Here is a 56795-nt window from a genome sequence, read left to right on the forward strand (position 1 = left end):
GCACGCGCAGGGCGGATCCGGGTGCCGAGAGGAGGGTTCGCACACCGGCACGAACTTCGAGGTCGGTGGTGGTGATCATGTGAGTTCCCTGGAGGTGTGGTCGAGTCCGAATGCCGATCGTCGTGAGGGTCTGCGCGTCGGATCCGGCTCGTGACGGTGAGGTGGCTACGTGCCAGCAGTGTGGCGCGCGGTGGTCGAAGGGCCCTTTTGCGAGCCGGCACGCGCGGACGGGTGCGCGGCGAAGGGCCGGTGCGCCGGGACGGACTCGACAGACCCGGGAATCCGGGTGGTGTGCAGCCGAATGTGGGCGGCTAGCGGGAGATGCTCATCCGTGACGGCGTCAGCGGATGTGTCTCTGCACCCAGATCAAGCCAACGCGGAGCCGCTCACGGCTCTTCTTGGCTGGTGCGATACGCATGGCGGGACACTATGCCGCCATGGCGGAGCGGATGTCAATTCGATTCGGACACCTCGTGAGGGCGACGAGTCTCGGTGGCACGGCTCGCGACCCCTGTGTCGAGCGCTTCACCTGGACTGTCTCCGTGCTCGAGCCCGGATCTGGGGATGAGCGGGCGGTACCGATCGATCCTCGAGACGACCTCGTCGTTGTGACATGGAATGCGGCAATCGCCGCGACCGATGACCTGACCTGGCAGCGCAACGTCCGCGCAGTGTCATGCGGGCGGCGTGCGGAGTGCGCGCCGCTGCGGCCGATCTCCGCGCAGCGGGCACCTCACTTCTCGCAGGCGACACCGTCCCCGTCTCGATCGAGTTTCGTGCTGTACCCGGGCGATCCCGCGTACAGGGGTGCGGCTCCCGCCGCCCTGACCGCGGCGCAGTTCGCGTAGTAGGTGCTGCTCGCCGGGGGCTTCGGCGCCACCGGGGCGGGTGCGGCCGGCGGCGCGACAAACGGAGCGGGAGCAGGTGGCGGCGTGTGGGCCGGAGCCGGTGGCGGTGTGTACACGTCCGCTCGGGCGGGGGCGATCTGCGCCTCGGTGGCCGGCGGCGCATAGGTGGTTGGATCGGCCGGGGCAAACAACCCGGCAGGGGCTTGCGGCGCTGTCGTTGACGTCGGGACCGCTGCCGTCCTCGTGGTCGTCTTCGGGGGCGTCGTCGTCGACGGTGCCACCGACGTCGGCGTCGGCGTCGACTCGCTTCCACCTCCGGTCCCGCAGGCGCCGACCGACAGCAGCGCCGCGGCGGTCCCGGCGACGATCAACGGCCAGTGCTTCTTCGCGGGGCGTGTGCGCATGGCCTGGAATTCAATCAGACGAACCGGACGCCCTCGACACCGTCTGTCGAATGAATGACGCTGGTCAGAGGGGGTCAGCGCCAATCTGGCGGCGGTGTCGGTCACGCCGTTGACCCAGCGCCCCGTGCCGTTCGAGACCATCAGCGGCATCGAGCACAACACCACCCCGGAGCGCCCACTCGCGAAGCTCGGGCGCGGCCGTTCCGGTTCACAAGCGCCAGGTCTGCGAGTGTTGAATCCCTCGGCTTCCGCCAAGAAGCCTCCCGCCTTGTTCTCTGCAGGCGGGCGGCTTTTCATGCGACGGGTGACACCGGGCGGCGGGTCCGGCCGAGCCCCGCGGCGACCCCCAGTGCGGCGAGCGCGGCGACGTCCACCCACGCCACCCGGGTGAGCTGCTCGTTGGTGCCGCCGACCGCCGCGGCGAGCGCGACGTAACTGCCCATGCTCGCCCCGCCGACCAGGACCGCAGGGGTGCGCAGCGTCGGTGTCACCGCGCCGGCGACCAGTCCGGCGCCGACCGCGGCGAGCAGCACCGCGCGGTGCCGGAGCAGCAGCTCGAGGTCCGCGTCGGCGACCGGCACCCCGTACAGCGCCTCGAGCCGATCCGACGACAACACGCCGACTCCGGGTGCCAGGTTCACCAGCCCGACCCCGATCAGCAGCCCGCGTGCAATTCTGTTCCGCCACATGGTGTTACCTCCTGTCGATATGTGCCAGCATGGGCGACGTGACCGCGTCGCCGCTTCCGGAAACCTGCGCCACCCTGTGGGTGTGGCTCGGGCACGCGGTCTACCTCGGGCCGTCGCTGCGGTTGGGTTCGCATTCGACGTCGGTGCGGTGCCTGGTGCTCGGCGTGGACGCCCCGTTCGTGCTGTCGTCCGACGGTCCCACGTCCCGCACCCGCAGCGCACTGATCCCGCCGCGGACCACCCACCGGGTCGCCGCCGGCGGCGACCGGATGCTGTTCTGCTACTTCGAACCCACCGCGCGCCGCGGGGCGGCCGAGCTGATGACCGGCACCGCCGGCCCGTTCGGGCTCGCGCACCGCGACGAGGGTGACCTGATCGCGCGGTGCCGGGTCCCCGACCCCGACCCGCTGGCGCTGCTCGACGCGGCGGGCGGTCCGACCGTCACGACGACCGATCCCCGCGTCGACGAGGCGGCGCGGGAACTGCGCGCGGACCCGGCGCGTCCGGTCGGCGCCGAGGAGTTCGCCCGCGCCGCGCGGTTGTCGCCGACCCACTTCCTGCGGCTGTTCGCGGCGGAAACCGGGACCAGCTTTCGCCGCTACCGGATGTGGGCGCGGATGGTCCACGTCGCGGGGTCGCTGGCCAAGGGAGCGGATCTGACGGGCGCCGCGATGGACGCCGGATTCGCCTCCCCGTCGCACTTCAGTGACGTCTTCCGGGCCACGTTCGGCCTGACCGCGACCGACCTGCTCGCGACCGGGGTGCGGATCCGGGTGCTCGACGCCGCGATCGGCGCCACCCGGACGGGCCACTAGATTGGGCGGCATGAGCAGGCGCTGGCGGATCATCGGGGGGATCGTCGCCGTCGCGGTGCTGGCCCTCGCGGCCGGACCGTGGGTGTACGGCACCTGGATCGCCGAGGACGACGAGCCGGCGGCGGCGGTGTCCACGTCCGGGGCCCGGCCCGCGGAGGGCGGCGTCGACGGGCAGTGGACGGTGGTGCCCGGCTCCGCCCCGAACCAGACCGCGGCCGGCTACACCGTTCACGAGATCCTCAACGGGGCCGACGTCACCGTCGTGGGCTCGACCGGCGACGTCAGCGGCTCCGCGACCGTCGAGTCCGGCAAGCTCACCGCCGCCGAGGTCACCGTGCAGGTGGCGTCGATCAAGACCGACAACTCCCGCCGCGACGGCCAGTTCGCCGGCAACGTGATGAACGTCAAGGCCCATCCGACCGCGACGTTCGTCCTGGACGCGCCGGTCGACCTGGCCGCGGTCCCGACCGACGGCACCGCCGGCGCGGTCACCGCAACCGGCACACTCACCCTCAAGGGCACCGCACTCCCGGTGACCGTGGACGTCGAGGTGCTGCGGTCGGGTACCGCGCTGATCGCGTCCGGCTCCGTCCCGGTCACCTGGACGGACTTCGGCGTGACGCCGCCGTCGCTCGGATTCGTCACCGTCGACGGCGCCGGCACGGTCGACTTCCTGGTCAGCTTGGAGAAGTCCTAGGGCGGCGTCCAGCCGGGTGGACCGAAGACGTAGCCGAACTTGTGCCGCCACGAGTCGGCGGCGCGCACGTCCCGGCCGATCGCGGCGTACTCGTGGCCCTGCAGGGCGAGGATGTTGTAGGTGCCGACCGGCTTCGTCAACCCGTACGTGGGCCGGTGCGTCTCCTCTCGGTAGGTCCCGAACATCCGGTCCCAGATGATCAGGATCCCGGCGTAGTTCCTGTCCAGGTACTCGGGGTCGCAGCCGTGGTGCACCCGGTGGTGCGACGGCGTGTTGAACACGAACTCGACCGGACGCGGCAGCCGGTCGACGTGTTCGGTGTGCACGAAGAACTGGTAGACGAGGTTGACGGAGAATCCGACGAACACCATCCACGGCGGAATCCCGATCAGCGGCAACGGAACCCACATGACGATCTCGCCACTGTTGTTCCACTTCTGGCGCAGCGCGGTCGCGAAGTTGAAGTACTCGCTCGAATGGTGCGCCTGGTGGGTCGCCCAGACCACCCGCACCCGGTGCGCGATTCGGTGATACCAGTAGAAGAGGAAGTCGACGCCGACGATCAGGATCACCCACGTGTACCAGGCGCCGGGCGACAGGTGCCTCGGTGCGAGGTACGCCCAGATCGCGGCATAGGCGACGAGCGCGAGGGCCTTCCACATCGCGCTCGTCGCGATCGACACCAGACCCATCGAGATGCTCGCCCGCGCGTCGCGCGCCTGGTAGCCGCCCTGCGGCGGATGGGTGCGTCCGGTGTCGTCGATCTCGGGTTCGGCGAGGTAGCGCGCCGCGGTCCACTCCAGCACGAGGAACAGCAGGAAGAACGGGATCGCGAACGCGACGGGGTCACGCAGCGGCTGTGGAAGCGAGTTCCACAGTTCGGGCACCGACAGCATGCATGCAGTGTGGACCCCCGACCTGCCCGCGAGCCAGGAAACCGGCGGACGCAGCCGCCGGGTCCGCGGTTCCACCTGTGGACAACGCCGTGTGCACGGCCTCCGGCGCGCGGCGTCCCCCGATAGCGTGGCGACCGTCGTCGAGCGAGGGGGAGACGGATGGCGGGGGAGATGAGCGTCGACACGGACTCGGTGGCGGCGCTGGCCGGAGTGTTGGCGGCCGCGGCGGACCGGGTCGGCGGGCTCGATCCGGGGTCACCGGTGGCCGCCGCGGGCGCGGCGCTGCCCGATTCGGACGCGGCGGCCGTGCTGTGCGGGCTACCCGCCGCGCTGACCCGGGCGGTGTCCGGTGCGGCCGACCGGCTCCGGTCGATGTCCGCCGCGGCGGCCGGCGCGGCGACCGGGTACACCGCCACCGACGACGCGACCGCGGCCCGGCTCGCCGGCGGCGGGGAACGCTGATGCGCCCGACCCTCTCGCGGTTGCGCACCTGGGATCCGGCGGCCCTGACCGGGCACGCGGACGCGGTCGCGGCGACGGGCCGGGCGCATCTGGCCGCGGTCGTCGCCGTCCACGCGCGGACCCGCGCCACCGCCTGGACCGGGGTGGCGGCGGAGGCCGCCCTCGACCGCGTCGCCCGCGAACTGCGTTCGGCGACAGCGGTGTCCGGGACGATGGACGACGTCGCGGTCGCGTTGCGGACCGGGGCGGCGGCGATCGGTGCGGCCCGGTCCGCGGCGCTCGCGGTCGCCGGCGAGGCATCGGAGGGAATGGGGCTACGGGTCACAGACTCCGGCCGGGTGAGTGCCCCGCCGGTGCCGTGGCTCGGCGGCGTGCTCGCGACCGCCCTGGTCCGTGCACTGCTCTCCGACGCGGCCCGGACGCAGCAGGCGCGGCTGGCGGTGGCGCTGGACGCAGTCGACGAGGCGGACCGGGCACTGGCCGCGGCGCTGACGCCAGCCGGAGCGGACCTCCCTTCGAAGGGGACGGGCACCGTCGCCCAACCGAGAGGCGGTACACCCGAAGGGAACTTCCGATGGTGGGCGGCGTTGACCCCGGCGGAGCAGCGGGCCGTCGTCACCGACCACCCCGAGTGGATCGGCAACCTCGACGGGATCCCCGCCCACGTCCGCGACGAGGCCAACCGGGCGCGCCTCGCCGCGGACCGGCGGGACCTCGAGGAGCGGATCGGCGAGATCCGGGCCGCGGGACGCTATCGGGAGTCGCTCGGGAGCGCCGGATCCTGGGACCGCGCCGAGGTCCGCGCGGACCGGGACCGGCTGGCGGAGATCGACGCTGTGGCGCAGTCGATTTCGGTGCCCGGACGACAGCTGCTCGTCTACCGTGACGAACCCCGGATTCGGGCGGCGGTCGCGGTCGGGGACGTCGACACCGCCGATCACGTCGCGGTGTTCACCCCCGGTGTGAACTCGACCGTCGGCGACGACCTGGGGCGCTACGCCGACACGATGACGAACCTCGGGCGGGATGCGGAGGGGCAACTCGCCGCGGCCGGCCGGGGCGACGAGAAGGTCGCCTCCGTGGTGTGGATGGATTACCATGCGCCGCAATTGAACCCGGACGACCCGGTCGGCTCGGTCCGGGACGCGGTCCGCGACCTCGGCGCCGGCCGTGCGGCGACGACCGGAGCCGGCGCACTGGCATCCTTCTACCGGGGTGTCGCGGCGTCCCGGCCCGACTGCGTGCACCTGACCGCGCTCGGGCACTCGTACGGGTCGACGACGACGGGACTTGCCCTGCAGCGCACCGGGACCGGGGTCGACGACGCCGTGTTCTTCGGCTCGCCCGGGCTCGGTACCGACGACGTCCGCGACCTGGGCCTACCGCCCGGGCACGTGTTCGTGGCCGAGGCGCCCGGCGACCCGATCGCGGATCTCGCCGCGTACGGCGCGGACCCGAACCGGCTGCCGGGCGTGACCACACTGTCCACCGCGGGCGACGGATCCCGATCCGGGTCGACGGGGCACAGCGCCTACCTGGACGAGGGGAGCACGAGCATGCACAACCTCGCGGCGGTCGTCGCCGGGCTGCCCGACCGGATCGTCGCCGGCGGCGACGCCGGGATCGGTGACCGGGTCCCCGTTCCGGTGCTCGGCGACCTGCGCGAACGGATCTTCGGCGGTGTCGATCGCGATCGGCCCGGCGGTGGGCGATGACGGGGGAGGACCTGGGTCATCGGGTGCAGCGGGCGAACGCCCGCCTCGCCGACCTGCGGGCGGTGGCCGAGGCGGGTGACGGCGCCGTGCGGTTGACGCTCACCGCCGACGGCCGGCTCGTCGGCCTGGACCTCGATCCCCGCGTCCTGGCACGCGGCACCGACCACGTGGCCGCCCTGGTGGTGCAGGCACACGAGAGCGCGCACGCGGAGGCTCGGCGCGCCGCCGACGGTGTCCTCGACGACCTGGTCGACGGCCGGATTGCACGGGTCCTCGACGGGGCGCGGTCGGGCGCCCGCGCGGCGACGGTCGACGGGGCGGCAGTGGAGGGGCGGTCCGGCAACCTGCTCGTCGACCCACTCGGGCGCCGAGACCGGTGACGGTTGTGGCGCCCCGTCGGCGTGGCGCCTGCGCCGCGGGGCCGGCATGCGTCGAGTCCGGGGGCGCTGTGCGGTTCGCCTCGGCGCGGCCCACCGCGGGTGGCGCCGCAGCCGACGTGACACCGGCCGAGGGGTGCCGTCTCCGGGACAGCGGGGCGCTGGACCGCGACACCGCTGCCTCAGCGTGGCACTCGACCGCGACGTGGATCCCGCTCGGTGCGGGCCCATCGGCGGTAGGCGATCAGGGGCAGCGCGACGCCGAGCGTGGCGACCGCCGCGCCGAGCGTGGTCTCCGCGGCTCCGGCCCCGATGTCGACGAAACCGGTGACCGCGACCGCGACCGCCTGCACGCCGACCGCGCCGCACACGCCGGCGAGGAAGGTGCGTTCGTTCGCCACGGCGAAGCGCTGCGGTGAGGCCTCGCCCGGTGATTGCCATGTCGGCTGCAGCGTGTGCACGTGTTGTCCTCGCGTCGATTTCGTCCGGACGCCAGGATTGGACAAGTCGGACCCGCCGTCCAAGACCAAATTGCAGCCCTACCGATAGGCATCGGTGATCAATCGTCGCTGCCTATCGGCCCGGGTGGTTATTGGTCATGGTGCCGCGAGCCGGCCGTGGGTGGAATGAGGAGGTCGTGCTCCAAACGGAAAGGACCCACGCCATGACCGGAACCCTCACCGGACGGACCGTCATCATGTCCGGCGGCAGCCGCGGGATCGGGCTCGCCATCGCGCTGCGGGCGGCTCGTGACGGTGCCAACATCGCGCTGCTCGCCAAGACCGCCGACCCGCACCCGAACCTCGAGGGCACGGTCTACACGGCGGCCCGCGAGATCGAGAACGCAGGCGGCAACGCGCTGCCGGTGGTCGGCGACGTGCGCAACGACGACGACATCGCGGCCGCGGTCGCGAAGACCGTGGCGCAGTTCGGAGGCATCGACGTCTGCGTCAACAACGCGAGCGCGATCGACCTGTCGCCGACCGAGGCGCTGTCGATGAAGCGCTACGACCTGATGCAGGACATCAACGTGCGCGGGACCTTCGCGTTGAGCCGGGCGTGCCTGCCGCACCTGCGGGAGTCGGCGAACCCGCACATCCTCACGCTGTCACCGCCGCTGAACCTGGCGCCGCACTGGCTGGGCAAGCACGTCGGCTACACGATGGCGAAGTACGGGATGACGTTGTGCGCCTTGGGTATCGCCGAGGAGGTTCGGAACGACGGCATCGCGTCGAACGCATTGTGGCCGCGCACGCTCATCGCGACCGCCGCGGTGCGCAACCTGCTCGGCGGCCAGGACAGCGTGAACCGCAGCCGCACCCCGGAGATCGTCGCCGACGCCGCGTACCTGGTCGTCACCACGGCGGCCGGGCAGCGCACCGGGCAGACCCTGATCGACGACGAGGTGCTCGCCGAGGCCGAGATCCGCGATCTGTCCCGCTACGTGACGGGTACGGGGGCGACCGACCTGGAGCTCGACATCTTCCTCGACTGACCCGGCAGGCCGTCCCCGGTAGGTTTCGGGGATGGATGTTCGGCAGTTGGAGTACTTCCTCGCGGTGGTCGACAACGGTGGGGTGAACCGGGCCGCGGCCGCCCTGCACGTCGCCCAGCCGTCGCTGTCGCAGTCGATCAGGAAGCTGGAGAAGGACCTACGGACCCAACTGTTCCACCGGGTCGGCCGCGGTCTGGTGCTCGCCCCGGCCGGGGAGGCGCTCGTCGGGCCTGCCCGGCAGGTCCTGCGGGACCTGGCATCCGCCCGGGAGGCGGTCCGCGAGGTGCGCGACGTCGAACGAGGGCGCATCGACATCGCCGGACTGTCCGACATGTCGACCGACCCGCTGTCGGTGTGGGTCGCCCAGTTCCGGCTGAAGAACCCGCGGGTGAGCCTGCGGGTCGCGGAGCGCGACCAGCTTCCGGAGGTGATCGAGCTGGTCAAGTCCGGGGACTGCGAGCTGGGTGTCACCGTCCTGCCGGTGCCGCAGGAGGGCCTCGTCCACGAGTTCCTGATCGATCAGCGTTTCGTCCTGGTGCTGCCGCCGGGCAGTGGTGCGGAGCTGCCGGATCCGCTGCCCCTCGGCGCGCTGGCCGGGATCCCACTGGTGATGGGGGAGCGCAACTCGGCCAGCCGCACCTACATCGAGGGCATGCTCCGGTCGGCCGGAGTGGTGCCGACGATCGCGGTGGAGGTGCCCCAGCGCGGCGCCGTGGTGCCGATGCTGATGGCAGGCGCGGGCGCGGCCATCCTGCCGTTGCGGATCGCCGTCGACGCCCGTCAGCGCGGTGCGGTGGTGCGGGAACTCGCGCCGTGCCTGGTACGCCAGATCGGGGTCATCCACCGCCCGGACTGGCTCACCGAGGTGGCCGAGGCGTTCCTGCGTCAGACCCGTGAAGGCCTCGCCTCGTGGAACGCGGCGATCGACCGTCGGATGGCCACCGGCATGACGCACGTCGAGGCCGCGGCGTCGACGGTTGCGGCCATCGAGAAGCGGCAGATCGAGGAGTTCCTGTCCGAGTCGCCGTTGCGGATCGAGCCCGACGGTCCCGAGGCGAACCGATAGGCGATTGCAGTCACGATGACCCGAAACCGGTCTTTGACGCTGCTGATCGGAGCGCATTGGATGTGACGTAGGCCGTTCGCGGATCCACCCGCGCGGCAAGCACGTTCAGGAGGCGCCGATGTCGGCCCAGGTCACCCATTCGACCGAGAACGGTGTCGCGACGGTGACGCTGTGCAACACGGAGCGCCGCAACGCGGTGTCGATCCGGTTGCTGCGCGACCTCGAGGACACGCTCACCCGGCTCGAACAGGACCGCGACGTCCGGGTGATCGTCGTGACCGGTTCCGGCGACGCGTTCTGTGTGGGTGCCGATCTCGCGGCGCCACCCGAGTTGCGTTCGCTGCGAGGCGATTCCGTCGAGGCGGACACCGCGCGGCTGCACGCCGCGAATGCCGTCGCCGAGCACCTCTACCGCATGCCGCAGCTCACCGTGGCCGCGATCAACGGGCCGTGCGCCGGCGCCGGATTCTCGCTCGCGCTGGCGGCCGACCTGCGGGTCGCCGCCGACACCGCGGTGTTCAACACCGCTTTCCTCAGCGCCGGACTGTCGGGTGACCTCGGCGGCATCTGGTTTCTGACCCGGCTGCTCGGTTCGGCCCGGGCGCGTGAATTGTTCCTGATGCCGGGCAAATTCGGTGCCGACGACGCGGCCCGGCTCGGGCTCGTCACCCGGGTGGCGGCCCGCGACGAACTCGGTGCGGTCGCCGCCACGCTCGCCCGCCGGCTCGCCTCAGCGGCGCCGCTGGCGGCCCGCGCCATGAAGCAGAACCTGCACGCCGCCACGGTCCTGCCGCTCGCCGACTACCTCCAGGTCGAGGCCGACCGGATGGTCCGCAGCTTCCACACCGAGGACGCCCGCGAGGCGGCCGCGGCTTTCCTCGAGCGCCGCGAACCCGTGTTCGCGGGCCGCTGACCCCCCCACCTTCCACCCCGAAACACCGTCAGGAGCCGATCCATGCGCAGAGACATCTTCACCGAGGACCACGACGCGTTCCGGGAGACCGTGCGGCAGTTCGTCGCCAAGGAGATCTCCCCGAACGTCCACGACTGGGAGACCGCCGGCATCGTGCCGCGCGAGATGTTCACCAAGGCCGCCGAGATCGGCATCAACGGGCTGCAGATCCCCGAGGAGTACGGCGGCGGCGGGATGGACACCTTCCTGTTCAACGCCGTCGTCCTCGAGGAGAACGGCTATGCCGCAGCCACTCTCGGCGGACTCCAGGTGCACCTGAGCACCGTGCTGCCGTACTTCCTGGAGTTCGCCAACGACGAGCAGAAGGCGCGCTGGTTCCCCGGGTTCGCGGACGGCACGCTGGTCAGCTCGATCGCGATGACCGAGCCCGGTACCGGATCGGACCTGGCCGGCATGGCGACCACCGCGGTCCGCGACGGTGACCACTACGTCCTCAACGGCGCGAAGACGTTCATCACCGGTGGCATCAACGCAGACCTGATCGTGGTCGTCGCGCGCACCTCCCCGGCAGGCGAGAACCGCCGCGACGGCCTGTCCCTGCTGGTGGTCGAGGCGGGCATGCCCGGCTTCACCCGGGGCCGCAATCTCGACAAGCTCGGCCTCAAGGCGCAGGACACCGCGGAGCTGGCGTTCAGCGACGTTCGCGTCCCGGTGGCGAACCTGCTCGGTGTCGAGGGCAAGGCGTTCGGCATGCTCGGGGCGAACCTCCCGCAGGAGCGGCTGACGATCGGCGTGACCGCGGTGGCCACCGCGGTGGCGGCACTGAACCTGGCGACCGACTACGTCAAGGAGCGCAAGGTCTTCGGCAAGCCGGTCGCCGACTTCCAGAACACCAAGTTCGTGCTCGCCGAGTGCGCCACCGAGATCGAGGCCGGGCAGGCCATGGTCGACCGCGCCATCACCTCATTGGACGCCGGCACCCTCACCCCGGCCGACGCCGCCAAGGTCAAGCTGTTCTGCACCGAGATGCAGGCCCGGGTGATCGACAAGTGCCTCCAGCTGCACGGCGGCTACGGCTACATGCGGGAGTACCCGATCGCCCGGCTGTACGCGGATGCCCGGGTCTCGCGGATCTTCGGCGGCACCAACGAGGTCATGAAGAGCGTCGTCTCCAAGTCGCTGGGACTCTGACGATGATCGACTCGGCCGTCCGCGCGTTGCCCTTCGACGACTACCTGGCCCTGGTACGGGATTTCACGAACTCGGAACTGATCGCGCGCGAGCCCGAAATGGTCCGTGACGGCGCCGTGCCGGACGATCTCGTCCGCCGCATGGCGGAGATCGGACTGTTCGGGCTCACCCTTCCGTCCGAGTACGGCGGGCTCGGGTGGACGGTCGAGCAGCAGGTCCTGCTGACGATGGAGTTCACCCGTGCCTCGGCCGTGTACCGGTCCCGGTTCTCGACCAACATCGGGTTGGTGTCGCAGGCCCTGTTCGAGTACGGCACGCCCGCCCAGCGCGACCGGTACCTGGCGGCGATGGCGGCCGGTGACCTCGTCGCGGCGTTCGCGCTGACCGAACCCGAGGCAGGCAGCGACGCCTCCGGACTGCGGACCACCGCGCGGCGCACCGCCGACGGGTACGTCCTCGACGGGCACAAGCGGTTCATCACCAACGGGGCGTGGGCCGACGTCCTGCTGGTGTTCGCACGGACCGACCCGGAGGACGCGGCGCTGTCCGCCTTCTTCGTCGACCGCACCGCCGACGGGGTGACCGTGACGTTGCCCGAGCGGATGAACGGGCACGCCGAGGGCCCGGTCGCCGAGATCACGCTGTCCGGGGTGCACGTCCCGGCCGACGCGCTGCTCGGCGGTGTCGAGGGGGCCGGGCTGCGGCACGCGCTGCGAGGAATCAACCACGCCCGCACCCACGTCGCCGCCACCGCGGTCGGACAGGCCACCCGGATGTTGGAGGAGGCCACCCGGCACGCGCACACCCGCAGGCAGTTCGGGAGCCCGATCGCGGAATTCGGTGCCGTGCAGGCGATGCTGGGCCGCAGCTACGCCGAGCTCGAGGCCGGCCGGGCGCTGGTCCTGCAGTGCGCCCGCGAGTTCGACGCGGGCACGCCGCCGCGGGAGAAGATCTCCGCGGCCAAGCTGTACTGCACCGAGATGGCCTCCGAGGTCGGGGACCGTGCCGTCCAGGTCCTCGGCGGCGAGGGCATCGTCGGCGAAAGTCCGGTCCCGCGCATGTGGCGGGACGTGCGAGCCCTTCGGATCTACGAGGGCGCCTCGCAGATCCACGAGCGCAACCTCGCACGCGCCCTGCCCACCCTGCTCGGGGTGTAGCGCGGGTCCGCTCTCCACACTCGGCGCCGTGGCCGTTCGTACGAAGTCCTGACGGTTCGTCAGGTGTCCGAGGCGAACGGCCACGGCGCCGTTGCCCTCTCGCGCGGTGCCCGGGTCCCGAGTGAGCCGGCACGCGACCTCCCGGTTCCGCACCACGGTGTGTGCGGGCCGTCTCCCCGCTAGTTCGTATCCGGTGGGCGCAGAGGGGCGTCCCGCGTCGGGGTCGGACAGGGCCGCGACCCAGCACCGGAGCCCCACGAACCTCGTGGACGGGTCGACGCCGCCCGGCCCGCATCCTTGTCGATTTCATACTCGAGTGGTAGGAATTTTGCGCCGGGGCGGGCGAAACAGGGAGGAACCACCGGATGCACATCAGCGCGAAGGTCGACTACGCCGTTCGGACCCTGGTGGAGATCGCCGCCGCCGAGACGTCCCCGGTCAAGGCCGAACACCTGGCCGGCGCGCAGGGCATCCCGCACAAGTTCCTCGAGGCGGTCCTCGGCGATCTGCGCCGGGCCGGCCTGGTGCACAGCCGGCGCGGCCCCGACGGCGGCTACTGGCTGGCCAAGCCCGCCGACGAGATCGCGGTCGCCGACGTCATCCGCGCCGTCGAGGGCCCGCTCGCGTCGGTGCGGGGGGAGCGGCCCGAGGAGGTCGAGTACGACGGTGCGGCCGCGCCGCTGCGCGACGTGTGGATCGCGGTCCGGGTGAACCTGCGCGCGGTGCTCGAGTCGGTGACGATCGCCGCGATCGCGTCCGCCGAGCTGCCCGGGTTCGTCGCCGAACTGACCGCCGACCCGCAGGCCTGGCACCGCCGGTGACCCGACCCCGAACGGGGCGGGTCCGACTCGGTCAGGCGCGTCCGGCGGGACGCAAACGAGCAGGTTGGTAGCCTCGGTCGATATGTTGTACTCACTGTTGCGGACCTACCTGCGGCCGTACCGGGCCGATCTCGCAGGTGTGATCGCGCTGCAGTTCATCTCCACGATGGCCTCGCTCTACCTGCCGAGCCTGAACGCGGACATCATCGACAACGGCGTCACCAAGGGCGACACCGGCGTCGTCCTGTCCACCGGCGGCGTCATGCTGCTGATCACGTGCCTGCAGATCGCCTGCAGCATCGGTGCCGTGTACTTCGGTGCCCGCGCCGCGATGGGGCTCGGACGCGACCTCCGCGCAGCGGTGATGTACAAGGTCGGTGAGTTCTCGGCCCGCGAGGTCGGGTTCTTCGGGGCGCCGTCGCTGATCACCCGCAACACCAACGACGTCGGGCAGATCCAGCTGGTCGTCGTGATCGCGTGCACGATCCTCGTCTCGGCGCCGATCATGTGCATCGGCGGCATCGTCATGTCGATCCAGCAGTCGCGCGGTCTGGCCTGGGTGCTGGCTGTCGCCGTCCCGGTCCTGGCGCTGACGATGTTCCTGGTGATCCGCAAGATGATCCCGCAGTTCCGGTCCATGCAGGTGCGGATCGACGCGATCAACCGGGTGCTGCGCGAGCAGATCACCGGTATCCGCGTCGTCCGGGCGTTCGTGCGGGAGAAGCACGAGGTGGAGCGGTTCGGCGTCGCGAACGACGAGCTCGTCGGGGTCGCTCTGCGCGTCGGCCGGCTGATGGCGTTCATGTCCCCGGCGGTGCTGCTGATCGCGAACCTCACCAGCATCGCGGTGCTGTGGTTCGGCGCGCACCTGATCGACGACGGGGAGATGGAGATCGGCGCCCTGACCGCGGTGCTGTCCTACATCATGCAGATCCTGATCTCGGTGATGATGGTGACCGTCATGACGGTGCTGCTGCCGCGGGCCTCCGTCTGCGCCGAGCGCATCACCGAGGTCCTCGACACCGAATCGTCCGTGCAGGCGCCGCAGTGGCAGCTCGACAGCTGGCGCAAGCGCGGCATCGTCGAGATGCGCGGCGCGACGTTCACGTTCCCGGGCGCCGATTCGCCCGTGCTCCGCGACGTCACCTTCCTCGCCGAACCGGGGATGACGACCGCGATCATCGGCGGCACGGGATCCGGCAAGTCGACCCTGCTGAACCTGATCCCACGCCTGATCGACGTCACCGACGGCCAGGTCCGTGTCGGTGCCGCCGACGTGCGGACCATCGACCCGGAACGGTTGCGCGACTCCATCGGCCTGGTGCCGCAGAAGCCGTTCCTGTTCTCCGGCACCATCGCGTCCAACCTGCGATACGGCAATCCCGAGGCCACCGACGCGCAGCTGTGGCGCAGCCTCGAGGTCGCGCAGGCCGCCGACTTCGTCGCGTCCGCCCCGGAGGGCCTAGACACCCCGGTCGCGCAGGGCGGCGCCAACCTCTCCGGCGGCCAGCGGCAGCGCCTGGCGATCGCCCGGGCACTGGTCCGGGACCCCGAGATCTACCTGTTCGACGACTCCTTCTCGGCGCTCGACCTGAGCACCGACGCCCGGCTGCGGGCCGCGCTCCGCCCGGTCACCCGCGACGCGTGCATGATCATCGTCGCCCAGCGGGTGTCGACGATCATCGACGCCGACCAGATCGTCGTCCTCGACGACGGCCGGGTCGTCGGGATCGGCACCCACCACCAGCTCGTCGAGACCTGTCCCACCTACGCGGAGATCGTCGCCTCCCAGTTCGCGGCGCAGGAGGCGTCGTGAGTGCCATGCGAGGCCCGGCCGCCGCCGCGACACCGCCCGGGACGAAGGCCATGAACTTCGGGCCGTCGGTCCGCCGCCTGCTGGGCCGGCTGACACCGCACCGGTTCGAGGTCGGCGCGGTCATCGTGCTGGCGACGATCAGCGTCGTGTTCAGCGTCATCGGCCCGAAGATCATGGGTCAGGCGACCAACATCATCTTCGACGGCATCATCGGCAGGCAGCTGCCCGCGGGGCTGACCAAGGACCAGGCGGTCGACGCGCTGCGCGCGGAGGGGCAGAGCACCCTCGCGGACATGGTCTCCGGCATGGACGTCGTCCCCGGCGCCGGGATCGACTTCGACGCGCTGATGCGGGTCCTGCTCCTGGTGCTCGGCCTCTACCTGCTCGCGTCGCTGTTCGCGTGGCTCCAGGCGTATCTGCTCAACAACATCGTGCAGGGCACCATCAGGCAGCTGCGCGCCGAGGTCGAGGCCAAGATCCACCGGCTGCCGCTGCGCTACTTCGACACCAGCCAGCGCGGCGACCTGCTGTCCCGCGTCACCAACGACATCGACAACGTCGCGCAGACGGTGCAGCAGACGATCAGCCAGCTGCTCACCGCGGTCCTGACCGTCGTCGGCATCCTCGGCATGATGCTGTGGATCTCGCCACTGCTGGCGTTGATCGCGATCCTGACGGTCCCGGCGTCGGTCGCGGTGACCGCGTTCATCGCGAAGCGCTCGCAGGGGCACTTCGTCGCGCAGTGGCAGAACACCGGCGCGCTCAACGCGCAGATCGAGGAGACGTACTCCGGGCACGAACTGGTCAAGGTGTTCGGCCGTCAGCGTGAGGTGCGGGCCGCGTTCGACGAGAAGAACGAGGCCCTGTACCGGTCCGGGTTCATGGCGCAGATGATCTCCGGGCTGGTGCAGCCCGCGGTGATGTTCCTCGGCAACCTGAACTACGTCGCGATCGCGGTGATCGGCGGCATGCGGGTCGCGTCCGGCACGATGAGCCTCGGCGACGTGCAGGCGTTCATCCAGTACTCGCGGCAGTTCACCCAGCCGATCACGCAGGTCAGCTCGATGATGAACCTCATGCAGTCCGGGGTCGCGTCGGCCGAGCGGGTGTTCGCACTGCTCGACGAGGACGAGCAGAGTCCCGACCCGGAACCGGCGGTCACCACCGACGTCAAGCGGGGACTGGTGCAGTTCCAGGACGTGTCGTTCCGGTACCAGGACGACCAGCCGCTGATCGACGATCTGAACCTGATCGCCCGGCCCGGCCAGATGGTCGCGATCGTCGGCCCGACCGGCGCCGGCAAGACCACGCTGGTGAACCTGATCCTGCGGTTCTACGAGGTGAACTCCGGCCGGATCCTGATCGACGGCGTCGACGTCACCCGCATGACCCGCGACGACCTGCGGTCCCGGATCGGGATGGTGCTGCAGGACACCTGGCTGTTCGGGGGCACGATCCGCGACAACATCGCGTACGGCCTGCCCGGCGCCACCGAGGAACAGATCCTGCAGGCCGCCCGGATGAGTTACGTGGACCGGTTCGTGCGGACGCTGCCCGACGGCTACGACACCGTCATCGACGAGGAGGGCAGCAACGTCAGCGCCGGCGAGAAGCAGCTGATCACGATCGCCCGGGCCTTCCTCGCGCAGCCGTCGATCCTGATCCTCGACGAGGCGACCAGCTCGGTCGACACCCGCACCGAGCTGCTGGTCCAGCACGCCACCGCGGCCCTGCGCAGCGACCGCACCAGCTTCGTGATCGCGCACCGGCTCTCCACGATCCGCGACGCGGACGTGATCGTCGTGATGCAGGAGGGACGCATCGTCGAGCAGGGATCGCACACCGAGCTGCTCGACCGAGGCGGGGCCTACTCGGAGCTCTACCACAGCCAGTTCGCCGGACCGGCGCAGGTGCAGGCGTGACCGAACGGATGACCCAGGTGAACCACAACCACGACGCGCCGGTGCCGTCCCCGAACGACCCGTTCTTCACGGTCGGGACCCGGATCCCCGGCCAGCTCGGCCGGACCGGCACCATCCACACCCCGCACGGTGACATCGCCACCCCCGCGTTCATCGCGGTCGGGACCAACGCCACCGTCAAGGCGGTGCTGCCGGAGACCATCCGCGAGGCCGGTGCGCAGGCGGTCCTCGCGAACGCCTACCACCTGTACCTGCAGCCCGGACCCGACATCGTCGACGAGGCCGGCGGGCTGGGCCGGTTCATGAACTGGGCGGGTCCGACGTTCACCGACAGCGGCGGCTTCCAGGTGATGTCGCTCGGGGTCGGGTTCAAGAAGGTGCTCGCGATGGAGGCCGTCGGTGTGCAGTCCGACGACGTGATCGCGGCGGGCAAGGAGCGACTCGCGCACGTCGACGACGACGGGGTGACGTTCAAGTCGCACCGGGACGGGTCCCGGCACCGGTTCACCCCCGAGATCTCGATGGGGATCCAGCACCGGCTCGGCGCCGACGTCATCTTCGCGTTCGACGAGCTGACCACGCTGTTCAACACCCGCGCCTACCAGGAGGAGTCGGTGGAGCGGACGCACGCGTGGGCGGTGCGGTGCATCGCCGAACACGAGCGCCTGACCGCGGAGCGTCGGCACCGGCCCTACCAGGCCCTGTTCGGGGTCGTGCAGGGCGCGCAGTACGAGGACCTGCGCCGCCAGGCGTGCCGCGGACTGGAGTCGATCGTCGGGGAGAGCGGCCGCGGCTTCGACGGCTACGGCATCGGCGGCGCGCTCGAGAAGCAGAACCTCGGCACGATCGTGCGCTGGTGCAACGAGGAGCTGCCCGAGCACAAGCCGCGGCACCTGCTCGGCATCAGCGAACCCGACGACCTGTTCACCGCGATCGAGAACGGCGCCGACACCTTCGACTGCGTGAACCCGTCCCGGGTCGCGCGCAACGCCGCGATGTACACCGAGCGCGGCCGGTTCAACGTCAACACCAGTCGGTACAAGCGGGACTTCGGCCCGATCGACGAGAACTGCGACTGCTACACCTGCCGCAACTACTCGCGCGCGTACCTGCACCACCTGTTCAAGGCGAAGGAGATGCTCGCCTCGACGCTCGCGACCATCCACAACGAGCGGTTCACGATCCGTCTCGTCGACCGGATCCGCGACAGCATCGACGGCGGCTGGTTCGACGAGCTGAAGGCGCAGACGCTGAGCAGCTTCTACGCCACCGCCCGCGCCTGACGCCCCGTCACGGGATCCCCGATGTCACATTGGGGCTCGTCACGCGACCCGATGCGGCAGTGAGGAACCGCGGGGAACGGGTCAGGACGCGACGAGGTAGGTCGGTTCGCGCTTCTTGACGTAGGCGATGACGCGGTAGGTGATCGGCATGACGAGGACCTCGACCAGGGTCTTCCACAGGAACCCGACGAGCAGGTAGTTGACGAAGTCCTCCCAGGTGCTGATCCCGATGGCGCCGGCGGCGATCGCGCAGAAGATCAGCGTGTCGGCGAACTCGCCGACCACCGTCGAGCCGATCAGCCGGGCCCACAGGTGCTTCTCCTTGGTGCGCTCCTTGATCGCGACCATCACCAGCGAGTTCAGCAGCTGTCCGACCAGGTAGCCCGACAGCCCGGCGAGCAGCAGACGCGGGTACACGCCGACCACCGATTCGAGCGCCGCCTGGTTCTCGTAGAAGTCGGCGGAGGGCAGTTCGATCAGGACCCAGAAGCACGCCGATGCCAGGATCAGGGCCCCGAAGCCCAGGTAGATGGCGCGGCGGGTGGCCTTGAAGCCGTAGACCTCGCTGAGCACGTCGCCGAGGATGTACGCGAGCGGGAACAGGAAGAACCCGCCGTCGGTGATGATCGGCAGGATCTGCAGCGGCCCGACGGTCACCTCCGCGTCGGAGAAGAACGCCACGCCCTTGGTGGCGCAGATGTTCGAGATCAGCAGGACGGCCGTGAACAGGGCCACGAACGTCGGGTAGTAGCCGCGGTTGACGTGGGCGAAGACCGCCTGATCGGGGGCCTGGGCGGGCTTGTTCTCGGGCGGGTCGCTCACTGTCACGTCGGCAATCCAAACACCACGACGACATCGGGCGCGAACCCGGTCCGGATTCGCGCCCGATGTGCGAGGTTTGTAATCAGGGCTTTTGTCTCACCCCGACCGCAGGTCAGGGTGCGACGCGCCCGGCGACCGCGACCCGGTAGGCGTACGTGGAGGCGATCTGGGTCAGCGGCAAGGTGACCAGCAGGCCGAGGCCGCAGAGCAGCGCCCCGACGAAGTTCAGCAGGACGAGGATCACCGCGAGACCCAGCAGCGGGCCGAAGTGCGACGAGATCGTGGAGAAGCTCGACTTGATCGCGGTGACGGCGTCCTGTTCGCGGTCGATCACGAACTGCAGGGTCCACCAGGTCAGGAACGCCAGGACCAGGCCCGGGATCACGAACAGCACGAAACCGACGGCGGTCATCAGGCCGACGAGCAGGCTGGCGAGGATGATCGCGCCGACATTCGTGAACTGGAAGAACGACCCGAAACCGGGCTTGTTGCCGTCCACTTCGTGGAGGGCGCCGCGGACGAGGGCGGCGTTGATCAGGTAGCCGACGATGACGCTGACGATGGTCCCGATGATCCGCCACGGCGAGAAGTAGTCGCCGAAGTCCGTGCTGTCGTAGCTGTTCATGCCGAAGATCCAGCTGACGACGAGCTGGATCACGAAGACGATCAGGGTGATCCCGATCCACACCCCGGCGTTGGCCTTGTACTTGGTCCACGCGTAGCCGATCGCGTCACCGATCGTCAGTTGCGGGGTGCCGCCGGGGCCGCCGAATCCGGGGGCGGGCTGAATCGGTGCACCGTAGCCGCCGGTCGGAGGCGGCGGCGGGTAACCGCCGGGCTGGGGCGCGCCGTATCCGGGCGGCGGGGGATAGCCGGCCGGCTGCCCGTACGTCGGCTGGCCCTGGCTCGGGGGCGGCGGGTAGCCACCGGCCGGGGGTTGGCCGTAGTTCGGCGGCGGCGGGTAGCCCTGGTTGGGCGGCGGGGGCGGGTAGCCCTGGTTGGGCGGCGGGGGCGGGTAGCCCTGGTTGGGTGGTGGCTGTGGGTTGTTCGGATCGGGAGATCCGGGCGGTGGGTTCTCGCTCACGTGAATTCCCCTCGTCGTGCCGGGCCAGTCGTGACGGCGCATGTCTGTGCGGGACGACACTACGTGGGGTGCGAGGCCGAATGAGGGACGCTGAGCTGGTGTTTCGTACCGATTTGGCTACGACGGTCAACTCCGCGTGAACACCCAGGGGGTTCGCGGTAGCGCGCCGGGGTCGAATCGGTCCAGCAGCGTCGTCATCGACGGCGACTCGTCCGGCTCCGCCAGTCCGAGCGACGCGGCGAGGGCGCCGCGCACCGTGTCGGGGGTGCGGCCGGCGGCCCGCTGGTCGGCGAGGGTGACGGCGCCGTCGCGTTTGGCCAGACGCTTGCCGTCGCCGTTGAGCGCCAGTGGAACGTGCGCGAACACCGGGACGGGGAGACCGAGCAGGGTCGCCAGGTACGCCTGCCGCGGCGCCGAGCTGAGCAGGTCGTCACCGCGGACCACCTGGTCGACGCCCTGGGCCGCGTCGTCGACGATCACGGCGAGGTTGTAGGCGTGCACGCCGTCGCCGCGCCGGAGCACCACGTCGTCGACCGGTCCGCGGTGGCGGCCGCGCAGCAGGTCGTGGACCTCGAAGTCCGCCACCTCGGAGCGCAGCCGGATCGCCGGCGGCCGGCCGGCGTCGCGCTTGGCCCGCCGCTGCTCCGAAGTCAGGTCCCGGCACGTGCCCGGGTAGTGCCCGTCCGGGCCGTGCGGCGCGGTCACCGCCTGCTGGATCTCCCGTCGGGTGCAGAAACACTCGTAGGTCAGATCCGCGGCGACCAGCTTGTCCACGGCGTCGTCGTAATGAGACAGCCGGTCCGACTGGTGGACGACGGCGCCGTCCCAGTCGAGCCCGATCGCCGCGAGGTCGGCCAGCTGGCTCTGCGCGGCGCCCGGCCGGACCCGGTCGAGGTCCTCGACCCGCATCCGGAAGTCGCGGCCGGAGGAGCGGGCGAACAGCCAGGCCAGCAGCGCGGTCCGCAGGTTGCCCAGATGCAGGTCGCCGGACGGGCTGGGCGCGAACCGTCCCGCCCCGCGCACGTCCAGACTCATGTCAGCCAGGGTAGCGACCCGCGCGGTGCGGGCGGGTGGACGCTCAGGCGCGGCGGCCCAGAACGCCGAGCACGCGGGTCTGCTCGTCCGCGTCGACGGGCACCTCGACCGCCGGACCGCAGACACCGGGGGTGTGCAGCTGGGCGCCCATCCGGTCGGCGAACGCGGCGACCATCGCGAGATCCTCGGCCGGGATGGTCTCGTCCACCCCGGTCGCGCGGGCGACGTCCCAGCGGTGCACGGCGAGGTCGAAGCCGAGGAAGGCGTCGAAGGTCCGGGCTACGGACGTGCGGCCCATGCTGCCGTCGTACTCCAGGCCGGCGCGGGCGGGATCGTCGAGGATGTCGAGGGCCGCGTCGCGCGTCTGCGTCCACGCGGCGAGCGGGTCGTCGTCGACGCTCGGGGCCGGCGGCAGCGTCAGCCCGGCCGGGGTGAGGGGGTAGCTGTGCGTGTCGATCACGTGGCGCAGCACGTCCCGTGCGGTCCAGCCCTCGCACGGCGAGGGGGAGTCCCAGCGGTCCGCGGGCACGGACTCGACCGTGCGGGTGAACGTGTCGGACAGGCGGCGGTAGCGGTCGGCGATGGCGGCGGTGTCGGTCATGCACCCATCCTCGTGCCGGTCGGGTGGGGCGTCTTGAATATTCGCGACACCGGCCGGCCGTGCACGCGGGTGCACGGCCGGCAGGACGTCAGCTGCCGCTGCTCCCGGCGTTGACGAGCGCGCCGAAGCCGTACGCGGACTGGTTGACGAGCGCGCCGAGGGTGTAGGCGCTGACGTTGATGATCGGTCCCAGGTCGCTGGACGCGAAGCCTGCCATGAGTGTTCTCCCGAGGTCGGTGGGTGGGGCGGGACGGGAACGTATCGGTCCCGGGTGAACACCGGAAGACTTCCGATCACCCTGATTTCGGGGTGAACGCGACGGTTTCGTGAACAGGGGGTGACGGGAGGGCGGGGACCCGACAAAGCGGTCACTGTCCCCGGGCGGCGATCTCGCGGACCCGGTCCGGCCGGATCTCGCGGATCTCGCGGATGCCGGCGAGTCGGCGCTGCCGGGCACACTCGGCCGAGTTCGTTGCCGAGCCATCCTCGCCGGGGTGGACGTTCATGAGGGCCCACCCCGACGGTCGACGCTAGCTGCCGTCGATGACGACGATCTGGATGAGTCCGGCGACGATCGACTCGAGCGGTGTCCCGGCGAAGCTGCCGGTCGAGATGATCGGGGGGTACGAGATGTCGGCGAGGTTGACCATGCGGTTTCTCCGGAATGTCGGGAATGGGCGGCGGCTCGCCGGGCACGATAGCGGTCACAGTGAGGTCGCGACGGGGGAATGCGACATCCCCGCGGGACCGGGATCTGCCCGGGGAAGCGACGACGGCCCCCGGTCCGGAGATCGGGGGCCGTCGTGTGATCAGGACGTCCGTCTGGACGCCGGTGGACGTCAGGAGAAGGTGACACTCCCGTTCAGCACCCCGCGGATGAAGTCGGTGATCGCGGCGGCGGATTCGAGTGGCGTCAATTCGAGGCTGCCGCGTGCTGGGCCCCGCGAAGGGTCGGAACTGCCGCCGAGGCGGAGCAGGTGCGATACCTCCGTGGGATTGGTTCGTTCGATTCGGCCGCGGGGATCCCAGCCAGGAAGGTCTGGCGGTAAGGGCTTTCGGGCGGGCGTGACCTCGCTGCCGACCGTGGCCGAAACCGGGCGGGCCACGCGACCCGGATACGACGATGGCCCCCGATCCGCGGATCGGGGGCCATCGTGTGGCGGAGGATAGGGGATTTGAACCCCTGAGGGCGTTAACCCAACCCGCGTTCCAGGCGAGCGCCATAGGCCACTAGGCGAATCCTCCGCCGGTGAGCATACCGGCTCACCCCCTCAGTGCGAAAAACGGGGGGTCGGAGCGCCCGGCGGACCGGCCGATTGTGGGTACCGGCGGAAGGCTCGCTACACTCGTGGTGGATCCCGCGCGGCGCGCATCCTGTGAACTCCCCCAGGGCCGGAAGGCAGCAAGGGTCAATGGGCTCTGCCGGGTGCGCGGGGTCCCCTTATTTTTCCCAGCTCCGCTCTCGCCGCCTCGGTGTGAAAGGTCTTTCGGCATGCCTACCCAAACCCAGATTGGGTTGATGAGCCACGAGGAACTCCGTTCCGAACACGAACGGCAGTCCGAGAAGTACGAGCAGCTCAAGGCCGAGAAGCTGGTTCTGGACCTCACCCGCGGCAAGCCGTCGCCCGAGCAGCTGGATCTGTCCGAGGCGTTGCTGGCGCTGCCCGGCGAGGGCGACCACCGCGACGGCGGCGGCACCGACGTCCGCAACTACGGCGGGTTGGCCGGACTGCCCGAACTGCGCGCGATCTTCGGCGAGCTGCTGAACGTCCCGACCGCGAACCTGCTCGCCGGCAACAACGCGAGCCTCGAGATCATGCACGACCTGGTCGTGTTCTCGCTGCTGCACGGCAACGTGGACTCGCCGCGCCCGTGGGTGCAGGAGCCGAAGGTCAAGTTCCTCTGCCCGGCGCCCGGCTACGACCGGCACTTCGCGATCACCGAGTCGTTCGGCATCGAGATGATCCCGGTCCCGATCCGACCCGACGGTCCGGACGTGGCCGCGGTGGCGCGCCTGGTCGCCGACGACCCGCAGATCAAGGGCATGTGGGTGGTGCCGACGTACTCGAACCCGACCGGTGCCGTGTACTCGGAAGAGGTGGTCCGGGCGCTCGTGTCGATGCCGACCGCGGCCGACGACTTCCGCCTGTTCTGGGACAACGCGTATGCAGTGCACCCGCTGACCGAGGAGTTCGCGCCGGCGTACGACGTGCTCGGCCTGGCCGCTGCCGCCGGCAACCCGAACCGTCCGTTCGTGTTCGCGTCCACCTCGAAGGTCACCTTCGCCGGTGCCGGCGTCAGCTTCTTCGGCAGCTCGGACGCGAACCTGGCCTGGTACCAGAAGCACGTCGGCAAGAAGAGCATCGGACCGGACAAGGTCAACCAGCTCCGTCACCTGCGCTTCTTCGGCGACGTCGACGGGGTGCGCGCGCACATGGCGAAGCACCGCGAGATCCTGGCGCCGAAGTTCGCGGCCGTGCTGCGGATCCTCGAGGACCGGCTCGGCCCGACGAAGGTCGCGTCGTGGACCGAACCCAGGGGCGGCTACTTCATCAGCCTCGACGTGGTCCCCGGCACCGCGAAGCGGGTGATCGCGCTCGCGAAGGACGCCGGCATCGCGCTGACCGCCGCCGGCTCCGCGTTCCCGTACTCGACCGACCCGGACGACATGAACATCCGGCTCGCCCCGAGCTTCCCGTCGATGGCGGACCTCGAGACGGCGATGGACGGCGTCGCGACGTGTGTCCTGCTCGCCGCGACCGAGCACGCACTCGACGACGCCTGACGCCACCACACCACCGGTGACGTGAACGGAAGCAATTCGTTCGACCTGGTCGAGGGAAGGCTTCCGTTCACGCCGTTGCGGAGGGCGTGGGTCAGCCGGGGGTGCCGATCCGTTCGGTGGCCGACGCGGAGCCGAGCCAGGTGTGCGGGTTGCCGTTCCAGCACCAGCCGAGCTTCGGTCGCCGCTGGCTGATCCACAACGCGGGCACCCGCTTGTCGCCGCAGCGTGACGCGAGCAGCGAGAAGCACTTGTTCTTCCGCAACATGTCGGGGCGTGCGGTCAGCAGTGCGATGCCCTCCTCGACGGTCAGGCCGGTGCGTCCCCGGTCCGTGACGGTGGTCAGTGCGTCCGCCGGCGTCACGTTCAGGTAGTCGCTGCCGGTGTCGACGTCGAGCAGCAGGTAGCCGACGCCGCCGGGGACCGTGACCCCCTCGACCGGCCGGAAGCGCGCCAGGTCGTCCGGTTCGAGGTCGGCGAATCCGCGGTGGACGCCGAACGCGGTCCGGCCCATCGCGTCGTGGCTGTCGATCGGTGCCCCGTCCGCGGTGCGGGCCACGACGAGCACGAACGGGATGTGGTCGTCGCCGCGTTCGGCGGGCGACCGGTTCGCCACGGTCCGCAGCGGTGTGAGGGCCTCCGCGAACTCGGCCGCGGTCTGTCCGGTCAGCGCGGGGTAGCCGAGGTCGATCAGGACGTGCAGTTGCCGGTCGAACTCCGTCTCCGGTTCGGTCACGGTGATTCCTTCCGTTCGGGCGTACGGTCGACGAACGGCTGGGGCGGCGCGTTTGTTCCGCGCCCCGCGGCGTCGCAGGTGCCAGAATCGATCCCATGTCCCTGACGTTGCACCTTGCCGGAGACCCCGACGCCGACGCCCTGCTCGCATCGAGCCCGCTCGCCCTGCTGATCGGGATGCTCCTCGATCAGCAGATTCCGATGGAGGTCGCGTTCGCCGGGCCCCGCAAGCTCGACGAACGACTCGGCGGGCTCGACGTGCACACGATCGCCGAGATGGACGAGGAGTCCTTCCTCGCGATCTGTGCGACTCCGCCTGCGGTGCACCGGTTCCCGGGGTCGATGGGAAAGCGGGTCCAGGCCCTGTGCCGGTATCTCGTCGAACACTGGGACGGCGACCCGACCGCGATCTGGACCGAGGGCGAGCCCGACGGCAGGGAAGTTCTCAAGCGGCTCAAGGCATTGCCGGGCTACGGCGACCAGAAGGCCAGGATCTTCCTCGCCCTCCTCGGCAAGCAGATCGGTGTGCAGGTGCCGGGGTGGCGGGAGGCGGCCGGTGCCTACGGCGAGAACGGATCGCGTCGGTCCATCGCCGACGTCGTCGACGACCGGACGCTCGCCGAGGTGCGGGAGTTCAAGAAGGCGGCGAAGGCCGCCGCCAAGGCCGCCAAGTCGTGACCCGGTCGGCGCCGCCGACCGGGCCTCGAACACCCTGCCCCTGAACGGGATTCGAGACCCGGGACCCGGGCACGAACCGACCGTCGCCCGCTCAGCCGGCCGCTCGTCGCACGAGTTCGCCGATCCTGGCTTCGTCCTCGGCGGTGATCTTCGTCAGCGCGAACGAGGTCGGCCACATCGACCCGTCGTCGAGGGTCGCCATGTCCTCGAAACCGAGCGTCGCGTACCGCGACGTGAACTTCTCGGCGCTGCGGAAGAAGCAGACGACCTTGCCGGCCTTCGCGTACGCGGGCATGCCGTACCAGGTCTTCGGCGTGAGTTCCGGAGCGTTGGCCGTGACGATGGCATGGATCCGTTCGGCGATGGCGCGATCGGGTTCCGCCATGGCGGCGATCTTCTCGAGCACGTCCTTCTCCCCGTCCGCCTTGGACGCGCGGGATCCGCGGCCGGCGGCCGCTTTCAGCTCCCGGGCGTGCTCCTTCATCGCGGCACGCTCGTCGTCCGAGAATCCCACCGCGGGCTTGGTCTTCCGTGTGGCCATCGTTCCGTCTCCTTCGTGAGGGTGGTGGTGCGGGTGATCGGGATGTCGGGCAGCCGGCGCCGCGCGGTCAGTGCGCGCCGACGGTCGGCCGGGCGTTGTGGCGGGCGTACGGCAGAACGAACAGGTACAGGCCGCTGAACAGGAGCACGGCGAGCGGGAGCAGGGGTAGGAAGGAGAACCAGATGGCGGCGTTCAGCGACACCGCGACCGTGGCGATGACGACGGTGACCGTGAAGGCGATCGCCGTCCAGCGGTGGATCTGGCGAATGTTGTTGTTCGAGTTCATGGGGACTCCTGGTGGGGATGCGCTGACGGTGAGGGGCGCGGGGGTCAGCGGTCCTGGATCAGCCCGAGGACGTTGCCGTCGGGGTCGGTGACGGTGGCCACGAGCCGGCCGCCGCCGACCTCGTGCGCGGGCTCCTTCACGGTCGCCCCGGCGGCGGTCACCTCGGCCACCTTCGCCTCGATGTCCGGCACGTGCCAGTAGGCCACCGGCGAGGTCATGCCCTGGGGTCCGCCGGCGGGCACGAGCCCGATGTGCTGCCCCTCGGCCTCGAAGCCGACGTAGTAGTCCGAATCCGTCTGCGGCGGGACCCCGAGCAGCGCGGCGTAGACCGCCTTGGCCGCCGCCAGGTCGGACACGGGGTGCAGGACGGTCTTGATTCCCTGGGTGGTGGTGTTGGTCATGATCACTCCTGAGGTCGTGGGTCGTGTCGACCCGGGGTTGTCCGTCTGTCGAGGTGAACCGGACGTGTCACCACCATCTCCCTCGGCGGGGTCGGTCCGCATCCGTGGCGACCACGGAACCGCCCACGGATCGGGGCACGGATCGGCGGACCCGATACTTCAGACCGTTCGCAGACCGTGAGCGCGACGCCGGTGCTGCAGAATCAGGCCCATGACGGCGACAGCGGAGATCTCCGCTCGGGAAGCAGAGGTGCTCGCGCTGGTGGGAGACCACCTCAGCAACGCCGAGATCGGGGCTCGGCTGTTCATTTCGGTGCGCACCGTGGAGAGCCACGTCTCGTCGTTGCTGCGCAAGCTGGACGTTCCCGATCGGCGCGCGCTCGCCCGGCACGCATCCGGGCCGCCGCAGGCCGACCGGTCGCGCCCGGCCCCGGCCCTCCCGACGCCGCTGACCTCGTTCGTCGGCCGCACCCGGGAGCGGGCCGAGCTGCTCGGGGTGCTCGAGGAACATCGGCAGGTGACGGCGGTCGGCCCCGGCGGCGTCGGCAAGACGCGGCTCGCGCTGACGGTCGCCGCGGACGCGGCCGGCGCCTACCCGGACGGCGTGTGGTTCGTCGACCTGGTTCCGATCACGAGCCCGGACCTGAGCGTGGTCGCCGGGACGGTGGCCCTCGCGCTCGGTCTCGGCGAGCAGCCCGGCCGCGGCATCGACGAGACGGTGCTCGCGGCACTGGCCGACCGGTGCGCCCTGCTGGTGCTGGACAACTGCGAACACGTGCAGGACGGGGTTGCGCCGTTCGTCGAGCGGCTGCTCGCGACGTGCCCGCGGGTCACGGTGCTGGCGACCAGCCGGGCCCGGATGATGGTGCCGTTCGAACGGGTCTACCCGGTCCCGCCGATGTCGTTGTCCGGCGGAGGCGACTCGGATGCGGTCGAGCTGTTCATGGATCGTGCCGCGGCCAGTGGCTGGCCGCCCAATCACGCACTGCGCGAACAGGTGTCCGAGTTCTGTGCGCGGCTGGACGGGGTGGCGCTGGCGATCGAGCTGGCCGCCGCCCGCTGGACCACGCTGGGGCTCGACGGCCTCGAGGCCGGCCTGTCCGACCAGCTCCGGATGCTCGCCGGCGGCGCCCGGGCCGAGGATCGGCACCGCTCGGTTCGGGCGGCCCTGGACTGGAGCCACGCGTTGCTGGAGCCGGACGACCGGCTGCTCCTGCGCCGGGTGTCGGTGTTCGCGAAGTCGTTCACCGCCGATGCGGCGGCGCGGGTGGCCGCGTCCGAGAGGGGCGTCGTCGCCGACGGGTTGGCCCGGCTCGTCGAGCAGAGCCTGCTCGCGGTGACGGTCTCCCCGCGCGGGACCGAATACCGTGCGCTGGAGACGATCCGCCAGTACGGGGCGGAGCAGCTCGACCAGGTGGGCGAGTCGGTCGACACGCGGACTCGGCACGTGCACTGGTGCCTGACCCAGGCCGCCGACCTCGTGGTGGTGGGGGCGGACTGGCGGGTGCGATTCGACGCGGTGGCCGACGACCTGCGCGCCGCCACGGCGTGGGCGGCCGATCGGCCGGACCGGCGTGCGGACGCGTGCCGCCTCGCCTGGAACCTGGGGGATCTGCTCTTCACCCGGAACCTGATCGGCGAATCGCAGTCCCGCTACGAGCAGGCCGCCGCGCTCGCCGACGACCCGGCAACCGCCGCGTCGGTCCTGCGACAGGCCGCGGCCGTGGCCGGCTGCCGGATGCGTGGCGACGACATGTACCGCTTCCGGCGCGAGGCCGCGGACGCCGCCCGCCGGGCGGGCGATCCCGCCGGCGCCTCCCGCGACCTCGCGATCGCCGCCGCCGACGCCTACCGGTTCGCGAGCAAATTCGTCCGGGTGCTGCCCCCGGGCGAGGCGATCGCGCTGATCGCGGAGGCGCGCGAGCTCGCCGGCGAGGACCCGGACGCACAGGCCGCGGTGGCGCTCGCCGAGGCCGGGCGGGTGCTCACCGAGGCGTTCGCCGACCGCCGCCCGACCGAGGGCGCCGTGCCGGAGACGATCGCGTGCGCCCAACACGCGGTCGACCTCGCACACCGGACGGGCGATCCGCTCGCCGAGTCCGCCGCGCTCGACACCCTGGCAGGAACCCAGAGCTGGGCCGGGGACACGTTCGCCGCCGCGGCCACGGCGCGGCGCCGGATGGCGCTGCTGGAATTCACACCCGACACCCCGGCCGGCACCCACGAGCTGATCGAGGCGCTCGCCGAGGCCACCGAGGCCGGCCTCGGCGTGGGCGACCTGGCCGGTGCCGGGCGGTGGGCACGGCGACTCGCGGAACATCCGCTGCTGGCGGAGGTCGGTCACCGTGCCACGAGCTGGCTGCTGGTGACCGACGCGCTGACCGGCGACGTCGACGAGGTACTGACCGTCAGCGGCAGGTTCCTCGAGTCCTGGCACCGGTCCGGCAGCCCCGCCAGATCCGTCCTCGGTCCGGCGGCGGCCGGTGTGGCGATGATCCACGGGCTGCGGGGCGACGACACGGCCGGGGCCGAATGGGGCGCGGTCCTGCGGCAGCTCGGCACCTCACCGGGGCAGACCCACGGCTACGGCGCGGTCTTCGATGCGCTGGTCATGCTCCACCGGGGGCAGGCCGGCGACGCGGTGGAACGGCTGGCGCCCGCGCCCGGCGAGGTGTGGCTGTGGGTCACGTGGATCTGGCTGCACTGGTATGTCGCGTTGCGTGCCGAGGCGGGCGTGCTCGCCGGGAGCCCCGATGCGGGTGACCGCGTGGCCGAGGCCCGCACGATCGTGGCCGGGAACCCCGTCGCCGGCGCCATCGTGGAGCGGGCCGATGCGCTGCTCGCACAGGACATGTCGCGGCTGCTGGCCACGGCCGACGTGTTCGACGCCGCCGGCTGCCGCTACCAGGCGGCGCGGACCCGGGTGCTCGCCGGTGGCGACCAGGCCGATCGCGGCGCGGCCGCGCTCGCCGATCTCGGCCTCGCCCCGATGGCCCCTGTCGCGCCCTAGGCGCCGGGCGCCCTCGCGGCTCACCGGCGCGTCGATCATCGGTATGTGAGGGTGCATCGACGTGGTCGGGATCGATCGCCCACACGGGTCGGGTGGGCGACAGCGGGTGGCGCGAGGACCTCCGGCTCGTCGGGTGACACCCGCCGATCGCCGGAGGTCCTCGTCACGGCACGCCGGGCGCATGCCCGCCCGGGAAACCCACCTAGGAGCCGGAACTGCCTCCAGCGCCGCCTGTTTCGGTGAGCGGGTCGGTTCCGCCGTTGGCGGACGGGAACAGGAACCCGGTGGCCTCGGTGTTCAGAGAGGTGCCGCTGTCGTTCGGGACCTTGGCCCGCCAGTTGACGATCGGGTTGAGCACCCCGAACGGGCCGCACCCGGTCGCGCCGGGAAGCGCGAAGTCGGCGGCCTCGTTGTGGATGTTCGTCAGCCACGCCGTCCCGGCGGGGTACGGGTCCTCGAAGTGTCCCTCGGGCATCTCGGGCCCCTTGTTCAGTTCGAACACGACCGGGTTCTCGGGCGATCCGATGTAGCAGTTGTCACCGAGGAGCGGGTTGTCGATCTTCAGTCGGGCCGGCATCGTGAGGTCGAAGTCGGTGACCAACCCGTTGATCGTCGGCGTCTCGGTTGCTTCGACCTGTGAGGTCACCCCGGTGAGACCGAAGAGGTTGTTCAGCGGGAGGTCGACGCCGAGAACCCCGCCGGGCACCTGCATCGGCTTGCTGTAGACGCCGAAGTGACCGTCGTTGCGCGGCACGATCGGCCCGTCCGGGGCGAGGGTGCCGGCTATGACCAGATCGCCGTCCTTGATCGGCAGTGTGAAACCGTTGTTGTCGAACGTGCCGCCGTTGACCACGACGCTCAGGCAGCCTTCCCCGACCGCCGGGTCACAGACGGCGCCTCCCGGGACCGGGGTGGGCGCGGCGGTGGCGGTCGGAACGGCGAACGCGAGGGCCCCGCCGCTCGCGACGCCGACCAGCGCCAATCGGGTGAGGAATCCGTGTCGTCGGGAGGGTCGTGTCGTCGAACTCGTCATGCGCTTCCTTGTCTTCGTGCGAAGGTGCCGTGGCATGGACGCGCCCGTCGGTCCGGGCATGTGCCGACCGGTCGAGGGGCGCTCGTTCGTTGTGCGGAAATGAACGTTTCGGACAAAGGGGTTATACACGGACGTCCGGTTGTTCGTGTGGATGTCGAAACATGTTGTCGCGGCGCGTCGTAGCGGATGACGACGGGCGGCAGATCCGCGAGGATCGCCCCTCCCCGACGGCGTCCGCAGTCCGGGTGCGATCGCCGCGGCGAACGGGTGTTGCGGTGTCCTCGGGCGCTGGACTGCGCCCGAGGCCGAGCCGCCGGTGCCGGACGTCGGGTCCGCGCCGGTTGTCTCGTTGGCGGTGGGTCCGCCGTCGATGCGTGGTCCCCGGACGAGGTGTGCGGCATCGGGAGTGCGCGGGCGCCGTCACCCGGGGTGTGCTGCGGTGCCGGACCGCGGTCGGCGGGCGAGGGCACCGCGGAGTCGTGAGCCGCGCTCGGAGGTGCCGACGGCGTCGGGCCGGCGGGCACACGGTCCATTCCGGTCGTCGCGAATCGGGCCGCGGAGATCGACGCGAACACGGTCCGGGGTGTTCGCCACTCACGTGCGGATTCGCGGTGCCCACCGACCTGTTTCGGGTGGGTGGTGCAGGCTCGACCGAGGCCGGGTCGTCAGCCCCGTTGCGGGTCGGGTTCCCCGTCGCGGTCGGGCTTCTCGGATTCGTCCTCGCGACGCGGCGGGAACAGGCCGGTGGTGTGGCCGTGCGACCCGAACAGTCCGGACCCGCCGTGCATTCCGAGTGCGCCGGGGCTGCCGTGCGCGAGGACCGCGTGCTCGTAGGCGGACTCGGCGTGCAGTGCGAGGTCGACGCCGGTGGTCTCCTGCTCGGCGGTCACGCGGAAACCGACGAAGCGGGTGATCGCCTTGCCGAGGAGGTAGGTGACGCCGAACGCGTACCCGCCGACCACTGCGACCGCGAGCGCCTGCTTCCCGAGTTGGGTGAGCCCGCCGCCGTACAGCAGGCCTTCGGGTCCGTGGGTCATCACCTGGGAGGCGAGCAGGCCGATCGCCAGGGTGCCGACGATGCCACCGACCAGGTGCACGCCGACCACGTCCAGCGAGTCGTCGTAGCCGAACCGGAACTTCCAGCCGACCGCGAACGAGCACACGACACCGGCGAGCAGACCGACGACGGCCGCGCCGAGCATCGTCACCCAACCGCAGGAGGGGGTGATCGCGACGAGACCGGCGACGACGCCGGAGGCGGCGCCGAACGTGGTCGGGTGGCCGTCGCGGCGCTGCTCGACGACGACCCAGCCGAGCATGCCGGTGCAGCCGGCGACCAGGGTGTTGACGAAGACGGCGGCGGCGGTCCCGTTGGCGCCGAGCGCGGAGCCGGCGTTGAAGCCGAACCAGCCGAACCACAGCAGGCCGACGCCGAGCAGGACGAACGGCAGGTTGTGCGGTCGCATCGGTTCGGTGCGGAACCCGATCCGTTCCCCGAGGACGAGGGCGAGCGCGAGCCCGGACGCACCGGAGACGATCTCGACGACGAGCCCACCGGCGTAGTCGAGCACGCCGAGCTGCGCGATCCAGCCGTCCGGGCCCCACACCCAGTGGGCGACCGGAACGTAGACGAGCAGGGTCCAGATCGGGACGAACACCATCCACGCGGAGAACTTGGTGCGGTCGGCGATCGCACCGCTGATCAGCGCGGCTGTGAGGATCGCGAAGGTCAGCTGGAAGGTCGCGAACAGCAGCTCGGGCACGGTGCCGTGCACGGTGCCCGGGTCGATGCCGGCCATGCCGACGTGTTCGAGGCCGCCGATCAACCCGCCGCCGACGTCGTCGCCGAAGACCAGGCTGTACCCGACGATCAGCCAGACGACGGTGACCAGGGCGATCGCGACGAAGCTCATCATGATCATGTTGAGCACGCCCTTGGACCGCACCATGCCGCCGTAGAACAGTGCCAGTCCCGGCGTCATCAGCAGCACCAGCGCGGTGGCCACCAGCAGCCAGGCGGTGTCTCCGGTGTCGATCGAGTGCACGTCAGCCTCCTCCGCGTGCGGATCCTCACGCACGCCCCCGGTGACGATCGTCGGCTGCGGTTTCGCGGGCGCTGCGTGGGTGTTGCGGATTTGTTTCACCTTCCTCACACCGTGCGTCGGGTGTGAGGACAACCGGACCACCCCGACATCCTGGTCAGACGCCGCGGTGTCGGGGAACCTCGGTACCCTCACCGCGTGGCCCTCTACCGGAAATATCGACCGGCGACCTTCGCGGAGGTGGTCGGGCAGGAGCACGTCACCGAACCGCTGAGCACCGCACTCGACGCGGGACGCATCAACCACGCGTACCTGTTCTCCGGTCCGCGCGGCTGCGGCAAGACGTCGTCCGCCCGCATCCTCGCGCGGTCGCTGAACTGTGTGCAGGGCCCCACGTCGACCCCGTGCGGCACCTGCCACTCCTGTGTCGCGCTCGGCCCCGGTGGCCCCGGCAACCTCGACGTCATCGAGCTCGACGCGGCCAGCCACGGTGGCGTCGACGACACCCGCGAGTTGCGTGACCGCGCGTTCTACGCGCCGGCGGAGTCGCGGTACCGCATCTTCATCGTCGACGAGGCGCACATGGTGACCACGCAGGGCTTCAACGCCCTGCTCAAGATCGTCGAGGAGCCGCCGGAGCACCTGATCTTCGTGTTCGCGACCACCGAACCGGAGAAGGTGCTGCCGACGATCCGGTCGCGCACCCACCACTACCCGTTCCGGTTGCTGGCGCCGAACACGATGCGCGGGCTCCTGGAGAAGATCTGCGCGCAGGAGCACGTCGCCGTCGAGGACACGGTGTACCCGCTGGTGATCCGGGCGGGCGGCGGGTCGCCGCGTGACTCGCTCAGTGTTCTGGACCAGTTGCTCGCCGGCGCCGGTGCGGAGGGTGTCACCTACGCCCGGGCGCTCGCGCTGCTCGGCGTCACCGACGTCGCGCTGATCGACGAGGCCGTCGACGCTCTCGCGGCCGGGGACGGCGCGTCGCTGTTCGGCACCGTCGACAAGGTGATGGACGCCGGGCACGATCCGCGCCGGTTCGCGGTGGACCTGCTCGAACGCCTGCGCGACCTGATCCTGATGCGTGCCGTCCCGGACGCCGGCGAGCGAGGCCTCGTCGACGCCCCCGGCGACGTCCTCGAACGGATGCGAGAGGAGTCGCAGCGGATCGGTCCGGCGACGCTGGCCCGGTACGCGGAGCTTCTGCACGCCGGACTCGGTGAGATGCGTGGGGCGACCGCGCCGCGGTTGCTGCTCGAGGTGATCTGCGCCCGGATGCTGTTGCCGTCCGCGTCGGACGCCGAGTCGGCGGTGCTGCAACGGCTCGAGCGGCTCGAGCAGGGTGGGGCGCTCGCCTCGTCCGGTGGTGCGGCTCCGGCGGTGCCGACCGCGGTGTCGGCACCCGCCCCCGACCGGTCGCCCGCAGCGGACGAGCCGGCTCCGCGTTTCCAGCGACCGTCGCAGCGTCGACAGACCGAGGCCGCCGAGGCGCAGGCCCACGATCGGACGCAGGAGCAGCCCGCGGCCGTCGCACAGGCCGACGCGACAGCGCAGGCCGAGGCGGCCCAGGCGCAGGCCGCCGCCGAGGCGGAGGCCGCCGCGCGTGCCCAGGCTGCCGCCGAGGCGGAGGCCGCCGAGCGGGCCCGGCGTGCGGCCGAGGAAGAGGCCGCTGCGCGGGCCAGGGCCGCCGCCGAGGCGCAGGCCGCCGCGGAAGCGGAGGCGGCCGCTCTGGCCAAGCTCGCGGCGGAGGCGCAGGCCGCCGCCGAGGAGGCGGCAGCACGAGCACGGGCCGCGGCGGTGCCGCCCGTGGTGCCCGACGCCGCGGACGTGCCGTCGGAGGCCCCAGCGCTGTCCGACCAGGATCTCGTGGCCGCGTCGGCGCAGCCGGAACCCGGCCCGACCGGTGTCCTGGACGCCGTCAGCGACACCGCACCGGCCGTGGCCGCCGCCCCCGACGCCGTGACTCCTCGGGGCGACACCCCTCCGACGGAGGATGTCGCCGCAGGCACCGCGGACGTCGGCGAAGCGGCTCCGGCCGATGAAGAGCTCGCCGGCCATCTGAACGAAACCGCCTCTCCCGCATCGGAGTTCGACCAGGGATCCGTCGAGGTCGCGCCTCCGGCGGCGGCGGAGGCTCCGGTCGCGACGCCGCGGTCGGACGAGCCGGATGCGGCCGCGGTCCGGGCTGCGTGGTCGGACGTGCGAACGAAGGTGCGCGAGCACAGCCGCACCGTCGAGGTGATGCTGTCCGGCGCCTCCGTCCGCAGTGTGGAGGGCGGCACGCTGGTGCTCGTGCACGCGTCCGCGCCGCTCGCCAAGCGTCTCGTCGAACCCCGCAACGCCGACGTGATCCGGCAGGCGCTGCGCGAGGTGTTCGGGGTGGAGTGGTCCGTCGACTGCCAGGTCGGCGCCCCCGACCAGGCCGCGGCGGCCCGGCCCGCGCCGTCGCGTGAGCAGGCGAAGCCGGCTGGTGCGCCGAGGTTTTCGCGGCCGAGTCAGTCGCAGGCCGCGCCGGCGCGTCCTTCCCGTCCCGAGCCGGGTCCGCCGGTGGACGACATTCCGCCGCCGGACTACCCGGATTACCCGGACGATCCGGGGCCGCCGCCCGACTTCGTTCCGCCGTCACCGGACTCGGTGACCCCGGAGGACGAGGAGGAGATGATGGCGGAGGCGGCCGAACCGGTCGATCCGTCCTCCCGCCGCGACCCCGACGAGGCCGCGATCGAGCTGCTGTCCAACATGCTCGGCGCGAAGCCTCTCGACGGGTGACCGGGCGTCGCAGCGTCGCCGAACGCGCGCTGTCCCTCGTGAACCGGGGCGCGTCGGGCCCTCAGCCGCCGGTGCGGGGCCCGGTCGACCTGCGTCCGCCCGGCGGTCGAGGGCCACTCGGGTCGCGCTGGTTCAACTGGGCGCACTACGGCGTGATGGTGCCGAATCTCCCCGAACCACATCGGTACTTCGGGGTGATGGCGATCGTCGGTACCCCGGAGGTGTCGGTCTTCGCGAACGACTGGGCGATCGCGACGACACCCCGGGACAGCGCCACCGTCGTCTCGTCGACCGCGGCGATGACGGACGGCGGATTCGGGCCCTACGCGACGTCCCGGGACTGCGAGTTCGCGGCCGACGGCAGCGTGCTGCGGTTCGGTGACGACCTGATCATCGAGTCCCGCCACCCCGAGTTCACGGTGCGGCGTACCCACCCGGAGGTGCGCGTCGACCTGACGCTGCGGGCGACGGGGCAGATCAGCCGGTTCTTCGACGTTCCCGGCGTGTATCGGCACTGGAGCCTGTTGTGCGAGTACGAGGGCACCGTCGGTCACGCGGGGGAGGTGCAGGACGTCTCCGGGCTGTGCACGCTCGAGTATGCCCGCGGGGCCGGTGCCCACAGCGTGTTGCCGATCGGGTTGGCTTCCCGCGCAAAGCTTCCCGCGCGACTGTTCACCTATCACGTGGTCAATCTCGACGAGGACACCCAGGTGCTGCTCAGCCATGTCACCGGCCCGCGTGGCATCCCGCTGCTGCGCACGGCGTACCTGCGGTCCCGGGACGGGTGGAGCGTCGGATACACGACGGGCTGCGTGCTCACCGTCGAGCGGTACGCGGACGCGCCGCACCGTACTCCCGACGGTCGGGACATGACCCTGCCCGCGCGCTTCCGCTGGCGCCTGAGCGCTGACGGCACTGAGTTGCTGCTGCTCGAGTGCACGGCCGGCGGGGACTGGACGTACGGACTGGGCGCCGGATACGTCGGCAGCTTCCGGTTCGAGGGGCACCACCGCGGGCGGGAGGTCACCGGCCTCGGCTACGCCGAGTACGTCGACGTTCGCTGAGGATCCGGTACGCCGGGCGGGACCCCCGAGGGGTCAGGCGGTCTGGCGCTGCTGCGTCGCGACCGTGCGCCGCGCGAAGTCGACACTGAGGGTGACGAGTTCGCGGCTCTCCCGCAGGATCGTGCCGAGCACCGGGAACGCGTGGATCTGCCCGCTCCAGAGGTGGGTCTCGACGGTCCGGCCGGCCCGCTCGAGCCGGGTGGTGAGCAGTTCGACGTCCGGGCGCATCAGCTCGTACTCGGCGCAGGAGAGGAACACCGGAGGAAACAGCGCCGGGTCCGCGTCGACCGGGGAATCGACCCCGACGATCGCGTCGGGCCCGCCGAGCCAGCGGTCCTTCAGCTTCGCCACCTGCCGCATCGGCAGGTAGGCGTCCTTGCGCATGAACGCCGCGTCGTGCCGTTCGAGGTGCAGGCTGAGCAGCGGGGAGTAGCCGATGACCGCGACCGGTCGCGGCAGTCGCTCCCTCGCGGCGATCTCGGCGATCTTCATCGCGAGGTAGCCGCCGGCGGAGTCACCGGCGACGACGATCTTCGTCGGGTCCGGACAGGAGTCGAGCAACGCGCGGTAGGCGGCCATCGCGTCGGCGATCGAGGTTCCTACGCCGCCGTCGGGCAGTTGCCGGTACTCCACCGAGACCACCGGCACCCCGGCGCGTGCGGACAGCAACGCGCACACGCTGCGATGGGTGCCGCGGCCGCAGAACACGAATCCGCCGCCGTGCAGGTAGAGGATGGTCGCGTCGGCGAGGGCGTCGGTCGCGGCGCTCCGGTGCACGACCCGCTCGCAGGGCACCCCGCCCAGTGTCAGCGGCCTGACCTCGGTGCCCGGCGGCGCGGGCAGGCGGTCGGCGTAGGTCTCCAGTTTCGCGAGCAGACGGATGCCGCTGTCGGTCGTCGGCCACACCGTGAACAGCGGTTTGACGATCGCCCGGGCCACCCCGGCGATCACGCGGGCGCGGATGCTGACGTCCCAGTGCCAGACGGTGTTCTCCCCCGTGCGCATGGCGTCCCCCTACTGAACGTGACGGTCTGTCACGCACACGATAGGGCGAATGCGACCGGCGGCGCCGGAGATCGGTTCGTCCGGTTCGGGGCCGCGTCCGCGGTCAGCCCCGCAGGGACTGGGACGGGGACGTGCCGTACTTGTTCCGATACGCCGCCGCGAACCTGCCGGTGTGGGTGAACCCCCACCGTTTCGCGATGTCGGTCACGGTGCAGTGGCCGTCGGCGGCGAGCAGTTCCCGATGCGCTCGTTCGAGCCGGATGTCGAGAAGGCATTCCGACGGGCTCCGCCCGACGTACTTGCGGAATCCTTCCTGGAGGCGGCGCACCCCGACACCGGCGCACTCGGCCATGTCGACCGCAGTCCACATCCGACCCGGATCGGCGTGCAGGGCGTCGAGCACCCGCTTGACGATCCGGGGGCGGGGTGCGGCCGCCTCGGCCGGGGGCGCCGCCGCGAGGATCAGGGCCGTGGTGACGGCACCGGCAAGCTGGCCGGCGACGAGATCGTTGCGCAGCAGCCCGGAGTCGGTGGTGAGTTGTTCGGCGAGGGAGTGCACCAGCCGGAGCCAGCTCGCCCCCTCCGGGGTGCGGAGGTCGAGCTGCAGCGGCAGCCGGCCACCCGGTTCGGCAACCCGCACGAGGTGTGCGTCGAGATGGTCGATGCCGATGCCGACGCCGAGGATCTGGCATCCGCGGTCCCACCGGTCGATGTGGGTCGTGGTGTCGGGTGGGCAGATGGTGGCCTGGCCGACCGCCGAGACCACGTCGACCCCACGGATGACGGAACCGAGGTGGCCCGAGAGCGGAATGTTGACGCCGTAGCCGCCGGGGTGTTCGGACTCGACCGTCACGTCGGCGCCCCACCCGATGCGGGCCAGGCGGATCGGGCCGAGCGTCGCCCGGCCGACGACCAGTCCGGCGGTGCTGTCCCGGGACAGTCGCGTCAGGGTGTGGGGGTAGTACGCGGCCGACACCATGCGGGATGCCTCGTCCCAGTCGTCCGGGACCGGGAGGGTCGGCAAGGTCGCACCGGGACAGGGCGGATGGTGAGGCGTCGGGAGGGCGGAGGCGGACACCGACGGCGCCGCATACGGCGATGTGGTCATCGGCTCGGTCACCTCCGTTCGACAACCGATCCGGTGGAGGTGGCCGTCATCCCATTGAACACCGGACCGCCTCGACGGCATCGGACAACAGGCTGAATTCGTCCTCCGCAGGTCACGTGAGGACTCGATTCGCAATATGTACAGCTACCGCGCAGTAGGGATAGCGCACGAAAGGCAACGTGGGTAACGTTTGCTGCCACCGACGTCGGCCCAGGTCGGCGGCGCGACGGCAAAGGAGTACCGGACGTGCAGATGCAGCCACTCGAACCGTCGTGTCCGAGCGGCGAGTTCCCGGGCCCGGGCAAGCTCACCCTGGTGCCGCCCCTCGAACCCGACGACGCCCTGCCGAGCGGATCGCTGCGGATGGTCGGCATCGTCCGGACACGGTCCGGCGACCCCATCCCCGACGCCCGCCTCGACTGGTGGCATCCGGCCGACGAGAGTGCCGCCGACACCGGCCGGGTCGCCGACCCGACGGGTTCCGCGGTCACCTGCGAACGCGGCAGCTTCGACGTCGTCGCCGGCGACCCCGAGGAGCACGTGCGCGTGGTGGTGCGCGCCGACGGGTACGTTCCGCTGGAGGTGCGTCTGGTACCCCTGCCGGGGCTGCCCGCCATCTCGCCGCCGATCAGCCGGTCCGGGCGTGCACCCCTCGCGGTCCGGCCCGGCGCCGCGGACCAGGTCGAGTGCTGGTGCGAATTCGCGTTGGCACCGACGGAGACGCTCACCTCCGTGTGAGAAATTCCCGGCCGGCCGGGTCATCGGACCCTGGTGGCCGGGACACCGGGCGTCACATCCTTCTCTCCAGTCGATCCGCCCTCCGGGCGGGCAGCGAAGGAGGGAAGCCGATGAACATCAGCAGTCCCGTGGCGGCCGCGTCCGCCACACCGGTGGACGGCCGAGCCCGCAGCCGTACCGGGTGGCTGGCGGCCGGCGTCGTCGCCGGGCTTGCCGGAGTCGTGGGCATCCAGGCCAGTGGCGCCGTCACCGCCGTCTACGACGAGTCGATCGCCGGAGACCCCGTCGCGATCGCCCGGCGGCTGGCCGACCAGCGCACCCAGATCGTCATCGAGCACACCGGATTCGCCGTCGCGGCGCTGGCATTGCTGGTGTTCGCGGCGGGCCTGTCCCGGTTGCTGGCGTCGCGGCTCGAGTCGGGCAGCGCGCTGCCCCAGGTCGCCGCCGGGGGACTGTTCGTGACCTCGGCGATCTGCCTGATCGGCACCGGCCTGACCACGGAGCTGATCTTCGGGCTGTCCGAGGACTCGAAGATGGTGCCGGAGTTCGCGGTCGTCGGCGCGCACTGGCTCGGCACCATCCCGTGGCTGTGGGCGGCCGCGGGTGTCAGCGCCCTCGCGGTCGCGGTGGCGTCGCTGCGCGGCGGTGCCCTGCCGCGGTGGCTGGGGTGGACCAGCGCGGTGCTCGGTGCGGTGACGGTGCTGGTCGGGATCTCGCCGATGCAGTACCTGGCCGGGTTCACCGGTCCGGTCTGGGTGCTGGTGTGCGCCGTGGGACTCTGGTTCGCGAAATAGGGGGCATTCGGCCCGGTCGGTGAGTGTCACCCCGACCGGGGTGACACTCACCGACCGGCGGCGGAGCCGCGAAAGGAGTGACGGGGTGAGCGAGCGACTCGAGGGGTCGGTGGGCGGCGGTGCGCCGGTGCCCGCCGCTGCGCTCGCCGTGACGGCCTGGGTGCTGGCGGTCCTGTCGGTGGTCGCGTTCCTCGCGGCCGACCCGACGTTGGACGCCGACCAGATGTTCTTCCTCGTCGACCTCGTCGGCGCCGCCGTGTACGGCACGGTCGGGGGTGTCGTGCTGGCCCGGCGCGTGCATCCGGTCCCGATCATCCTGGGGCTCACCGCGATCGGGGTCGGGCTCGCCGCGTTCAGCTACGCGTACACGCAGCTGGCCGCGGTCCGACCCGGGCTGCCCGGGGTCGCCGCGATCGAGCCGCTGCAGAACACCGCGTGGATTCCGGGCACCCTGGCGTTGTTCCTGGTGGTGCCGTGGCTGATCCGCGATCAGCGGCTCGACGCGGTCGGCCGCGTCGGGTTGGTCGCCGGGATCGCGACGACGGCATGGTTCTTCGTGGCCCGGACCTGGACCGACGTGGACACGCTCGCGTTGGTCGTTCCGGTCGTCACCGTGGGGCTGATCGCGGCCGGCGACGTGGCGCGCCGGAGCCTCCGGGGTCCGGTTTCCGAACGGATCGGGCTGGGCTGGCTGGCGGTCGGCACCGCGCTGATGGCGCTGTCGTTCGTGCCGCTCGCCCTCCCGGCCGCGTGGCCGTGGCTGTGGATGATCACGCCGCTGATTCACCTCGCCGTCCAGGCGTTCTACCCGGCCGCGATGTTGGTCTCGGTGCTGCGACAACGGATGTGGGGCCTGGACCTCGCGGTCAGCCGCGCGGTCCTCGCCGGCACGCTGACGGTCGGGCTGACCGTGCTCTACGTGGTGGTCGCGACCGCGTTGGCGAGACTCCTGCCGACCTCGGATTCGGTTCTCGCGCAGGCGGTCGCGGCCGGTGCGGTGGCGGTCGCGGTGCAGCCGGTCCGGCTGTGGCTGCAGCGCCGGGTGCACGACCTCGTGTACGGCGCCGGTGCCGACCCGGCCCGCGCCGTGCGGGACCTCGGCAGCCGGTTCGCGACCGCGACCGCGCCGGACGCGCTGCCGGCCGAACTGGCCGCCGGGGTGGCGGTGGCGCTGCGGCTGGAGTCGGTCACGGTGTGGCGGGCCGGCGGTCCGGAACCCGTCGTCCGGCACGGGAACCCGACGGGGGAGCCGACGGAGGTCGAACTCGTGCACCGCGGGGCGGCGGTCGGGATGCTCGCCGCGACCGCGCCGGCGGGGGAGTCGCTGGACGCGCGGGCCCGGAAGTCGTTGCAGGAGTTGGCGTCGGTGGTCGCGACGGGGCTCGTCCTGGAACAGGCCGCCCGGGACCTCGAGGCGGCGCGGGACCGGCTGTCGACGGTGCGCCTCGAGGAGCGGCGGGTGATCCGCCGGGAACTGCACGACGGGCTCGGTCCGTCGCTGGCCGGGATCCGGCTCGGTCTGCAGGGGGTGCGGAACCTGGTCGCGGTCGACCCGGAGTCCGCCGTCCGTCTGCTGGATTCGCTCCAGCAGCAACTCGATCACCAGGTCGACGGGGTCCGTTCGTTGTCGCGCACCCTGTTTCCGCCGATCCTCGACGAGCTCGGTCTCGCGGCGGCACTGCACGACCTCGCCGCGCAGCACGCCCGCGCCGGGTTCACGCTCGAGGTGGACGCCCGGGTGCCCGCGACCGTCGACCCCGCGGTCAGTGCCGCCGCGTACGGCATCGCCGTCGAGGCGATCTCGAATGCGCGCAGGCACAGCGGTGTCGATCGGTGCCGCGTCGAGATGGCCTGCGAGGTGACGGGTGCGGACGACCCGACGCTGACCGTGGTCGTGCACGACACCGGTCGCGGTTTCGGTCCCGGCCACACCGGGGGCGTCGGCACCCGCTCGATGCGCGAACGCGCCGGGTTGATCGGCGGGACGTTGGTGATCGACTCGCCTCCGCCGGGCGGCACCAGGGTCACCGCGCGGCTACCGTTGGCCGCATCATGACCGTCATCCGTGTCGCAGTCGTCGACGACCATCCCGTGTTCCGCCTGGGGATGGTCGCGTTGTTGTCCACCCTCGACGGGATCGAGGTGGTGGCCGAGGCCAGTTCCGCCGCGGAGGCGGCCGCGGCGGTGACCGCGGACGTCGACGTCGTGCTGATGGACATCGAGCTCGGTGACGGCTCCGGGGTCGAGGCCACCCGCGCTCTGGTCGCGCGCTTTCCGGCGCTGCGGGTGCTGATGGTGACGATGCACGAGGACGACGACGCGGTGGTCGCGTCGGTGCGGGCGGGCGCGCGCGGTTACCTGGTCAAGGGCGCCGGTCCCGACGAGGTGGAGCGCGCGTTGCGGGCCGTCGCGCACGGCGAGCTGATTCTCGGTGCGGCGGTGGCCGAGCGGGCGATGGGGTTCATGGCCGCCTCGCGTGGTCTCGCGCCGGACGTCTTCCCCGAGCTGACCGAGCGGGAGCGCGAGGTCCTCGACCTGGTCGCCGCCGGCCTCGACACCGCGACGATCTCGCGCCGGCTGGTGCTGAGCCCGAAGACCGTGCGCAACCACACGTCGAACATCCTGACCAAGCTCGGGGTGCCGGACCGGTCGGCCGCGATCGTCCGGGCCCGCGAGGCCGGACTGGGCTGACCAGCGGCGCGGCGTCGCCGATCGGGACGGTCACAGAGCTCGCTCGCTTCGGTCCTAGACCCGAATTTGGAACACGTTCTACTATGGCGTGCATCGGGGTGTCTGCCTCGGGCCGGAGCACCTGGTGCCCGGCACCCGTTGGATCCGCAGAAGTACCGCTCGCACGCGGCACAGCCGTGCACAGGAAGGAACACCGTGACCACAGAGGCATTCATTTATGAAGCCATCCGAACCCCGCGCGGCCGGGGCAAGGCGACCGGATCGCTGCACTCGGTGAAGCCGATCGACCTGGTCACAGGCCTGATCGGCGAGCTGCGCGTGCGGTTCCCGGATCTCGACGAGAACCGGATCTCCGACATGACCCTCGGCGTGGTCTCCCCCCTCGGCGACCAGGGCGCCGACATCGCCCGCACCGCGGTGACGGTCGCCGGCCTGCCCGACACCGTCGGCGGTGTGCAGATCAACCGCTTCTGCGCGTCCGGCCTGGAGGCCGTGAACATGGCCGCGCAGAAGGTGCGCTCCGGCTGGGACGAGCTGGTCATCGCCGGCGGCGTCGAGTCGATGTCCCGCGTGAAGATGGGCTCCGACGGCGGCCCCTGGATGCTGGATCCGGCCACCAACTTCGACACCTACCTGGTTCCGCAGGGCATCGGTGCCGACCTGATCGCCACCATGGAGGGCTTCACCCGCGAGGACGTCGACGCGTACGCGGTCCGCTCGCAGGACCTCGCCGCGAAGGCGTGGGCGGGCGGCTACTTCGCCAAGTCCGTCGTCCCGGTCAAGGACATCAACGGCATCACCGTCCTCGACAACGACGAGCACATGCGCCCGGGCACCACCCTCGAGAGCCTCGCCGGCCTGGCGCCGGCGTTCGCGGGTCTCGGCGAGATGGGCGGCTTCGACGCCGTCGCGCTGCAGAAGTACCACTGGGTCGAGAAGATCAACCACGTCCACCACGGCGGCAACAGCTCCGGCATCGTCGACGGCGCCGCGCTGGTGCTCATCGGCTCCGAGCAGGCAGGCAGGGACATGGGCCTGACCCCGCGGGCCCGCGTCGTCGCGACCGCGACCTCCGGCGCCGACTCGACGATCATGCTGACCGGCCCGACCCCGGCCGCGCACAAGGTGCTCGCGCAGGCGGGTCTGACCGTCGACGACATCGACCTGTTCGAGATCAACGAGGCGTTCGCGTCCGTCGCGATGAAGTTCCAGAAGGACCTGAAGATCCCGGACGAGAAGCTCAACGTCAACGGCGGCGCCATCGCGATGGGTCACCCGCTCGGCGCGACCGGCGCCATGATCACCGGCACCATGGTCGACGAGCTCGAACGCCGCGGCGCCAAGCGCGCGCTGGTGACGCTGTGCATCGGCGGCGGCATGGGCGTGGCCACCATCATCGAGCGCGTCTGACGCTCACGACCTGACCAGGAGAGACGAAACAGTGAGCGAACAGAACATCATCGGTTGGGAGCAGGACGCCGACGGCATCGTCGTGCTGACCATCGACGACCCCAACCAGGGCGCGAACACCATGAACGACCGGTACATCTCCTCGATGAAGGAGACCGTCGACCGGCTGTACGCGGAGAAGGACGCCATCACCGGTGTCGTGCTCACCTCCGGCAAGAAGACCTTCTTCGCCGGCGGCGACCTGAAGAACATGATCAAGGCGGGCCCCGCCGACGCCGAGCACATCTACAACCACAGCCTCACCCTCAAGGCGGACCTGCGCCGCCTGGAGACCCTGGGCAAGCCGGTCGTGACCTGCATCAACGGCGCCGCGCTCGGCGGCGGCCTGGAGATCGCGCTGGCCACCCACCACCGCATCGCCGCGGACGTCAAGGGCGTCAAGATCGGCCTGCCCGAGGTCACCCTCGGCCTGCTGCCCGGCGGCGGCGGCGTCGTCCGCATGGTGCGCAAGTTCGGCATCATGACCGCCCTGACCCAGCACCTGATGCAGGGTCAGCAGCGTGGGCCGCAGCAGGCCCTCGAGGCCGGTGTGATCGACGAGGTCGTGTCCTCGGTCGAGGAGCTGGTCCCCGCCGCCAAGACGTGGATCAAGGCCAACCCCGAGTCCGGCGTGCAGCCGTGGGACGTCAAGGGCTACAAGGTCCCCGGCGGCACCCCGGCCACCCCGGCGTTCGCGGCGAACCTGCCCGCGATCCCGGCGAACGTGCGCAAGCAGATCAAGGGCGCCAACATGCCGGCGCCGCGCGCAATCCTCGCCGCCGCGGTCGAGGGCAGCCAGGTCGACATCGACAACGCCCTGAAGATCGAGTCGCGCTACTTCACGTCGCTGGTCACCGGCCGCGTCGCGAAGAACATGATCCAGGCGTTCTTCTTCGACATGCAGGCCATCGGCTCGGGCGCCTCGCGTCCGAAGGACATCCCCAAGCGCGAGATCAAGAAGGTGGGCGTCCTCGGTGCCGGCATGATGGGCGCCGGCATCGCGTACGTGTGCGCGAAGGCCGGAATCCCGGTGGTGCTCAAGGACGTCACGATCGAGGCGGCCGAGAAGGGCAAGGCCTACTCCGAGAAGATCGAGGCCAAGGCGCTCTCGCGGGGCAAGACCACCGAGGAGAAGTCGCAGGCGCTGCTGTCCCTGATCACCCCGACCGCCGATCCGGCCGACTTCGCCGGCGTCGACTTCGTCGTCGAGGCCGTGTTCGAGTCGCCCGACCTGAAGAAGAAGGTGTTCCAGGAGATCGAGGACATCGTCGAGCCCGACGCTCTCCTCGGTTCGAACACCTCCACCCTGCCGATCACCGACCTCGCGACCGGCGTCAAGCGGGCCGAGGACTTCATCGGCATCCACTTCTTCTCGCCGGTCGACAAGATGCCGCTGGTCGAGATCATCCGCGGCGAGAAGACCTCGGACGAGACCCTGGCCCGGGTGTTCGACTTCGTGCAGGCGATCCGCAAGACCCCGATCGTCGTCAACGACTCGCGCGGCTTCTTCACCTCGCGTGTCATCGGCACGTTCGTGAACGAGGCGATCGGCATGGTCGCCGAGGGCATCGAGCCGGCCACGATCGAGCAGGCGGGCATGCAGGCCGGCTACCCGGCCGCGCCGCTGCAGCTGTCGGACGAGCTGAATCTGACGCTGATGCAGAAGATCCGCGCCGAGTCGAAGGCCGCGGCGATCGCCGAGGGCAAGACGCTGCCCGCGGACCCGGCCGGTGACGTCATCAACCACCTCGTCGAGGGCAACGACCGGAAGGGCCGCCTCGGTGGCGCCGGCTTCTACGAGTACCAGGACGGCAAGCGCGCCGGCCTGTGGCAGGGCCTGCGGGAGCACTTCAACTCCGGGTCGGCCACCCCGCCGATCCAGGACCTGATCGACCGCATGCTGTTCATCGAGGCGATCGAGACGGTCAAGTGCTTCGACGAGGGCGTGATCACGTCCACCGCCGACGCCAACATCGGCTCGATCATGGGCATCGGTTACCCGGCCTGGACCGGTGGCGTCAGCCAGTTCATCGCCGGGTACCCCGGCGGCCGGGAGGGCTTCGTCGCGCGGGCCAAGGAGCTGGCCGCGAAGTACGGCGAGCGCTTCACCCCGCCGGCCTCCCTCGAGAGCTAGTCGGGAAGAACACCGAGGAAGGTGCCCGCCGTCTCCGGACGGCGGGCACCTTCCTCGTTCGGGCACCGTGATCTGCGCTTTCCCGCGAGGCGGAAAGCGGGCTGGGCTGCGCTGCTTCGCGACACTAAGTTCAGCCTGGTGTGAGCCAGGGCACAGTACGCCCCGGCTCGATGAGCAGAACGCGAGGTGCGCGCCCATGTTGACGTTGAACTTTCCGGAGGGTGCCACCCTGATCTTCGGTGGCAGCGGCGGCATCGGTCGCGGCGTCGCAACGGAGTTCGGCCGCGCCGGCAGCGCCGTCGCCGTCTGCTACAACTCCAAGCGCGAGGTCGCGGAGGAGACGGTGACCGAGCTGCGCGCCCTCGGCGTCAAGGCGAGCGCGCACCGCGTCGACGTCCGCGACGAGTCCGACGTCGCGCGGGTGGTCGACGAGGTGATCGGCGAACACTCCCGGATCCACACCCTGGTGTGGGCCGCCGGCCCGGTCGTCGAGCAGGTCCCGGTCGCCGAGACCACGCCGGAGCTGTACCGGCGGTCGATCGAGATCGAGACGCTCGGGATGTTCACCGCCGTGCACGCGGTGTTGCCGCACCTGCGCGAACAGGGTGGCGGATCGATCGTCCACCTCGGTTCGGCGGGGGACCACTGGTTCCCGGCACTGGACGGGCTGTCGGTGATCCCGAAGGCCGCCAACGAGTCGCTTCTGCGCGGAATCGCCAAAGAAGAAGGCGTGCACAATATTCGGGCGAACTCGGTGCTGGTCGGGGTGATCGAGGCCGGCATGTTCCTCGAACTGAAGGAGCGGGGTGTCTTCGACGAGGAGTGGGAGCGCGAGGTGCACAAGCTCGTCCCGCTGAAGCGGTGGGGCAAGCCCGCGGACATCGGCGCCGCCTGCGTGTTCCTCGCCTCGAACGAGGCCAATTACGTCACCGGACAGCAGATTTCGGTGTCGGGTGGATTCGGCGTCTGACCGAGCCCGGATGGAGAGGATGCGGCCGTGACGACGGAACGCGACCAGGCCCCGGTCATGTCGATGTTCGACCGGGTCGAGCTCGTGCTGCAGGCGCTCGACGACTGTGGGCACCTGACCCTGAGCGAGACGGCGCGCCTGACCGGGATCCCGACCTCGTCGGCGCACCGGCTGCTGGAGAAGATGGTGCAGAAGCGCTGGCTCATGCGGGACGGGTCGCGATACGAGCTCGGGGTCCGGCTGTTCGAGCTCGGTTCGCGGGCGGTCCGCAACCACTGGTTCCACCGGACCGCGCTGCCGATCCTGCAGGATCTGCACCGCTCCACGGGCGCCGTCGTGCACCTGGCGTTCCTCGACGGTGCGGAGAGCATCTACTGGGAGAAGGTCTCGGGCACGTTCGGCGCGAAGATCCCGTCCCGCATCGGTGGCCGCTATCCGGCCCATCGGTCCGCGGTGGGCAAGGCGCTGCTGAGCGCGATCCCGCGCGAGAGGCTCGACGAGCCGATCTTCGGCCGCCTCGACCGCGACGTTCGCGGCGGCCGCAAGGACCTGGAGGTGGAACTCGACCGGGTGACCGAGGAGGGCGTCGCGTTCGACCGGGGCACCTCGCTGCCCGGGATCGGGTGCGTCGCGGCGTCGATCGGGTACGGGCTGCCGAAGCCGGCCGCGGTGTCCATCTGCGGGCCGCTCGGCCGCATCACCACCGACCGGCGGATGACCGGTGCCGTCCAGAGCGCCGCCGCGGACATCGCGCGCGCCGTCCGGCAGGCGGCACCGACCGGCTGACGGGCCCGATGTGCGGCCGGTGCCCGGAAGGCCGGGCGCCGGCCGCGCGAGTTGACCGAGTCTAGGCCCGCCACCAGGGGCGCAGCGGCAGATTCGCCTCGCCGTCGGCGCCGAGCTTGACGGCCAGCACCTGGTGCAGCTGCACGACGTTGCGTTCGAAGCCGAGCTGCGAGCCGGCCATGTAGAGCCCCCACACCTTCGCGGTGCCCTCGCCGACCTCGGCGACGCACTCGTCCCAGTTGGCCTCGAGGTTGCGGCACCAGCCGGCCAGCGTCAGGGCATAGGATTCGCGCAGGTTCTCCTCGTGCCGCACCTCGAGCCCGACGTCCTGGACCTCGGTGATGATGCGGCCGGACCCGGTCAGCTCCCCGTCGGGGAAGACGTACCGGTCGATGAACCCGCCGGCGCGCGCGTTGTGCTTGTTGTCGGGCCGGGTGATGCAGTGGTTGAGCATCAGGCCGCCGTCGCGCAGCTTCGACTTGATGAACCCGAAGTACGACGGGTAGTTGTGTACGCCGATGTGCTCGGTCAGGCCGATCGACGAGACCGCGTCGAATCCGGTCTCGGCGACGTCGCGGTAGTCGGAGTACCGGACCTCGGCGAGCCCGGACAGGCCCTCGTCGGCGATCGCCTTCTGTGCCCACTGGGCCTGCTCGGCGGACAGCGTCGCGCCGATCACCTTGACCCCGCGCCGCGCGGCGTAGCGGACCATTCCGCCCCAGCCGCAGCCGATGTCGAGCAGCCGGTCGCCCTCCTTCAGGTTCAGCTTCTCGAACACCAGGCGGTACTTGTTCTCCTGCGCGTCCTCGAGCGACTGGTCCTCGGACTCGTAGGCCGCACAGGTGTAGGTCATCGACGGGCCGAGCACCTTCTCGTAGAAGGTGTTCGAGACGTCGTAGTGGTGGTGGATGGACTCGGCGTCGCGCGTCTTGGAGTGCCGCAGGCCCTCGGCGATGCGGCGCCAGCGCGGCAGCGACTCCTGCGGCGGGGGCGCGATGGGCTTGAGGACGTCCCAGCCGAGGGAGCGGGCGATGTGGGCGAGCTCGCGGGGGGTCGGCCGGTTGAAGTGCAGCTGCTCGCCGAGTACGCGGAGGACCTCGTACGGGTTGCCGGGGTGCGCACCGATGATCTCGAGGTCGCCGGAGATGTAGGCGCGCGCCAGGCCGAGGTCGCCGGGGGCGGTGACCAGATAGGTCGTGCCACGGGGGGAGCGCAGGTTGAGGTGGAATGTCGCATCCGGCGATCCCAGGGAGCTGCCGTCGTATGCGGTGAACCGCACCGGAAGGTCCTTGCCGACGACGATTTCCAGGATCTCGGCGATCGACAGCTTACGGCCGCCCTCCGCACCGCCGGCGGCGGTGGAGGTCGGGGCGTCCTTGAACATGGTCATTTGCGTTGCACCGCCTTCGAATACAGGTCCAGCAGACGTGAGTTCGGGTCGTACTTCTTCTTCAATCCGTCGTAGCGTTCGCCGCCGTAGAGCGCGGCGAACTCGTCCTCGTCGTAGTAGGCGTCCGAGTAGAGCGACTTGTGGCCCTCGAACTCGGTCACGGCGCGCTCGATCCGCCGGTTCGCCGCCCCCTCCGGCTGTCCGGGGACGATCGGCACCGACGACCAGAAACCGATGTTGACGTAGCTGCGCTTCGGCTCGAGCGGGTACAGCGGCCACGGGCGGTCGGGGGCGGCGCCGGCCGGTTCCGGTTCGCGCAACCGCAACGGGCACAACCAGATCGGCTCGATCGGGATCTCCCGCAGGAACCACCGCACGAAGTCCGCGGTGCGTTCGATCGGCACCTCCACGTCCTGGACGACACGCTCCCGCGGCGGCAGCCCCTTGCGCTGTTCGAGCCGGTCACCGATGTCGTACTTCCGGTCGAGCGCGATCAGCTTCCAGTAGAAACTGCTGCGGCGGTAGCGTTTCGGCCACCAGCGGCGGATCTGCGGGTTCTGCGTCCCGAACGCTCGCGAACACCAGAACCAGTCGGTGTCCCACCGCCACAGGTAGTCGTGGATGGTCAGCCGGTCGGTCTTGGGGTGGTTGACCGACTCGTGCTGGATGGACCGGTAGTAGACGTCCATGCCGGTGTAGTCCGACACCGGACCGGGTTCGTCGGTCCGGGTGGCGAGGGTCAGGTAGCACTCGGTCGCCGAGAACACGACGCCGTCCAGGTAGTCGACGGCGACGCCGTCGTGACTGCGGGTGTGGGTGATCGCGTCCATCGTCGACTGCAGCGTGTCGAGGTCGTCGAACCGGAGATGCCGCAGTGCGACATAGCGTTCGACGGGTTCGAGCTGGATCCGCAGGCGTGTCGAGTAGCCCAGCGTGCCGTACGAGTTCGGGAACCCGTAGAACAGGTCGGCATGCTCGCCGTCCGGGGTGGCGGTGAGGATCTGGCCGTCGCCGGTGAGAATGTCGATCTCGAGCACCGACTCGTGCGGCAGCCCGTTGCGGAAGGACGTGGACTCGATGCCGAGGCCGGTGACGGCGCCGCCCAGCGTGATCGTCTTGAGTTGCGGGACGACCAGCGGCGCGAGACCGTACGGCAGCGTCGCGTCGACCAGGTCCTCGTAGGTGCACATGCCGGCGACGTCCGCGGTCCGCGCCTGCGGGTCCACCGAGATCACCCCGGTCAGGCCCGACACGTCGAGCCCGGGGGCGTCGGTCTTCGCCCGGGCCCGGAACAGGTTCGACGTCTTCTTCGCCAGCCGCACCGTCGCGGAGGGCGGAATCGCTCGATAGCTCGCCAACAGACGCTCGACACCCGCGCGGTGGGCCGGGACCCCGATCTCGCGCGGTGCGGTCGAACGTCGGCCCGGTCGTCTGTGGAACGCGTTCGAAGTGACTGCCACCCTTCGACGCTATCCCCTGATGCCCCACCCTGCGACCGGTGACGCGCGGGGTTTGCTCGAATCGCCGGCCGACTGCGGCCCCTGCCACGCTGTGACGGGGCGCACAGCGCCGACGGCGGGCTGGCCGGAACATCGCCGGTGCAGGCACGATGAAGGTTCACAGGGGTGGCGCTCGGCCGTCCCGGACGCGAAGGAGAATCCCGGTGGGACAGGTCAGTGCGAGCAGTTCGGTCGAGGTCGCGGCGGCTCCGGAGGCGGCGCTCGCCGCCGTGGCGGACTACCAGACGGTGCGCCCGCGGGTCCTGAGCGAGCAGTACTCCGACTACGCGGTCCTCCAGGGCGGCCAGGGCAACGGCACCGTGGTGCAGTGGGCGCTCAAGGCGACCGAGAAGCGCACCCGCAACGTCAAGGCCACCGTGACCGTCGCCGGTGACACCGTCACCGAGACGGACGCCAACTCGAGCATGGTCACCACCTGGACCGTGACTCCGCACGGGACGGGGTCGACGATCACGACCACGACCAGTTGGAAGGGGGCCGGCGGTATCGGCGGGTTCTTCGAGAAGACCTTCGCGCCGATCGGGCTCAAGAAGATTCAGGCCGCGGTGCTCGCGAACCTGGCCCGCGAACTGGGGTAGGGACTCCTCAGCGTCCGGAGAGGAACGCGACGACGCCGCCGACGACCGCCCGCGCGTAGCGGGCCCGGCCGGCGTCGTCGACCATCTCCCGGGCGTCGGTGGGGCTGCGCATGTTGCCCAGTTCCACCAGGATCGAGGGGCGCTGCGCCAGATTGAGCCCGGCGAGGTCGGTGCGGGGCTGCAGTCCGTGGATCCCGGTGTAGGTGGACGGCATCAGGCCCGCGGCGACCAGGGCGTCGCGCATCGTGGACGCGAACGTCACCGACGGGCCGGCCTGCACGTCGTTCAGGGGCGGCGCCGAATAACAGACATGGAAACCGGACTGGTCCGGTCCCGCACCGTCCGCGTGCACCGCGACCACCGCGTCCGCGCCGGAGGCGTTCGCCAGCGTGGCGCGTTCGTCGACGCAGCTGCCGACCGACGTGTCGTCGGCGCGGCTGACCACCACGCGGGCGCCGAGGTCCTCGAGCTCTGTGCGCATCACCCCGACCACCTCCCAGGCGAAGGTGTGCTCGGGATAGCCGTCGACGGTGGCGGTGCCGGTGGTCTGGCAGTCCTTGGTGTCTCCGCGTCCGGCCGGGACCTGCGCGGTCATCGCGGCGTCCTGTGATCCGCTGTGTCCGGGATCGAGGAACACGGTCTTGCCCGTCAACGGCGTGGTCGACCCGGGATCGGGGCGGGCGCCGGCGATCCCCAGGCGCGGGGCCGGTGTCGAGGTCACCACCCGGTCGCCCGCGACGGCGCCCTCGGTGGGGATGGTGCAGCCGGTCGTCACGAAGGCCAGTGCGACGAGCGCGACGGCACCCGCGCGCACCGGCGTGACCCACACCGGGGTACCGGCCGCGCGGGGTCCGCGCGGTCGTGACGTCGCTGGCACGCGCCCACCGTAACCGTCAGCGTCTACGCTGGCGGGCAAACACGCAGAAAGGACCGCAACGTGCAGCCCGGTGGACAACCCGACATGCAGCAGCTCCTCGCGCAGGCCCAGCAGATGCAGCAGCAGCTGATGGCCGCGCAGGCAGAGATCGCCGAGACCGAGGTCAGTGGGCAGGCCGGTGGCGGCCTGGTGACCGCGACGGTCAAGGGAACCGGGGAGGTCGTCGCGCTGTCGATCGACCCGAAGGTCGTCGACCCCGAGGACGTCGAGACCCTGCAGGACCTGGTGATCGGCGCCATCGCCGACGCCGCGAGCAAGGCGCAGGAGATCGCGGCCGGCAAGATCGGCCCGATCGCGGGTGGCCTGCCCGGGCTCCCGTTCTAGCGGGGGTTCCGCGTGTACGAGGGTCCGGTCCAGGATCTGATCGACGAGCTCGGCAAGCTGCCGGGTATCGGGCCGAAGAGCGCCCAGCGGATCGCCTTCCACCTGCTCGGCGTCGAGCCGCCCGAGATCGAGCGGCTGCAGAACGCGCTGCAGCGGGTGCGGGAGGGCGTGCAGTTCTGCGAGGTGTGCGGCACGGTGTCGGACAAGGAGCGGTGCCGGATCTGCTCCGACGACCGACGGGACCGCACGATCATCTGTGTGGTCGAGGAGCCGAAGGACGTCCAGGCGATCGAACGCACGCGGGAGTTCCGGGGTCGCTACCACGTCCTCGGTGGTGCGCTCGATCCGCTCAGCGGTGTCGGCCCCGACCAGCTGCGAATCCGGGAGTTGTTGGCGCGCATCGGTAATCAGGAGGACGGGGTCGACGTCACCGAGGTGATCATCGCGACCGACCCGAACACGGAGGGCGAGGCGACCGCGACCTATCTGGTGCGGATGCTGCGGGATTTCCCGGGCCTGTCGGTCACCCGGCTGGCGTCCGGACTGCCGATGGGGGGCGACCTCGAGTTCGCCGACGAACTGACGCTGGGACGCGCACTGTCCGGCCGCCGCGCGATGTGACCGTGCCGCCCGTCAGGACGTGAAGTCCGGGCGGGCGGCGTGTGCGCGTTCGCTGCGTCCCTCCGGCTTCTCCCAGGACTCCTGCCTGCCGAGGGCGGTCAGGTCGAGGAAGTAGTACGACCCGCCGGTCGACTCGAGGCCGCGGGCGTACTGCGAGTACGTGTGGAAGACGCGGTCGTCGACGCGGAGAAAGCAGCTGCGTCCCGGCATCTCGAAGGGCTGCTCGCAGTCGAAGAAGTCCGAGCCCATCGCCTCGAACTCGGCCCGGCTGCGGTAGTTGTACCGGGCCGGGGTGACCGACTCGTCGATCGTCACGCCGAAGTCGTGGTTGAAGTCGGTGCCGTACGACGAGTACCACGGCAGGTCCCAGCCGCGTTCGGCCTTCCATCGCAGCAGTTTCGCGAGCGGCGCGCGGGACACCATCGCGTAGGCGGTGTCTCGCGCGCGCAGATGCTCGACGAATCCTGCCGACAACTCGTCGGTGCCCGCCGTGCAGCTGGGGCAGCCCTCGTCCCAGGACGGGTCGAACATGAAGTGGTAGACGATCAGCTGTCGCAGGCCGTCGAACAGGTCGATCAGCTGCACCGGGCCGTCCGGGCCGTCGAGGACGTAGTCCTTCTCCACCTCGACCATCGGGAGGTTCCGGCGCTGGGTGTTCAGGGCGTCGCGCTGCCGGGTCAGCTCCTTCTCCCGAGCCAACAGCTCGGTGCGGGCGGCCAGCCATTCGTCCTGGGTGGCGATCTTCGGAAGGTTCATCGTGCGCTCCTCTGCGTCGTTCCGGGGGCGGGGTGCCCCTGGAGTGGTGACCGATGTCGGTGCGCCTACTCATCGCCGTGCCCCTACAGCCGGGGTTCCTCCGGGTCGGGGAACGCGGCGCCGACGGCACCACCGGGTTTGATGCTCTGCCGCAACGACTCGACCAGCTCGGCCATCGCCGGGGAGGCGGCGCCGGTGCGCACGACACCGCACACCGGCACCCGCAGCCGGCCCTTCGCCTCGCGCATCACCTGTAGTCCCGATCGCGGGACACTGCCGGTGACGGTGCTGTCGTAGAGCACGGTCCAGGCCCGGGGGTTGTTGATCACGTCGAGGGTCGCGGTGTGGTCGCGGGCGATCGGCGGTCCGAACTGGGGCCGTCGCCCGACCTCGGCGAACGCCTCCTCGACCACGGTGTGGATCAGCACCTGGCTGCTCCGCGGCGGCAGCAGCAGGGGATACGGCGCCAGCTCGCCGAGTTCGACGGTGGAGAACGCGGACAGCGGATGCTCGCTGGAGGTGACGATCCGCAGATCCTCGATGCCGAGCGGGACAGTCTCGAGTCCGGGGCGGTCCAGCGAGCCGCGGATCAGCGCGATGTCGGCGTCCCCGGACGCGACCGCGTCGATCCGGTCCCGGAAGCTCTTGATCACGAACTCGATGTCCAGGTCCGGGTGCCGGGCGCGCACCCCGGCGATGGCGTCGAGGCTCTGCGGCGCGAACGACATGTTCGCGGTGATCCGGACCCGGTTGCGGGGCTGTTTGGCGACCGCGAGGGCCTGGGTCTCGAGACTGATCACCTGCTGTGCGATCGGGACGAGGCGGGCGCCGGCGGGGGTCGGGCGCACCACCCGGGTGGACCGGTCGAACAGGGTGGTGCCGAGCTCCTGCTCGAGCTTGGCGATCTGGTGGCTGATCGCGGACTGCGAGATGAAGCACTTCGCGGCCGCGCGGCTGAAGCTCAGTTCCTCGCTGACCGCGAGGAAGTAGCGCAGCTGCCGGAAGTCCACACCCCCATTCTACTTATGAGCGATCGAGATAACTGAATTGCGAATAACCCAGGATGGTGGCGAGGTGACGGCGTAAATACTTAGCGTGGCTCTCATACGTCTGATTCAGCGTTGATTCAGTAGGAGGTTCCCGTGGGTGAGGCAGTGCAGGACCGGACCGAGGTCGTGATCGTGGGGTCGGGCTTCGGCGCCCTGGCAACGGCGAAGAAGCTCGCCAAGGCCGGCAAGCCCTTCGTGCTCATCTCCGAGACCACCGAACACCTCTTCCAGCCGCTGCTCTACCAGGTCGCGACCGGTGTGCTCGCGGCAGGCGAGATCGCCCCGTCGGTGCGCGCGATCCTCGCGAAGTACCCGAAGGCGGACGTCCGCCTCGGCCGCGTCGTCGACGTGCACGCCGAGGCCAAGGAACTCGTCTACGAGGCCGCCGGGCAGCGCCACACCCTCGGCTACGACTCGCTCGTCGCCGCGACCGGCGCCCGGCAGTCGTACTTCGGACGCGACGAGTTCGCGAAGGTCACCTACGCGCTCAAGACC

General features: G+C 70.8%; 54 protein-coding genes, 1 tRNA gene and 1 other RNA gene (1 of these 56 running past the window's edge). 32 read left to right on the plus strand and 24 right to left on the minus strand.

All coding sequences use genetic code 11. From position 1 onward, the window contains the following. Positions 1–733: 733 nt before the first annotated feature. Entirely contained in the window at positions 734–1252 is a 519-nt protein-coding gene (locus tag ABD951_RS14700; protein WP_345346039.1) for an excalibur calcium-binding domain-containing protein, read from the minus strand. A gap of 293 nt (positions 1253–1545) precedes the next feature. After that, entirely contained in the window at positions 1546–1941 is a 396-nt protein-coding gene (locus ABD951_RS14705) for a hypothetical protein (protein WP_345346041.1), read from the minus strand. Between the two features lie 29 nt (positions 1942–1970). Between ABD951_RS14705 and ABD951_RS14710 the strand changes: the two genes are divergently transcribed. Next, positions 1971–2756, plus strand: a complete 786-nt coding sequence (locus tag ABD951_RS14710) for a helix-turn-helix transcriptional regulator (RefSeq protein WP_345346043.1) — start codon at positions 1971–1973, stop codon at positions 2754–2756. Positions 2757–2766: 10 nt separating this feature from the next. After that, positions 2767–3453 (plus strand): YceI family protein, encoded by a 687-nt coding sequence (locus ABD951_RS14715; protein ID WP_345346045.1) that lies wholly within the window; start codon positions 2767–2769, stop codon positions 3451–3453. Here the strand turns inward: ABD951_RS14715 and ABD951_RS14720 are convergent. Continuing rightward, complete coding sequence (locus ABD951_RS14720; RefSeq protein WP_345346047.1) at positions 3450–4349, minus strand: sterol desaturase family protein; 900 nt, start codon at positions 4347–4349, stop codon at positions 3450–3452. The genes ABD951_RS14715 and ABD951_RS14720 overlap by 4 nt on opposite strands. A 171-nt stretch (positions 4350–4520) precedes the next feature. On the opposite strand from ABD951_RS14720, the gene ABD951_RS14725 reads away from it, so the two are divergent. The 3 genes from ABD951_RS14725 to ABD951_RS14735 are packed head-to-tail and all read left to right on the plus strand — an operon-like array spanning position 4521 to position 6906. Then, entirely contained in the window at positions 4521–4811 is a 291-nt protein-coding gene (locus ABD951_RS14725) for a hypothetical protein (protein ID WP_345346049.1), read from the plus strand. Further along, positions 4811–6526: an alpha/beta hydrolase gene (locus ABD951_RS14730; RefSeq protein ID WP_345346050.1), complete on the plus strand. Its 1716-nt coding sequence runs from the start codon at positions 4811–4813 to the stop codon at positions 6524–6526. The genes ABD951_RS14725 and ABD951_RS14730 overlap by 1 nt, the downstream gene beginning before the upstream one ends. After that, positions 6523–6906 (plus strand): YbaB/EbfC family nucleoid-associated protein, encoded by a 384-nt coding sequence (locus ABD951_RS14735; protein ID WP_345346052.1) that lies wholly within the window; start codon positions 6523–6525, stop codon positions 6904–6906. The genes ABD951_RS14730 and ABD951_RS14735 overlap by 4 nt, the downstream gene beginning before the upstream one ends. Positions 6907–7085: 179 nt before the next feature. On the opposite strand, the gene ABD951_RS14740 is transcribed toward ABD951_RS14735, so the two are convergent. Next, positions 7086–7364, minus strand: coding sequence for a DUF202 domain-containing protein (locus ABD951_RS14740; protein ID WP_345346054.1), 279 nt, complete (start codon positions 7362–7364; stop codon positions 7086–7088). 203 nt (positions 7365–7567) lie between these two features. Between ABD951_RS14740 and ABD951_RS14745 the strand changes: the two genes are divergently transcribed. The 9 genes from ABD951_RS14745 to tgt all read left to right on the plus strand — a co-directional run bounded on the left by ABD951_RS14745 (position 7568) and on the right by tgt (position 18567). Next, positions 7568–8398 (plus strand): SDR family oxidoreductase, encoded by an 831-nt coding sequence (locus ABD951_RS14745; protein WP_345346056.1) that lies wholly within the window; start codon positions 7568–7570, stop codon positions 8396–8398. A gap of 31 nt (positions 8399–8429) precedes the next feature. Beyond that, positions 8430–9464 carry a LysR family transcriptional regulator gene (locus tag ABD951_RS14750; RefSeq protein WP_345346058.1) on the plus strand — a complete coding sequence of 345 codons (1035 nt, stop codon included), beginning with the start codon at positions 8430–8432 and terminating at the stop codon, positions 9462–9464. Between the two features lie 118 nt (positions 9465–9582). Continuing rightward, positions 9583–10377 (plus strand): enoyl-CoA hydratase/isomerase family protein, encoded by a 795-nt coding sequence (locus ABD951_RS14755; RefSeq protein ID WP_345346060.1) that lies wholly within the window; start codon positions 9583–9585, stop codon positions 10375–10377. Positions 10378–10419: 42 nt separating this feature from the next. Beyond that, a complete protein-coding gene (locus ABD951_RS14760; protein WP_345346062.1) occupies positions 10420–11568 on the plus strand; it encodes an acyl-CoA dehydrogenase family protein in 1149 nt (382 codons plus the stop codon). Between the two features lie 2 nt (positions 11569–11570). Beyond that, the gene (locus ABD951_RS14765) at positions 11571–12725 is read left to right on the plus strand and encodes an acyl-CoA dehydrogenase family protein (protein WP_345346064.1); all 1155 of its coding nucleotides are present in this window, start codon (positions 11571–11573) and stop codon (positions 12723–12725) included. Positions 12726–13090: 365 nt separating this feature from the next. After that, entirely contained in the window at positions 13091–13546 is a 456-nt protein-coding gene (locus ABD951_RS14770; RefSeq protein WP_345346065.1) for an RrF2 family transcriptional regulator, read from the plus strand. Between the two features lie 82 nt (positions 13547–13628). Beyond that, a complete protein-coding gene (locus ABD951_RS14775; protein WP_345346066.1) occupies positions 13629–15362 on the plus strand; it encodes an ABC transporter ATP-binding protein in 1734 nt (577 codons plus the stop codon). Positions 15363–15367: 5 nt separating this feature from the next. After that, the gene (locus tag ABD951_RS14780) at positions 15368–17284 is read left to right on the plus strand and encodes an ABC transporter ATP-binding protein (RefSeq protein WP_345346357.1); all 1917 of its coding nucleotides are present in this window, start codon (positions 15368–15370) and stop codon (positions 17282–17284) included. Positions 17285–17292: 8 nt separating this feature from the next. Next, positions 17293–18567 (plus strand): tRNA guanosine(34) transglycosylase Tgt, encoded by a 1275-nt coding sequence (tgt, locus tag ABD951_RS14785; protein ID WP_345346360.1) that lies wholly within the window; start codon positions 17293–17295, stop codon positions 18565–18567. 81 nt (positions 18568–18648) lie between these two features. Here the strand turns inward: tgt and ABD951_RS14790 are convergent, their stop codons facing one another. The 7 genes from ABD951_RS14790 to ABD951_RS14820 form a co-directional block, all read right to left on the minus strand. Continuing rightward, positions 18649–19395: a queuosine precursor transporter gene (locus ABD951_RS14790; RefSeq protein ID WP_425569858.1), complete on the minus strand. Its 747-nt coding sequence runs from the start codon at positions 19393–19395 to the stop codon at positions 18649–18651. Between the two features lie 106 nt (positions 19396–19501). Next, complete coding sequence (locus ABD951_RS14795; RefSeq protein WP_345346068.1) at positions 19502–20473, minus strand: DUF2189 domain-containing protein; 972 nt, start codon at positions 20471–20473, stop codon at positions 19502–19504. 126 nt (positions 20474–20599) lie between these two features. Beyond that, positions 20600–21508, minus strand: coding sequence for a tRNA glutamyl-Q(34) synthetase GluQRS (gene gluQRS, locus ABD951_RS14800; RefSeq protein WP_345346070.1), 909 nt, complete (start codon positions 21506–21508; stop codon positions 20600–20602). A gap of 43 nt (positions 21509–21551) precedes the next feature. After that, a complete protein-coding gene (locus tag ABD951_RS14805; RefSeq protein ID WP_345346072.1) occupies positions 21552–22109 on the minus strand; it encodes a TIGR03086 family metal-binding protein in 558 nt (185 codons plus the stop codon). Positions 22110–22197: 88 nt separating this feature from the next. Then, complete coding sequence (locus tag ABD951_RS14810; protein ID WP_345346074.1) at positions 22198–22326, minus strand: hypothetical protein; 129 nt, start codon at positions 22324–22326, stop codon at positions 22198–22200. 151 nt (positions 22327–22477) lie between these two features. Further along, positions 22478–22615 (minus strand): hypothetical protein, encoded by a 138-nt coding sequence (locus tag ABD951_RS14815; RefSeq protein WP_345346077.1) that lies wholly within the window; start codon positions 22613–22615, stop codon positions 22478–22480. 651 nt (positions 22616–23266) lie between these two features. Further along, positions 23267–23354, minus strand: a tRNA-Ser gene (locus ABD951_RS14820). Between the two features lie 105 nt (positions 23355–23459). On the opposite strand from ABD951_RS14820, the gene ffs reads away from it, so the two are divergent. After that, positions 23460–23554, plus strand: an RNA gene (ffs, locus tag ABD951_RS14825) — signal recognition particle sRNA small type. A gap of 47 nt (positions 23555–23601) precedes the next feature. Further along, on the plus strand, positions 23602–24894 hold the full coding sequence (locus ABD951_RS14830; protein ID WP_345346079.1) for an aspartate aminotransferase type Ic: 1293 nt from the start codon (positions 23602–23604) through the stop codon (positions 24892–24894). Between the two features lie 91 nt (positions 24895–24985). On the opposite strand, the gene ABD951_RS14835 is transcribed toward ABD951_RS14830, so the two are convergent. Continuing rightward, on the minus strand, positions 24986–25627 hold the full coding sequence (locus tag ABD951_RS14835) for a DUF5701 family protein (protein WP_345346082.1): 642 nt from the start codon (positions 25625–25627) through the stop codon (positions 24986–24988). A 95-nt stretch (positions 25628–25722) separates the two neighbouring features. Here ABD951_RS14835 and ABD951_RS14840 point away from each other — a divergent pair, with 95 nt between their 5' ends. Further along, on the plus strand, positions 25723–26304 hold the full coding sequence (locus ABD951_RS14840; protein WP_345346085.1) for an HhH-GPD-type base excision DNA repair protein: 582 nt from the start codon (positions 25723–25725) through the stop codon (positions 26302–26304). Positions 26305–26395: 91 nt separating this feature from the next. On the opposite strand, the gene ABD951_RS14845 is transcribed toward ABD951_RS14840, so the two are convergent. From ABD951_RS14845 to ABD951_RS14855, 3 genes are all read right to left on the minus strand, one after another. Further along, the gene (locus ABD951_RS14845; protein ID WP_345346088.1) at positions 26396–26845 is read right to left on the minus strand and encodes an iron chaperone; all 450 of its coding nucleotides are present in this window, start codon (positions 26843–26845) and stop codon (positions 26396–26398) included. 67 nt (positions 26846–26912) lie between these two features. After that, positions 26913–27131 (minus strand): hypothetical protein, encoded by a 219-nt coding sequence (locus ABD951_RS14850; protein ID WP_345346091.1) that lies wholly within the window; start codon positions 27129–27131, stop codon positions 26913–26915. Positions 27132–27175: 44 nt separating this feature from the next. After that, a complete protein-coding gene (locus ABD951_RS14855; RefSeq protein WP_345346094.1) occupies positions 27176–27532 on the minus strand; it encodes a VOC family protein in 357 nt (118 codons plus the stop codon). 211 nt (positions 27533–27743) lie between these two features. On the opposite strand from ABD951_RS14855, the gene ABD951_RS14860 reads away from it, so the two are divergent. Then, positions 27744–30542, plus strand: a complete 2799-nt coding sequence (locus tag ABD951_RS14860) for an ATP-binding protein (RefSeq protein WP_345346097.1) — start codon at positions 27744–27746, stop codon at positions 30540–30542. Positions 30543–30744: 202 nt separating this feature from the next. On the opposite strand, the gene ABD951_RS14865 is transcribed toward ABD951_RS14860, so the two are convergent. Both ABD951_RS14865 and ABD951_RS14870 read right to left on the minus strand, forming a co-directional pair. After that, entirely contained in the window at positions 30745–31575 is an 831-nt protein-coding gene (locus ABD951_RS14865) for a hypothetical protein (RefSeq protein ID WP_345346100.1), read from the minus strand. 665 nt (positions 31576–32240) lie between these two features. Beyond that, on the minus strand, positions 32241–33620 hold the full coding sequence (locus ABD951_RS14870) for an ammonium transporter (RefSeq protein WP_345346369.1): 1380 nt from the start codon (positions 33618–33620) through the stop codon (positions 32241–32243). Between the two features lie 195 nt (positions 33621–33815). Between ABD951_RS14870 and ABD951_RS14875 the strand changes: the two genes are divergently transcribed. Together ABD951_RS14875 and ABD951_RS14880 are read left to right on the plus strand one after the other, a co-directional pair. Continuing rightward, the gene (locus ABD951_RS14875; RefSeq protein ID WP_345346103.1) at positions 33816–36386 is read left to right on the plus strand and encodes a DNA polymerase III subunit gamma and tau; all 2571 of its coding nucleotides are present in this window, start codon (positions 33816–33818) and stop codon (positions 36384–36386) included. Then, positions 36383–37450, plus strand: coding sequence for a DUF6670 family protein (locus ABD951_RS14880; RefSeq protein ID WP_345346106.1), 1068 nt, complete (start codon positions 36383–36385; stop codon positions 37448–37450). Before ABD951_RS14875 ends, ABD951_RS14880 begins: the two co-directional genes overlap by 4 nt. A gap of 33 nt (positions 37451–37483) precedes the next feature. Here the strand turns inward: ABD951_RS14880 and ABD951_RS14885 are convergent, their stop codons facing one another. Both ABD951_RS14885 and ABD951_RS14890 read right to left on the minus strand, forming a co-directional pair. Then, positions 37484–38455 carry an alpha/beta hydrolase gene (locus ABD951_RS14885; RefSeq protein ID WP_345346109.1) on the minus strand — a complete coding sequence of 324 codons (972 nt, stop codon included), beginning with the start codon at positions 38453–38455 and terminating at the stop codon, positions 37484–37486. A 103-nt stretch (positions 38456–38558) separates the two neighbouring features. Continuing rightward, the gene (locus tag ABD951_RS14890; RefSeq protein ID WP_345346372.1) at positions 38559–39434 is read right to left on the minus strand and encodes an AraC family transcriptional regulator; all 876 of its coding nucleotides are present in this window, start codon (positions 39432–39434) and stop codon (positions 38559–38561) included. Between the two features lie 375 nt (positions 39435–39809). Here ABD951_RS14890 and ABD951_RS14895 point away from each other — a divergent pair, with 375 nt between their 5' ends. From ABD951_RS14895 to ABD951_RS14930, 8 genes are all read left to right on the plus strand, one after another. Beyond that, complete coding sequence (locus ABD951_RS14895) at positions 39810–40301, plus strand: peptidase associated/transthyretin-like domain-containing protein (RefSeq protein WP_345346112.1); 492 nt, start codon at positions 39810–39812, stop codon at positions 40299–40301. Between the two features lie 110 nt (positions 40302–40411). Then, positions 40412–41095 carry a hypothetical protein gene (locus ABD951_RS14900; RefSeq protein ID WP_345346115.1) on the plus strand — a complete coding sequence of 228 codons (684 nt, stop codon included), beginning with the start codon at positions 40412–40414 and terminating at the stop codon, positions 41093–41095. Between the two features lie 85 nt (positions 41096–41180). After that, positions 41181–43151, plus strand: coding sequence for a sensor histidine kinase (locus tag ABD951_RS14905; RefSeq protein WP_345346118.1), 1971 nt, complete (start codon positions 41181–41183; stop codon positions 43149–43151). Continuing rightward, on the plus strand, positions 43148–43786 hold the full coding sequence (locus ABD951_RS14910; RefSeq protein WP_345346121.1) for a response regulator: 639 nt from the start codon (positions 43148–43150) through the stop codon (positions 43784–43786). Before ABD951_RS14905 ends, ABD951_RS14910 begins: the two co-directional genes overlap by 4 nt. Positions 43787–43981: 195 nt before the next feature. After that, positions 43982–45196, plus strand: a complete 1215-nt coding sequence (locus tag ABD951_RS14915) for an acetyl-CoA C-acetyltransferase (RefSeq protein WP_345346124.1) — start codon at positions 43982–43984, stop codon at positions 45194–45196. Between the two features lie 31 nt (positions 45197–45227). Continuing rightward, the gene (locus ABD951_RS14920; RefSeq protein WP_345346127.1) at positions 45228–47369 is read left to right on the plus strand and encodes a 3-hydroxyacyl-CoA dehydrogenase NAD-binding domain-containing protein; all 2142 of its coding nucleotides are present in this window, start codon (positions 45228–45230) and stop codon (positions 47367–47369) included. Positions 47370–47565: 196 nt separating this feature from the next. Continuing rightward, positions 47566–48339 carry an SDR family NAD(P)-dependent oxidoreductase gene (locus tag ABD951_RS14925; protein WP_345346130.1) on the plus strand — a complete coding sequence of 258 codons (774 nt, stop codon included), beginning with the start codon at positions 47566–47568 and terminating at the stop codon, positions 48337–48339. Between the two features lie 27 nt (positions 48340–48366). Next, on the plus strand, positions 48367–49125 hold the full coding sequence (locus ABD951_RS14930; RefSeq protein ID WP_345346133.1) for an IclR family transcriptional regulator: 759 nt from the start codon (positions 48367–48369) through the stop codon (positions 49123–49125). A 61-nt stretch (positions 49126–49186) separates the two neighbouring features. On the opposite strand, the gene ABD951_RS14935 is transcribed toward ABD951_RS14930, so the two are convergent. After that, positions 49187–50515, minus strand: a complete 1329-nt coding sequence (locus tag ABD951_RS14935) for a class I SAM-dependent methyltransferase (protein WP_345346136.1) — start codon at positions 50513–50515, stop codon at positions 49187–49189. After that, positions 50512–51912, minus strand: a complete 1401-nt coding sequence (locus ABD951_RS14940) for an FAD-binding oxidoreductase (RefSeq protein WP_345346375.1) — start codon at positions 51910–51912, stop codon at positions 50512–50514. Before ABD951_RS14940 ends, ABD951_RS14935 begins: the two co-directional genes overlap by 4 nt. Positions 51913–52178: 266 nt before the next feature. On the opposite strand from ABD951_RS14940, the gene ABD951_RS14945 reads away from it, so the two are divergent. Then, positions 52179–52613, plus strand: coding sequence for an SRPBCC family protein (locus tag ABD951_RS14945; RefSeq protein WP_345346139.1), 435 nt, complete (start codon positions 52179–52181; stop codon positions 52611–52613). A 7-nt stretch (positions 52614–52620) separates the two neighbouring features. On the opposite strand, the gene ABD951_RS14950 is transcribed toward ABD951_RS14945, so the two are convergent. Continuing rightward, positions 52621–53442, minus strand: a complete 822-nt coding sequence (locus ABD951_RS14950; RefSeq protein WP_425569861.1) for an Rv3717 family N-acetylmuramoyl-L-alanine amidase — start codon at positions 53440–53442, stop codon at positions 52621–52623. Between the two features lie 132 nt (positions 53443–53574). Here ABD951_RS14950 and ABD951_RS14955 point away from each other — a divergent pair, with 132 nt between their 5' ends. Both ABD951_RS14955 and recR read left to right on the plus strand, forming a co-directional pair. Then, on the plus strand, positions 53575–53874 hold the full coding sequence (locus ABD951_RS14955; RefSeq protein WP_345346142.1) for a YbaB/EbfC family nucleoid-associated protein: 300 nt from the start codon (positions 53575–53577) through the stop codon (positions 53872–53874). 12 nt (positions 53875–53886) lie between these two features. Next, the gene (recR, locus tag ABD951_RS14960) at positions 53887–54495 is read left to right on the plus strand and encodes a recombination mediator RecR (RefSeq protein ID WP_345346145.1); all 609 of its coding nucleotides are present in this window, start codon (positions 53887–53889) and stop codon (positions 54493–54495) included. Positions 54496–54507: 12 nt separating this feature from the next. Here the strand turns inward: recR and ABD951_RS14965 are convergent, their stop codons facing one another. Continuing rightward, on the minus strand, positions 54508–55251 hold the full coding sequence (locus ABD951_RS14965) for a DUF899 domain-containing protein (RefSeq protein WP_345346148.1): 744 nt from the start codon (positions 55249–55251) through the stop codon (positions 54508–54510). 83 nt (positions 55252–55334) lie between these two features. Then, positions 55335–56261 carry a LysR family transcriptional regulator gene (locus ABD951_RS14970; protein ID WP_345346151.1) on the minus strand — a complete coding sequence of 309 codons (927 nt, stop codon included), beginning with the start codon at positions 56259–56261 and terminating at the stop codon, positions 55335–55337. Between the two features lie 144 nt (positions 56262–56405). Here ABD951_RS14970 and ABD951_RS14975 point away from each other — a divergent pair, with 144 nt between their 5' ends. Beyond that, a protein-coding gene (locus ABD951_RS14975) for an NAD(P)/FAD-dependent oxidoreductase (RefSeq protein ID WP_345346381.1) crosses the window boundary here: on the plus strand, positions 56406–56795 show its beginning. It continues 999 nt past the right edge of the window; only the first 390 of its 1389 coding nucleotides appear in the window; the start codon lies at positions 56406–56408; its stop codon lies beyond the right edge, outside the window.

It is taken from the genome of Rhodococcus olei, assembly GCF_039540555.1.
Taxonomy (GTDB): domain Bacteria; phylum Actinomycetota; class Actinomycetes; order Mycobacteriales; family Mycobacteriaceae; genus Rhodococcus_G; species Rhodococcus_G olei.

Bases quoted from the DNA above. Each gene is read 5' to 3' on its own strand.
- ABD951_RS14810 (WP_345346074.1), bottom strand. From the start codon at position 22,326: ATGGCAGGCTTCGCGTCCAGCGACCTGGGACCGATCATCAACGTCAGC.
- ABD951_RS14720 (WP_345346047.1), bottom strand. From the start codon at position 4,349: ATGCTGTCGGTGCCCGAACTGTGGAACTCGCTTCCACAGCCGCTGCGT.
- ABD951_RS14925 (WP_345346130.1), top strand. From the start codon at position 47,566: ATGTTGACGTTGAACTTTCCGGAGGGTGCCACCCTGATCTTCGGTGGC.
- ABD951_RS14765 (WP_345346064.1), top strand. From the start codon at position 11,571: ATGATCGACTCGGCCGTCCGCGCGTTGCCCTTCGACGACTACCTGGCC.
- ABD951_RS14935 (WP_345346136.1), bottom strand. From the start codon at position 50,515: ATGACCATGTTCAAGGACGCCCCGACCTCCACCGCCGCCGGCGGTGCG.
- ABD951_RS14735 (WP_345346052.1), top strand. From the start codon at position 6,523: ATGACGGGGGAGGACCTGGGTCATCGGGTGCAGCGGGCGAACGCCCGC.
- ABD951_RS14830 (WP_345346079.1), top strand. From the start codon at position 23,602: ATGCCTACCCAAACCCAGATTGGGTTGATGAGCCACGAGGAACTCCGT.
- ABD951_RS14780 (WP_345346357.1), top strand. From the start codon at position 15,368: ATGCGAGGCCCGGCCGCCGCCGCGACACCGCCCGGGACGAAGGCCATG.
- ABD951_RS14730 (WP_345346050.1), top strand. From the start codon at position 4,811: ATGCGCCCGACCCTCTCGCGGTTGCGCACCTGGGATCCGGCGGCCCTG.
- ABD951_RS14775 (WP_345346066.1), top strand. From the start codon at position 13,629: ATGTTGTACTCACTGTTGCGGACCTACCTGCGGCCGTACCGGGCCGAT.
- ABD951_RS14715 (WP_345346045.1), top strand. From the start codon at position 2,767: ATGAGCAGGCGCTGGCGGATCATCGGGGGGATCGTCGCCGTCGCGGTG.
- ABD951_RS14760 (WP_345346062.1), top strand. From the start codon at position 10,420: ATGCGCAGAGACATCTTCACCGAGGACCACGACGCGTTCCGGGAGACC.
- ABD951_RS14710 (WP_345346043.1), top strand. From the start codon at position 1,971: ATGGGCGACGTGACCGCGTCGCCGCTTCCGGAAACCTGCGCCACCCTG.
- ABD951_RS14910 (WP_345346121.1), top strand. From the start codon at position 43,148: ATGACCGTCATCCGTGTCGCAGTCGTCGACGACCATCCCGTGTTCCGC.
- ABD951_RS14750 (WP_345346058.1), top strand. From the start codon at position 8,430: ATGGATGTTCGGCAGTTGGAGTACTTCCTCGCGGTGGTCGACAACGGT.
- ABD951_RS14860 (WP_345346097.1), top strand. From the start codon at position 27,744: ATGACGGCGACAGCGGAGATCTCCGCTCGGGAAGCAGAGGTGCTCGCG.
- ABD951_RS14900 (WP_345346115.1), top strand. From the start codon at position 40,412: ATGAACATCAGCAGTCCCGTGGCGGCCGCGTCCGCCACACCGGTGGAC.
- ABD951_RS14725 (WP_345346049.1), top strand. From the start codon at position 4,521: ATGAGCGTCGACACGGACTCGGTGGCGGCGCTGGCCGGAGTGTTGGCG.
- ABD951_RS14770 (WP_345346065.1), top strand. From the start codon at position 13,091: ATGCACATCAGCGCGAAGGTCGACTACGCCGTTCGGACCCTGGTGGAG.
- gluQRS (WP_345346070.1), bottom strand. From the start codon at position 21,508: ATGAGTCTGGACGTGCGCGGGGCGGGACGGTTCGCGCCCAGCCCGTCC.
- ABD951_RS14840 (WP_345346085.1), top strand. From the start codon at position 25,723: ATGTCCCTGACGTTGCACCTTGCCGGAGACCCCGACGCCGACGCCCTG.
- ABD951_RS14855 (WP_345346094.1), bottom strand. From the start codon at position 27,532: ATGACCAACACCACCACCCAGGGAATCAAGACCGTCCTGCACCCCGTG.
- tgt (WP_345346360.1), top strand. From the start codon at position 17,293: ATGACCCAGGTGAACCACAACCACGACGCGCCGGTGCCGTCCCCGAAC.
- ABD951_RS14845 (WP_345346088.1), bottom strand. From the start codon at position 26,845: ATGGCCACACGGAAGACCAAGCCCGCGGTGGGATTCTCGGACGACGAG.
- ABD951_RS14885 (WP_345346109.1), bottom strand. From the start codon at position 38,455: ATGCGCACGGGGGAGAACACCGTCTGGCACTGGGACGTCAGCATCCGC.
- ABD951_RS14850 (WP_345346091.1), bottom strand. From the start codon at position 27,131: ATGAACTCGAACAACAACATTCGCCAGATCCACCGCTGGACGGCGATC.
- ABD951_RS14705 (WP_345346041.1), bottom strand. From the start codon at position 1,941: ATGTGGCGGAACAGAATTGCACGCGGGCTGCTGATCGGGGTCGGGCTG.
- ABD951_RS14755 (WP_345346060.1), top strand. From the start codon at position 9,583: ATGTCGGCCCAGGTCACCCATTCGACCGAGAACGGTGTCGCGACGGTG.
- ABD951_RS14805 (WP_345346072.1), bottom strand. From the start codon at position 22,109: ATGACCGACACCGCCGCCATCGCCGACCGCTACCGCCGCCTGTCCGAC.
- ABD951_RS14955 (WP_345346142.1), top strand. From the start codon at position 53,575: ATGCAGCAGCTCCTCGCGCAGGCCCAGCAGATGCAGCAGCAGCTGATG.
- ABD951_RS14815 (WP_345346077.1), bottom strand. From the start codon at position 22,615: ATGAACGTCCACCCCGGCGAGGATGGCTCGGCAACGAACTCGGCCGAG.
- ABD951_RS14865 (WP_345346100.1), bottom strand. From the start codon at position 31,575: ATGACGAGTTCGACGACACGACCCTCCCGACGACACGGATTCCTCACC.
- ABD951_RS14745 (WP_345346056.1), top strand. From the start codon at position 7,568: ATGACCGGAACCCTCACCGGACGGACCGTCATCATGTCCGGCGGCAGC.
- ABD951_RS14700 (WP_345346039.1), bottom strand. From the start codon at position 1,252: ATGCGCACACGCCCCGCGAAGAAGCACTGGCCGTTGATCGTCGCCGGG.
- ABD951_RS14965 (WP_345346148.1), bottom strand. From the start codon at position 55,251: ATGAACCTTCCGAAGATCGCCACCCAGGACGAATGGCTGGCCGCCCGC.
- ABD951_RS14890 (WP_345346372.1), bottom strand. From the start codon at position 39,434: ATGGTGTCGGCCGCGTACTACCCCCACACCCTGACGCGACTGTCCCGG.